We start from the raw sequence: 56613 nt of genomic DNA, 5'->3' as shown, positions 1-56613 counted from the left end.
AGGGCACGGTGTACGCGCGCGGGGTCGACGCCGTGCTGGCCACGTTGCCCGCGCCGACACCGGCGGTGCTGCGGGCGGCCGAGCGCATCGCCGCGACCGGGCCGCCGCAGGAGTCCGTGGGCATGGCGGGGCCGTTGCTGCCCTTCCCCACAACCGAGCAGACGGGAGTCCGCCGATGAGCACCTGGGACGTGCTGCTGTGGGGCGCCGCGCCGTACGCGACGATCGCGGTCCTGGTGGTCGGCTCGATCTGGCGCTTCCGGTACGACCGGTTCGGCTGGACCACCCGGTCCTCGCAGCTGCTCGAATCACGGCTGCTGCGGTTCGCCAGCCCGCTGTTCCACTTCGGACTGCTGGTGGTGATCGTCGGCCACGCGATCGGGCTGCTGATCCCGGAGTCGTGGACCGCCGCGCTCGGCGTCTCCGAGCTCCTCTACCACCTGGTGGCGGTCGGCCTCGGCGCGCTGGCGGGCATCTGCACGCTGGTCGGGGTCGCGCTGCTGATCTACCGGCGGCGCCGCAACGGCCCGGTGTTCTCGGCGACGACCGGCAACGACAAGGCGCTGTACCTGGTGCTGGTCGGGGCGATCGTGCTCGGGTTGCTGACCACGGTGCTGGCCAACGGCATCACCGAGGGCTACGACTACCGCGCCACGATCTCGCCGTGGTTCCGCAGCATCTTCGTCCTGCAGCCCGACGTGGCGCTGATGGTGGACGTGCCCTGGCCGTTCAAGGCGCACATCCTGGTGGGGATGCTGCTGTTCGCGCTGTTCCCGTTCACCCGGCTGGTGCACGCCCTCAGCGGTTTCGCCGCGGTTCGCTACCTGTTCCGGCCCTACGTCGTCTACCGCAGCCGGGCCGAGGCGCGGCCGCGCCGGGGCTGGGAGCCCGTCGGAGTGCCCGGCCAGCGCCGCGGCAAGCCCGACGCCCCGCGCCCGACCCGGAAGCCCTGAAACCCGACCCCGCTCAGGCCGGATCGGAAACCTCGGCCCGGGGCGCCTTCGCCCGCGACGGTGCCTTCTGCGCGAAGCCGGCACGCCGCCTGGGCCGCGGTGCGAGGACGTCGACGGTGCCGACCAGGATCATGTGGGCGTAGGCGGTGAGGCCCGTCGCCAGGACGATCCAGCCTCCGCCGCTGAAGGCGTTCGGCTCGTACGACCACAGGACGCCGACGAACACCAGCAGCGTCAGCACCGACGCACCGACGCGCGCGGCGGTGCGGTAGGCCACCGCTGCGGGCCAGGTCAGCAGCCCCGCGACCAGCGCAAGCCCGAGCGGGCCGAGCCGGAATCCGGTGGTGAACAGCCAGAACTCGGCCGCCAGCAGCACCACCGCGATGAACACCGCGGGCAGCCAGCGCGCCAAGCCACGGCCGACGCGGTGCGCCAGGCGCCACCCCGACCACACGGCGAAGACCGCGGTGAACAGCATCGCCAGCAGCGCGCCGGGGCCGAAGGACGTGCCCGAGAAATCGGCCACGACGAGCCAGTTCCCGGGCACGCCGCCGAACCAGCCGAAACCGTCCGCGCACCCGACGTCCACGCCGGTGCCGGAATCCGAGCAGGCCACGGACAGGGCGAGCAGCGGCGATTCCGCCGAACCCGGCGGGAAGGGACCGTCCGATACTACGAACGAGCTATCGAACGCCGACTCGTGCTGGTCGGCGGACAGGACCTGCGTCCCGGGCATCGACCCCCACCCGACGCCGGTGAACACCACTGCGCTCGCCGCCAGGAAGCCCAGCAGCGCCGCGCGGCGCGGCGCGGCGATGGCGTACACGACCGCCATCAGCAGCGGCTTGATCAGCGTCATCGCCCGACGCCCCAGCCAGGGCAGCACGCCGCGCCCGGAGGGGCGGACGGCCCGGTAGGCGAGCAGCCCGAAGCGCGTCGCCATGGACAGCGCCCGCGGCTCGCCGAGGTCGGCGAACCGCTGGCGGCCGACGTCGTAGCGCTCCACCTGGCCGGACAGCTGCGCGGGCGCGGGCACCGGCGGCTCGGCACCGCTTTCCGGGTCGGCCCCGGAAGAAACGGTGTGGACGAAGGGGATTTCCTCCGCCGCGATCGTCCACTGCAGACGTTCGGTGAGCAGCCGCTGGGTCTCGGTCAGCGAATGCTCGTCGTCCGGGGCGGCGAACAGCGCGTCGAGCTCGGCGCGCACCTCGCCCGCGTGGCGCGCCCACACCTCGGCGAGGAATCCGCGCCACTGCTTGGCCTGCTCCTCGCCGAGCTCCCCGAGCTCCGCCGTCGTCGGGCGGGAGACGATCGCCTGCAGCGCGTCACCGAGCTCCTCCGAGCTGCTGTGGCGCCGGGCCAGCCGAGCCGGGTCGGCGAGCAACCTGACCAGCGCGGCGGCGGAGTCCATCCGCCCCCACATCCAGTCGTTCGCCCGCCACTTCGCGGACAGGAACGCGCCGAAGTTGCCCACGTCCAGGCCGCGGATCTTGTCCGCGATCCGCAGCGGCACGTCCTCGCCACGCCGCAGCGCGTCGAACGGCAGCGGGCTCTGCTCGTCGCTGACCACGCGCAGCAGGTTGATCCGCGATCCCGGGACGCGCCCGACGTCCAGCGGCGCGGTGAGCACCACCAGCTGCCGCAACGTCGCCGCCCGCTGTTCGCTGCGCTCCAGCAGCGCGTAGCCGAGCTGCTGGGGCTCGTCGATCCGCTCGCGGGGCGGGGCCGCCGCGGCCAGCCGGTCGGCGACCCGGTGCAGCATCGCGTGCGCCTCCGCGACCGCGTCCACCCCGTCGGCGTCCGGGACCGCGTCCGCACCGGAAGATTCCACAATGGACATGAGCTCGCGGGCGAACTCGGCGAGATCGTCGTGGAAGTCCTCGCCCGCCTCGATCGCGCGCAACACCTCGCCCAGCAGGGGCTGGATCGGGGACGGCAAGGCGTGCTGCAACCTGGCGCGACGACGCTGCACGCGCTGCACCCACTCGTCGAGCTCGGTCGTCTCGACGATCGGTTCCAGCTTCGCGCCGTTGATCCAGTACTGGTCGGCGTGCCCCTCCAGCACCTCGCCGAAGCTCCGCAGCCGGTAGAGCACGGACTTGCAGCGCCCGATCTCGCGGCTCTCCGGCGCCCAGCGCTCGATGTCCCAAGCCCAGCCGAGGCATTCCTGCACCGCGGTGAGCAGGCCGCGCGCATCGTCGAAGACGCGCGTGGTGGCGTCGCTGCCGAGCCCGGCCGACAAGCGGTGCGCGAGCTGCGTTCTCGCCTGCGCCGACCACTCGGCCAGCGGATCCCCGACCACCGGCGGCAGCAGCTTGCCGTCCTCGATGCCCGCGGGCTCGGTGAGCAGCCGGTACACCGCCTGGGCGTCCAGCTCCGCGCGAACCACCGCGTGATCGGGCAGGACCGCGTCGACCTGCTGCGCCAGCACCGCCGCCCGCTCGGCATCCGGCGCGGCCCGCAGCGGCGCGTACAACGCCTTGCGGCGCAAGGCGGTTCGCGCGACCAAGCGGTTGTGCTCGTCCAACGCGTCGAGGTCCGCGAGCAGCGATTCCTGGGACAGCCGGGCACGCAGGGCCGTCGCGGTCACCGGCACGGCGAACCCGGGCTCGCGGCGTTGCTCGCGCGAGGCAACGGGATCCGGGTTCAGGTAGAGCAGCCACCGGTGCGTCGGCCGGTTCGCCGGCGCGGCCGAGATCGCATCGATCGCCGCCGTCACCGGGATGTTGTCCAGCACGCCGCCGTCGATCACCCGGAACGGCGGGAGCAGCGGATCGGAGGCCGTTTCGGAGAACAGCCCGATCATGTTCGGCTCGCCGTCCGGTGGCTCGCCGAGCGACGAGCGCACCTGCGCGGGCTCGAAGGCGAAGGGGAACGACGACGTCGAACGGGCGGCGTGGGCGAGCCGCAGCACGGTGGGCGCGAAGTCGTCGCCCGCGCCGAAGTCCGACAGCGGATCGCCCGCCCTGCCCTGGTGCCGGAACCGGAACGACGCGGTGCGCCGCTCCTGCAGCATCGGCCCGGACCGGCCGTCGAAGCGCCGCTCCAGGATCGGGTCCAGCAGGGTGGCGGTCAGCAGCAGGTCGGCGCGGTGGCCGGGGTGCTCCGCCGCCGCGGGCACGTTGTCGGTGATGACGTCGGCGAGCTCGGCGCGAAAGTAGCGGTCGCCCTCCAGCAGCGACGGCGGGCGGTGCTGCCAGAACTTCGGCACCGGCCGGGACATGGCCTCCACGTCCCCCAACCGCACCCACACCTCGCGCATCCGGTCGAAGGGCATCCCGTAGACCAGCGTCGCGGACAGCAACGTCGCGTTGAGACCGCCGGCCGAGGCCCCGGCGAGCACGTCGACCGCGACCGCGTCGTAGCCGGACAGCTTCGCCAGCGACGCCCACGGATGGGTGCCCGTCGAATCGTCGTCCGCCGGCGCCCGCGAATCCGCCACCGCCTCGCGGAGCCGGTTGATCTCGGCGACCGCGCCGCCGATCCACACGGCCATGCTCGCGCCGCCGCGCATGGCCAGCGCCAAGCGCAGTTCCTGCTCGTTCTCCGCTGCCGCGGTGGCCACCTCGGAGCCCGCCCTCTCGATCGACGCCTGCGGATCTCACCCGGAACCTACCGCGCCTGCCGCCACGGCCGATCTCCAACAGGCGAACTCAACCCGTCCGCCACCGCACCGAGCCCCGGACGGCGCATCACCACCACCCGCCCGGCGCCTCCCCGGCAGGCGCGGGATCGCGAGCACTTCGCATCACCGCAGCGGCTGTTCGGGGTGGCGGTAGGCGGGCTTGCGCCGTTGAAGCGGCGAAGCCGTTCGGGGGTCGCGCGGTCGGGTTGGGGCGGCGTTTTCGCGCGAAAACGGCGCGCCCGCGACCTGCACCGCCGCGATCAGGATTCCGGCGGGGTCCAGCGGTCGGTCCGGGCCATGCCCGCCGCGCGACCCTTGCCCGAGATCACCAGGGCCATCTTCCGGGACGCCTCGTCGATCATCTCGTCGCCCAGCATCGCCGCGCCGCGCTTCCCGCCGGCCGCCGAGGTGTGCCACTCGTAGGCGTCCAGGATGTTCTCGGCGTGGTCGTAATCCTCCTGCCGCGGCGAGAAGAGCTCGTTGACCGCGTCCACCTGCGCCGGATGCAGCACCCACTTGCCGTCGAAGCCCAGCGCCGCCGACCTGCCGCCCACCGCGCGCAGCCCGTCGACGTCCTTGATCTGCAGGTACGGCCCGTCGATCGCCTGCACCCCGGCCGCGCGGGCCGCGACCAGGATGCGCATCAGGATGTAGTGGTAGGCGTCGCCGACGTCGTAGCCGGGCGGCTGGTGGCCGACGACCAGCGACCGCATGTTGATCGACGCCATGAAGTCGGCAGGCCCGTAGACCAGCGCCGTCACCCGCGGCGAGGCGGCGGCGATCGCGTCCACCTCGACCAGGCCGCGGGCGTCCTCGATCTGCGGCTCGATGCCGATCCGGCCGGCCTCCAGCCCGGTGGCGCGCTCGATCTGCGTCAGCGTCAGGTCCAGCCAGCGCACGTGCTCCGGGGTGCTCACCTTCGGCAGGATGATCGAGTCGAGCTCGGCGCCCGCGCCCTCCACGACGGTCACGACGTCCCGGTAGGTCCACTCGGTGTCCAGCGCGTTGACCCGCACCGAGCGGATCTTCTCGCCCCAGCCGCCCTCGTTCAGCGCGCCGACGATCCGGTCCCGCGCCTCGGCCTTCGCCAGCGGAGCGACGGCGTCCTCGAGGTCCAGGAAGAACTGGTCGGCGGCCAGCCCGCGCGCCTTGTCGATCATCTTCGCGCTGGAGCCCGGCACCGCCAGGCAGCTCCGCCGGGCACGTCGACCGTCCACGTTGTCCTCCTCTGGCCTCGCGAGTCGTTGCGTGTGTACCACGCACCCCGCCGCCGGAACCGGACAAGTGCCCGGCGGCACAGGGCCGATCTTCGGGCGGCGGGCGACCGGAAGAGTGCATAGCCTGAGCCACGTGGCAGCCGCGACCAGGGTTTTCGCGGCCCGGATGGCCGGCTTGTCGGTGTTCGGGCCGGACGGCGAATCGATCGGCCGGGTGCGCGACGTCGTCGCCGGGCTCAGCGTCCGGCGGCAGCCGCCGCGCGTCCTCGGCCTGGTCGTCGAGCTGCCCACCCGGCGCCGGATCTTCGTGCCCATGCTGCGGGTCACCCGGATCGAGCCGAGCGCGGTGACGCTGGCGACCGGCACGGTGAACCTGCGGCACTTCCACCAGCGCCCCAACGAGCTCCTGGTGCTCGGCCAGCTGCTGGACGCCCGGGTCGTCATCGACTCCACCCACGCGCCCGCGGTCCTGGTGGACGTCGCGATGGAGCAGATCCGCACCCGCGACTGGCAGCTGGCCAAGCTCGCGGTCCGGGAGCGCACCGGGCGGCTCGGCCGGCGCGGCCCGACGCAGGTGCTGGACTGGGGCCAGGTCACCGGGCTGGCCGTCGCGGAGCTGACCGGCAAGCCGCAGGGCGTGCAGCAGCTGCTCGCCATGTTCGACACGATGCGCGCCGTCGACGTCGCGAGCACCCTGCACGAGCTGCCGACCAAGCGCCGCTACGAGGTGGCCGAGGCGCTGGACGACGAGCGGCTCGCCGACGTCGTCGAGGAACTGCCCGAGGAAGACCAGAAGGACCTGCTGGAACACCTGGACGACGAGCGCGCGGCCGACGTGCTGGAGGCGATGAACCCGGACGACGCCGCCGACCTGCTCGCCGAACTGTCCGAAGTGGACAAGGAACGGCTGCTCGGACTCATGGCACCGGAGGAATCCGCACCGGTCAAGCGGCTGATGGCGTACTCGTCCGACACCGCGGGCGGCCTGATGACGCCGGAGCCGATCGTGGTCGGGCCGGACGCGACCATCGCCGAGGCGCTGGCGATGGCGCGCAACCCCGACCTGCCGGTGGCGCTGGCCAGCCTGGTGTTCGTCTGTCGCCCGCCGTCGGCCACGCCGACCGGCCGCTACCTGGGCTGCGTGCACATCCAGCGGCTGCTCCGCGAACCACCGTCGACCCTGGTCGCCGGCGCGCTGGACACCGACCTGGCGAGCCTCCCGGCCAGCGCGTCGCTGACCGACGTCACCCGCTACTTCGCCGCCTACAACCTGGTGTGCGGGCCGGTGCTGGACGACGAGGAACACCTCATCGGCGCGGTCACCGTCGACGACGTGCTCGACCACCTGCTGCCGGAGAACTGGCGGGAGAGCGGGCTTCCCGAACCGGAGCCCGGCCCCACCGACCGGCCGACGAACCGGGAGGCGCACTGATGCCCGAACTGCTGACCCGCCGCCGACTCGACCAGCCCCGCCCGCCGCACCGGTTGGCGGTCTCGTTCGACCCGGAGCTCTTCGGGCAGATCTCGGAGCGGATCGCCCGGTTCCTCGGCACCGGCAAGTTCCTGTTCTGGATGACGTTGCTCGTGATCGCCTGGATCGCGGTGAACCTGTTCGCGGTCGGCCTGCAGTGGGACCCGTACCCGTTCATCCTGCTCAACCTGGCCTTCTCCACCCAGGCCTCGTACGCCGCGCCGCTGATCCTGCTCGCGCAGAACCGCCAGGACGACCGGGACCGGGTCTCGCTGGAGGAAGACCGGGCGCGAGCGGCCCAGACCAAGGCGGACACGGACTACCTGGCCCGCGAGCTCGCCGCGCTGCGCCTGGCGGTCGGTGAGGTCGCCACCCGCGACTACCTGCGCAGCGAACTGGACCGGCTCCGCGAAGAACTCCCGGGCCTGCAGAGCGAGGCGGAAAAGCGCCGAGCCCGCACGACCGCTGGAGACCCGAAGGACGCCTGACGCTCGGGATTTCCCAATTTTAGGCAAAATCGGGAACCAGCCCACCCGCGGAGGAGCGCCCAATTTTAGGCAAAATCGGGACTCCCACCGGGATCAGGCCGGGTCGAGGTCGGCGAAGAGGGCGACGATCGCCGGGGCCGTGACCTCGTGGGCCGCGTACTCCTCGCGGGTGCACCAGGCGAGCTCCGCGATCTCGGCCGCCGGCTCCGGGGCACCGTCCAGCTCGCCCGTGTAGCAGATGAGCTCGACCTGCACCCCGTCTCCCTGCCCGACCGCGTCGGTGACGTAGCGGCCGAGGAAGCCCGCCCCCACCAGGCCGACGCCGAGCTCCTCCCGCACCTCCCGGTGCAGCGCCTGCACCTCGGTCTCGCCCGGGTCGATCTTGCCGCCGGGCAGGTAGAACGCGGCCTGGTAGTCGGCGCGGACCAGCAGCAACCGCCGGTCCACGAACCGCACCAGGCCGACCGCGCGGATCAGCCGTTCGGGAGCCGTGGAGTTCGCATCGTGCACGCCCTCATGCTTGCGCACGCTGCCCCGGCGGCGACGGCACACCCCCGTCGGCCAGCCGCTCGCAGGTGCGCATCAGCGCCTCCAGCTCCCCCGCGGTGGCGGACAGGAAGTACCGCGCCACACCGGTGCGATGCGTCGACGCCGCCAGCTGCAACCGCGCTTCGCCACGTTCGGTGATCACGGCCTGGACCCCGCGCCCGTCCGAATCGACCCGGACGCGGCGCACCAGCCCGAGCCGTTCGAGGCGGTCCACGAGCCTGGTCACGCCGGAGCGCGACAGCAGCACGACTTCCGCGAGTTCGGTCATCCGGAGCCGCTGCTCCGGGGCTTCTGCCAGCGCTTCGAGGACATCGTAGGCGGCGAGCGTGAGCCGTTGCTCGGCGATCAGGTCGCCCTCCAGGCAGCGCGTGACCCTGGCGTGCGCGCGGAGGAAACTGCGGTACGCCAACAATTCACTTCGAGTCGGTAATCGATCAAGAGCCGTCTCGGCCACGAAGATTGATATTACGGAACGCGTTCGCCTGACTGCGCAGCGCCCCCGAACAAGAATCGCGTTCTGTCCCGCTCGCCCCACTGACCAGCGCGATGCCACGGCCCGCAGCCCTGTCCGCACCGGGCTACCGGTCCGTAGCATGGGATTGCCAACGACGCGGTGTGAGAGTCTTCGAGGCTGGCGCCCCGCGAAGCGACCACCGACCACGTCCGCAACTCCAGCTTGCCGAGGTAACCGTGACCAGTACGCAGTCCGCGCCCACCGAGGACGCCGTTCGGAAGGCCCTCAGCCAGGTCGAGGACCCGGAGATCCGCCGGCCGATCACCGACCTGGGCATGGTCAAGAGCGTGTCCATCGGCCCCGACGGCGATGTTGCGGTCGAGGTGTACCTGACGGTCCAGGGCTGCCCGATGCGGGAAACGATCACGCAGCGGGTGACCGATGCCGTGTCCGCCGTCGAAGGCGTCGCCTCGGTGCGGGTCGAGCTCGACGTGATGAGCGACGAGCAGCGCACCGAGCTGCGCAAGATGCTCCGCGGCAGCGCCGAGGAACCGCGCATCCCGTTCGCCGAGCCCGGCTCGATGACGCGCGTCTACTGCGTGGCGTCCGGCAAGGGCGGGGTCGGCAAGTCCAGCGTGACGGTCAACCTCGCGGCCGCGATGGCCAAGCGCGGCCTGTCGGTCGGCGTGGTCGACGCCGACATCTACGGCCACTCGGTGCCGCGGATGCTGGGCGCGGGCGGCAAGCCCACCCAGGTGGAGAAGATGATCATGCCGCCGCAGGCGCACGGCGTGAAGGTCATCTCCATCGGCATGTTCACCCCCGGCAACACCCCGGTGGTCTGGCGCGGGCCGATGCTGCACCGCGCGCTGCAGCAGTTCCTGTCCGACGTCTTCTGGGGCGACCTGGACGTCCTGCTGCTCGACCTGCCGCCCGGCACGGGCGACGTGGCGCTGTCCACCGCCCAGCTCATCCCGAACGCGGAGATCCTGGTCGTCACCACCCCGCAGCAGGCCGCGGCCGAGGTCGCGGAGCGGGCCGGTGCGATCGCCATGCAGACGCGGCAGCGGCTGGCCGGCGTGGTGGAGAACATGTCCTGGATGGAGCTGCCGGACGGCCAGCGGATGGAGGTCTTCGGCTCCGGCGGCGGCCAGCTGGTCGCGGAGTCGCTGAGCCGCTCGATCGGCTCGGACGTGCCGCTGCTCGGCCAGGTGCCGCTGGACCCGCGCCTGCGCGAATCCGGCGACAACGGCACCCCGCTGGTCCTGGAAGCCCCCGACTCGCCCGCGGCGGTGGTCCTCAACGACATCGCCAAGCGCCTGTCCACCCGGGCCCGAGGCCTCGCGGGCAAGCTCCTCTCGGTCTCCCCCGCCTGACGCACCGGCCGACGTCGTTCCGCAATTTCAATGGAAATCGAAGATCCGATTTCCATTGAAATTGCGGATCATCACCCCATCGGGGGTACTCCGGTCGAGAGGGCCGACACCTGGGCCGACATCTCGAGAGGCGGGCGGCCAGGACCGGGCGGAAGCGGGTGTCCGGGGTCAGGCGCGTTTGGCGACCGCGAGCAGGCCCGGGCCTGTGGGGAGCGTGACCGGGACCAGGTTCTCGTCGGTCTGGATGGCCCGGACCAGGTCGCGCAGCGCCAGGGCCAGCGCGCTCCGGGCGTCCGGGCTGGCCAGCTGGACACCCGCGAACACGATCACGCCGCCCGGGCGCAGCAGGCGGACGCCGAGCTCCAGGTACCTGGGGTAGTCCGTAGTCGCGATGCCCACCGACACCAGGTCGTAGCCGCCCTCCGTGAGCCGCGGCATCAGGTCGATCGCGCGCCCGGCGATCAACCGCGTCCGGCCGGTCGGCACGCCCGCCTCCCGCAGCGTCGCGCGCGCCGTCCGCTGCGCGGCCGCATCCGCATCGATCGACGTCAGCACGCCGTCCGGCATCATTCCCTGGAGCAGCCACAGCGCGCTCTCGCCCGAGCCGGTGCCGACCTCCACGACGGCCTTGGCCCGCAACGCCGCCGCCAGGAAGCGCAGCACGTGCAGCGACGACGCCCCGACCGAGGTGTCCGTCGGCGCGCCGGATCGCACCTGGTTCCGGCCCACGGGCCCGGCACCCACCGGCGTCTCGGGTATCACAACGCGAAAGGTTATCGACGTTGCCCGGCGCCGTGACCCGGGCGGCCGACATCGTTAGGGGGCCGTTTCCGGCGGGCCGGCGGTGCGACCCGCATCACGTCAGGTTCTCAGCCTGTTCTCAGGCGTCTTTAATCGCTACCTCACCAGCGCATACGAGAGTAGACACGTCATAACCAACACCCATCGGCGTCTCCTTGACGACACCGCCGGGAACAACGGAGGCGACATGCTCGTTCTTGGAGATGCAACCGCACAGGAGGTGGCTTCTCGCCCAATGGCAACACAGCCGATGAGTGTGGCCCCTAGTGTCCAACAGAGCACCGTCTCGCCCGCCGCGGAAGAGGTCAACTGGACCCCTCCGACGTGGGACGAGGTGGTCCGGCAGCACGCAGACCGGGTCTACCGGTTGGCGTACCGCCTGACCGGCAACCAGCACGACGCGGAGGACCTGACCCAGGAGACCTTCATCCGGGTGTTCCGGTCGCTGGCGTCGTACAAGCCGGGAACGTTCGAGGGCTGGCTGCACCGGATCACCACGAACCTGTTCCTCGACATGGCCCGCCGCAGGTCCCGCCTGCGCATGGAGGGCCTGCCCGAGGACACCGACCGGTTGCCCGGCGGTGGCCCGAGCCCTGAACAGGTCTTCAACGACACCCACCTCGACCCCGACCTGCAGGCGGCGCTGGACGAACTGCCGCCGGAGTTCCGGGCGGCGGTGGTGCTCTGCGACGTCGAGGGGCTCTCCTACGAGGAGATCGGTGCCACCTTGGGCGTGAAGCTGGGTACTGTGCGTAGCAGGATTCACCGCGGGCGCCAGATGTTGAAGGCCACCTTGGAAGCTCGCCGCGAGCATGCCCGGGAGGTTTGACGAATGACGGTTTTGCGTGGGTGGGGGCTGCCGGAGCAGCACCTCGCGCTGGACGCGATCGTCGCGTTGGTGGACGGCGAGCTGAGCCCGAGCGCCCATGATCGCGCCGTCTCCCACCTGGCCCACTGCCCAGCGTGCACCGCGGACGCCGCCGCCCAGCGGCAGGCCCGCGCCGCGGTTCGGGCGGCCGGCACGCCGTCGATCTCGCCGAAGTTCCTGCAAGCACTGCAGGCCATCCCGGCGCACGCAGAACTGCCCAGCCAGCCGGACGGCCTCGCGCTGACCGAGGACGGCCAGCTGGTCGCCGTGACCCGCCCGGCCCGCGCGAAGCGGTTCGGCGACGGAGCGGCGCTCGGATCCTCGCGGCCGCTCGGCGGCAGCCAGCAACCCCTCGGCAGCGTGCCCCCTTTTGCCGGTGATGCCGCGACGGCGCCTGCACGGCGGGTCGGCCGCCGAACCCGGCAGGGGGCCGGCGTGGTGTTCTCCGGCTTGGTACTGGGCGCGCTCGCGCTGATGAACCTGCCGACCGACGACGAGGGCCAGCCGGTACCGGGCGTGCCGAGCCCGCTGCCCGGCGGCGCGTTCACCAACGCCGTGATCCCGGCGTCGGCTCGCGAGGACCTGCCCGGCGACCCGTCCCCCAGCCAGCAGCCCTCGTCCGAGGCTCCCGTTCCGAGCACGTCGGCGAGCGCGCCGCCGGGGAACTGATCCGGCCGGGACGACTTCGCCCGCTCCCACACGAACTTCACCCGTCGCCCGGCAAAATGGGCACGCCGGCGGTGCGTCCACATGCCGGTGGCACGGGCTCCTCGCCCGTGTGATCCACTCGAACGGACGAGTTCCGACCGCATGCCCGGGGAGCGATGAGCGACCAGCCAGGAACGCCCGCACAGGGCCCCGACGCCGACCAGCAGCGCCGGGATCAGCCCGAAGCAGGCCAGCAGGGTCCCAACGGACGGCCAGCCGAACCCGTGCATCCGTGGCAGGGCGCGGCCAGCCCCGCCCGCGGAGTGTCGGCCGCGGCGGACCGCCCCATGCGAAACGGCCAGGCATCCCCGCCCCGCCTCGCACCGCGCCCGCTGCAGCGCCCCGCCGTCGACCCGTCGCAGAGCTCGACGTTCGGCCGCCCGAAGGGCGTGACCGGCAGCTTCGACCCGAACCGGCGCGACGTCCCGACGCGCGGCATCGAGCAGGGTCCGCCCCCGCCGGAAGCGCTGTCCAAGGCGTTCGGCCGTCCGCGGGCCAGCAGCGAGAAGCTCCAGCGCGCGCCCGGCGAGCAGCCGATGTCGCCCGAGCCGGCCGAGGAGCCGGCGCTGTGGAACTCCGGCGAGAGCGACCCGTGGCGCAACCCCGCCGCAGGCGCGGTGATCGGTCCACCTGCACTCGGTGAGGAGCAGGAGGAGAAGCCCGAGAGCACCGAAACCGGCCCGCTGCTCAGCGCCCGCGAAGTCCTGTTCGGCCGCCGGGTGCACCCGCGCGCGCTCGTGATCCTCGCCGTGGTCGCGCTGCTCATCGGGCTGGCCGGCGGGCTGCTCGGCCGGATCACCGCCGAGGAGGGCAATCCGCTCACCAACCCCGACGTCACCCTGGCCGAGGTGGAGCAGGGCAAGGACCGGCCGAAGGGCACCGTCGCCGCGGTGGCGCAGCGCGTGGTCCCCGCCGTCGTGTCGATCGAGGTGCGCGTCGGCGCGCAGGGCGGCAGCGGCTCCGGTGTCGTCATCGACGGCAACGGCTACGTGGTCACCAACAACCACGTCATCTCGATGGCCGCCGACACCCCGGGCGCGCTGGTCTCCACGGTCTTCCACGACGGCACCCGGGTGCCCGCCCGGATCGTCGGCCGCGACGTCAAGACCGACCTGGCGGTGATCAAGGTCGAGGTGTCCAACCCGACGGTCGCCCAGCTCGGCCGTTCCGACGAGCTGGCGGTCGGCGACGAGGTGATCGCCATCGGCTCGCCGCTAGGCCTGGCGGGCACCGTGACCACCGGCATCGTCAGCTCGGTGCACCGCCCGATGCGGCTGGCCGGCGAGGGCACCGACACCAACGCGGTCATCGACGCGATCCAGACCGACGCCGCCATCAACCCCGGCAACTCCGGCGGCGCCCTGGTCGACGGCAACGGCGCGGTGGTCGGCATCAACAGCGCGATCCGGACGCTCGGGGCCGGCGGCGAAGGCGGCTCGATCGGGCTGGGCTTCGCGATCCCGATCGACGACGTCCGGCGCATCGCCGAGGAGCTGATCCGAACCGGCAACGTGCAGCACGCCGATCTCGGCGTCAACGCCAAGTCGGTCAGCGACGGGCTCGCCGACGGCGCCCAGGTGCAGAACGTGCAGGACGGCAGCGCCGCGGCGGCGGCCGGGATCGCCGAGGGCGACGTGATCATCCGGGTCGGCGAGCGCAAGGTGGCCGGCGCCGACGAGCTGATCGTGGCCGTCGACCGGCACCAGGTCGGCGAGCGGGTGCCGGTCACCGTGGTGCGGCAGGGCCGCGAGCTGGTGCTCGACGTGACCCTGCGGTGAACGGCGGGTTCCGCCTGGTCCGGCCGGGCGGGAAGTTTCGCGGTTTTGCCAGCGGCACGACGGCCCCCGGGGACGGGCTTCGCCAGGCATGGTGGTCGTGAGCACTTTGGGCTGCTATCGCGATCCAAAGTACTCACGACCTCGGTGACCAGCGGAAACCGCGAACCGCGGCACCCCGGGAATGCCATCCCGCCGCAAGGGCCGCACCGCTTGCGGTGCGGCGAGCCGAACGAGCAGCTAACAGTTCGTGAAGGCGGCGTGCTGGGCCAGTTCGCCCTCCTGCCCGGATCACCCGGTCGGTACCCTGGGGATGCGTTGGCAGCGCGCGGTGCTGGTCCGCGAGCCGTGGAGGACCCGGAGGTAGTCGAGAGGTGTTCGAAAGCGTCGGCTGGCTCGAGATCCTGGTCCTCGTCGTGGCCGGGCTGTTCATCCTCGGCCCGGAGCGCCTGCCGCAAGGCGCGGCGTGGCTGGGCCGGACCGTCCGCCAGGTCAAGGAGTACGCGACCGGAGCCCGCGAGCAGATCAAGTCCGAGCTCGGCCCGGAGTTCGACGAGCTGCGCAAACCGCTGGAAGACCTGCGCGGCATCCGCAACTTCAACCCGCGCACGGCCGTGACCAAGCACCTCTTCGACGGGGAGAACCCGCTCGACGGCCTCAACGGCAACGGCAGCAACGGGCACCAGGCGAAGCCGGCCGACCCGCCCAAGCCCGAGCAGCGCCCGCTCGCGCCGGGCGAGCGCCCGCCGTACGACTCCGACGCGACCTGATCAGACCTCGACCGCGACGCGCTTGGGCGCCGTGCGGACGAGCCACGCCCCCGCCGCCGCCACCGCCAGCCAGCAGCACAGCAGGACCGTCATTCCGGACCAGCCCCACGAGCCGTAGGCCGCGCCGCCCAGCACTCCGCCCACGCTGCTGCCGCCGTAGTAGGCGAACTGGTACAGCGCGGACGCCTGCCCGCGGGCCGATGCCGATGCCCGCGCCCCGACCCATCCGCTCGCCACCGAGTGCGCGGCGAAGAACCCGCCGGTGAACACGACCAGGCCCACCACGATCACGGGCAGGCTGTCGGCGAGCATCAGCAGCAGGCCCAGCGCAGTCACCGCCAAGCCGGCGAGCAGCACCTGGATGCGTCCCCAGCGATCGGCGGCGCGACCGGCGAGCGTGGAGGTGACCGTTCCCGCGGCGTAGGCGAGGAACGCGAGCGCTGCGAGCGCCGGCGGCACCAGCAGCGGCGGTGCGGCGAGGCGGAAGCCGAGCACGTTGTAGACGGTGACGAAGGCGCCCATGCCGAGCGCGGCGACCAGGTACGGCGCGAAGAGCACCGGGTCGCTGAGCGCGGCGCGCAGGCCGCCGAGCAGCGGGCGCCAGCGCAGCGGTTGCCGCTGGTGATTGCGTTCGGCCGGCAGCAGCACCACGAACAGCACCGTGCACACCCCGGCGAGCACAGCCACCGCCAGCAGTCCGCCGTGCCAGCCGGCGAAATCACCGATCACGCCGCCCAGCAGCCGGCCACCCATGCCGCCGATGGTGGTGCCCGCGACGTAGAGCCCCATCGTCGTGCCCAACTGCTCGCCGCCGGTCTCGTCGGCCAGGTATGCGGCCGCGACCGCGGCCAGGCCGGCGATCGCCGCACCCTGCACCAGGCGAACGGCCACGAGCACCGGGAAGAACGGCACCCACGGCAGCAGCAAGCCCAGGACCTCGGCGGTCAGCAAGGCCGCGATCATCGTGCGGCGACGGCCGACCGCTTCCGACAGCGTGCCGAGCGGGATCGCCGCGACGGCCAGCCCGAGCGTGCTCGCCGAGATGAGCAGCGCCGCCGTGCCCGGGTTCAGCGCGAAGACCTCGGCAAGCTGTGGCAGCACCGGCTGCGGCGCGTAGAGCAGCGCGAACATCGCCAGCGCGCCGAGCAGCAGGGCGATGCGGATCTTGCGGATGCGGGCCGGGTCGACTGCGTTCACGTGCTCGAACGTAAGTAGCCCTGACTAATGCGTCCAATGCCGGAATGCCGCATGATTGATGCGGTGGTGAATGAATCAGCCGAGCCGGACGACGCGTCGCAGCTAGCGGCCCACCTAGCCCCGTCGCTCGCGCTGCTGCGCGCGGTCGCGGCCGAGGGCCATCTCACACGAGCAGCGGAGTCCCTGGGCGTCCCGCAGCCGACGGTCAGCCGCGCGCTGGCCAAGCTGGGCGATCGACTCGGCACGCCGGTGATCGTGCGGCAGGGTCGCGGCATCCACCTGACCCGCGCCGGAGCCCTGCTCGCGGCGGCTGCCGACGACGCGATGCGCGGGCTGGAGGCCGGCTGCCGGGCCGTGATCGAGGAGATCGACCCCGACCGGGGCCAGGTGACGTTCGGGTTCCAGCACACGATGGGCAGCACGCTGGTGCCGCCGCTGCTGCGCGAGTTCCGCGATGTGCACCCGCACGTGCGGTTCGGGCTCGTGCAGGGGCCGCGCAACAGCATGCTCGCGCGCGCCTGGTCGGGCGAGATCGACCTCTGCGTCGTCTCGCCGCTGCCGGAGCACGATCCTCATTGGGAAACTGCACCGCTCCGGGACGAACCGCTGGTCGCGGTGCTTTTCGCGCGGCACCGGCTGGCCCGGCGCCGCAGGCTGCGGCTGGCCGAACTCGCCGGGGACGACTTCGTGGCGACCCGCCCCGGCTACGGACTCCGGCAGATCTTCGCGGGCCTGGCCGAACGCGCCGGTTTCGAGCCGCGACTGGCCTTCGAGAGCGAGGAGGTCGACACGGTGCGCGGGCTGGTCGCCGCCGGGCTCGGCGTGGCGCTGCTGCCGCCGGGCGACAACGGCCCGGCGCCGGGCACGGTCGAGGTGCCGCTGGATCCACCGGCGCACCGCACGATCGGCCTGGCCTGGCCGGCGGGCCGGGCGCTTCCGCCGGCGGTCCGCACCTTCCGCGACTTCACCCTGCGCAATTTCAATGGAAATCGAAGGTCCGATTTCCATTGAAATTGCGGAAGTAGTCCACAGCCGTCGGTGTGTCGTGGCCCGACACGCCGAACCACTCCCCGAAGAGATCACTCCAAAGAGATCCTCTGAGGAGATCACTTCGAGGGCATCGTCCGAGGGATCAGTTCGAGAAGCTTGCTGCGAGGGCGACGAGGCTTCGGGCCGCGAAGCCGGTGCCTCCCGACACCACCTCCGCGTAGTCCTTGTCCGCCCGGGCCGGGCCCGCGATGTCCAGGTGCGCCCACGGCAGGCCGCCCGTGAACTCGCGCAGGAACAGCGCCGCCGTGATGCCGCCGGGGCCCGGCGGCGTCTGCTTCACGTCCGCGAGCCGGCCCTTGACGTCTTCCGCGTGGTCCTCCAGCAGCGGCATCCGCCACCAGGCCTCGCCGACCCGCTGCCCGGCCTCGCGGACGCGATCGGCCAGCTCGCCGTCGGTGGCGAACAGCCCGCCGGTGCGCAGGCCCAGGGCGACCTTCATCGCGCCGGTCAGCGTCGCGACGTCCACCAGCAGGTCCGGCTCCAGCCGGTCCACCGCGTAGGCGAGGGCGTCGGCGAGCACCATGCGGCCCTCGGCGTCGGTGTTGCCGACCTCCGTCGTGGTGCCGCCGTAGTGCCGGACGATGTCGCCGGGCCGGTAGGCGCTGCCGGACACGTGGTTCTCCGCCGACGGCACCAGGCCGGTCACCCGGACCGGCAGCTCCAGCCGGGCGATGGTCAGCAGCGCGCCGATCACCGCCGCGCCGCCGGACATGTCGGTGCGCATCAGGTGCATGCCCTCGGCGGGCTTGATCGAGATGCCGCCGGTGTCGAAGGTGATGCCCTTGCCGATCAGCACCAGGTGCGGGCCCTCGACGTCCTTCGGCCGGTAGGTCAGCTCCAGCAGCCGGGGCGGCCGCGACGAACCGCCGCCGACCGCGAGGATCCCGCCGAAACCGTTGTCCGCCAGCCACTTCTCGTCCCGCACCACGGCGGTCAGGTCCGGCACGTCGGCGGCCAGCTCGGCGGCGACGCCGGTGAACCAGGCCGGGTCCTTGATGTTCGAGGGAGCGTTGGCGAGATCGCGGGCCAGCGCGGTGGCCGCCGCCAGCTCGCGGGTGCGCCGGACCTGCTCGCCCAGCGCCGCCACGTCGGCGCCTTCCGGCGCCACCAGCAAGACCTTCCGCAGGCGCGGCGGCGTCGGCTTGACGGTCACCCGGAACCGGTAGCCGCCCAGCGCCAAGCCCAGCGTCAGCGCCGAAACCGCTTCGCCGTCGACGTCGTCCGGCAGCCGGATCTGGAGGTAGTCCGCGTCGGAGGCGTCCCCGAGGTCGCCGACCTCGTCGTCGGACTCCGCCGCCTGGTCCAGCCTCGCGCGCAGCGCGCGTGCGAGCGCCGCCCCGGCGCTGCGCCACTTCACCGGCTCGCCCGAGCCGACACCCACGACCCAGCCGACGCCACCCGACGGCAGGGGCAGCGCGCGGACGTCACCGGCCGACGAGGAAGCGCCTACGGCCTGCAGCACCGCGATGTCCACATCGAACGGTTCGGCCGCCGCCGCCAGGTCCGGGCCCGACTCGCCGTCGAAGACCGCGACCGCGCCCGGCACGCCGTCCCGCCACTGCCGCACGACGTCCACTTCGACCAGTGACGTCGGGATGGCGGGCAGCGCCGGGTCCGCGTCGCGGACCGGCTGGGCGGAGCGGAACACTGAAGAACCGGACACGAGAAGACCTTCCTGCACGGCTGGCCGCGCGCATTCGACTGCCTGCCCCCGAAACGGCGGAGCCGTAACGAGTTCAACGACAGCTGTAGAAGTTACCGTCCTCGCACGTCCGGTCACGATGCGCGCCCGAACGAAGACCCCGGACGATCACGGGGGCGGGGCGAGGACTTGCCTGCCATCGACGACGGCCCCGGTGCCGCCCATGGCACCGGGGCCCGACCGCGGCGAAGAAGCTCGCCACTCGTCGTCGACTCGATTGCGTTGTCGCCTCGGGCGTTGGGGCAGCGCCGCTACCCCGACCGCCGGCCGGCAGCCTCAGCCGGTGGCCGACTCCAGGGCGTCGCCCAGGTTCTTGGCCTCCTCGACCGACATCTCGACGACGAGCCGCCCACCACCCTCAAGCGGGACGCGCATCACGATGCCGCGTCCCTCCTTAGTCACCTCGAGGGGACCGTCACCGGTCCGGGGCTTCATGGCCGCCATAGCGTGCTCCCTCCGTGAACTCTTCCCCCGCTGGTCGCCACAACCAGCTCGGGTCCTCCCCCATTCTCCCCCATCCCGAGGCGGGGACGAAACCGAACCGATCAACTCGTGTCGCCCGTGCGCTGGTCGAATGCCCGCGAGGGCTGGCAGACTCACGTCCTGTGCGGGCTGTTCCGGTGCATTCCGGCGCGACCGTCGGCGCCTCTGGGCCGACGGTCCGCGCCCGGCGCCGGACCGGCCCCCGCGGCGCTCGACCACTACCCGGGCGACCAGCCACAACACTGTCTACTCGGGACTTCGCGCGACCCCCGGAGTCCACTTTGGAAAGTCGAGCGACGATCTCGCGTCCCGCCACAACGGACCGCAGGAAGAGGAGTGCGAAGTGACCGACGTGCTGCTGACCGAGGACACCGCAGGTGTGCGCCTGCTCACGCTGAACCGGCCCGAGTCGTTCAACTCGTTCGACGTCGAGCTCAAGCAGGCCCTGATCACAGCGCTGCGGGAGGCCGCCGCCGACGACTCGGTGCGCGCGCTGGTGATCACCGGCGCGGGGAAGGCGTTCTGCGCTGGCCAGGACCTCAAGGAGCACGTCGCGCTGCTGAACTCCGGAGACCCGGCGCCGCTGAACACGGTCGAAGAGCACTACAACCCGATCATCCGCGCCGTGACGAGCATGCCGAAGCCGGTGATCGCCGCGGTCAACGGCACCGCCGCCGGGGCGGGCGCGTCGCTGGCCTACGCGTGCGATCTGCGGGTGGCCGCGGCGAACGCGAAGTTCCTGATGGCCTTCGCCAACGTCGGGCTGTCGACGGACTCCGGCGCGTCGTGGACGCTGCCGAGGCTGATCGGCTACGGCCGGGCAATGGAACTGCTGCTGCTGGCCGAGCCGGTGGCCGCCGAGGAGGCGCTGCGGATCGGCATGGTGAACCGGGTCGTCGACGCCGGTGAAGCCGTCGCGGCGGCCACCGAGCTGGCCAAGCGGATGGCGGCCGGGCCGACCAGCGCCTACGCCCGGATCAAGGAGGCGATGCTGGCGGCGGCCGCCGAAGGCCTGGCCGAGGCGCTCGCCGTGGAGGCGGGGGCGCAGGCTGAGGCCGGGGCGACGGCCGACCACCGGGAGGCCGTCGCGGCGTTCGTCGAGAAGCGAACCCCCCACTTCACCGGCCACTGAGGCACCCCTGGGTCGTGAGTGTTCTGGACTGCTACAGCGCTCCACAACACTCACGACCCGTGACCAGCAGAAACGTCAGCCGGCGGGCGGCAAGGGCCGGTGGCCTGCACAGCGCGCAGCACGTCGTGGGGCCGAGGTACGCGACGGCCTCGGCACCGGGATCAGCCGGTTTCCCCGCCGCCCGAATAGCCGCGGCAGAACGCCGCGAAAGCAGTCAGCGACCGGCGCATGCCCCAGACGAAGGCCGGCCGCACCACCGGCCAGACCAGCGCGCCGCCGGGCGGCAGCACCAGCCGTTCCCACCACAGGAACGTCGACGCCGCGTTGCCGCACCGGACCACGTCGAACCCGCCGTCGCCGACGATCAGCCGCCCGCGGTGGCGCACCCGGCAGGTCTGCGGCGGCCGCCATTCGACGATCTCCATCCGGTCCACTACGCCGAACCCGCGGAAGCCGGTGACCGCCACCAACTGCGCGCCGGGCCCGTCGGGGCCGCCGAGCGCGTGCACCTCGGTGCCCAGCATCCACTCGCCCTGCCGCGCCCAGTCCGTCGCCGCCGCCCACACCACCTCAGGCGGCGCCTCGACCGGCACGCTCAGCCGCAGCTCGACCGGGCGCACTGGTCAGCCCTCCGGCTCGTCGGGGTGCCCGGCCCGGGCCTCCTGCAGCTGCTCGCCCGCGGCGTCGAGCTGCCGCTCCAGGACCGCGATCCGGCCGTGCAGTTCGTCGAGTTCCCCGGCGAGGCGCTCCAGCGCCCAGTCCACCTCCGACGCCTTGTAGCCGCGGAGGACCTGCTGGAACCGCAACGCGCGCACGTCGGCACCCTCGATGTCGGCCGGGGGCAGGCGGGTCGGGGTCGAGCCCGGCGGCAGCGGCGCGAGCTGCTCGCCGCGGCCGAAGACCAGCGAAGCCAGCAGGTAGGCCACCGCAGCGACCGCGAGCACCACGAACAGGTAGATGAGCGCACTAGCCACGGTCGTCAATCGTGGCACGAACGGCGAACCGCCGCGGCCACGGTCAGGTCTTGGCGGGCGCGGCCTCGAGCACGCCCTCGATCGCGGAGGTGAACTCACGCCAGGCGCGGCGCTCGTTCTGCAGGGTCTGCACGCCGGTCTGGGTCAGGCGGTAGGTGCGGCGCTGCCGCCCGCCGACGGTGCTCCAGGTGCTCTGCACGTAGCCGGCGCGCTCCAGTCTGCGCAGCGCCGGATATACCGTCCCGGTGGGCAGATCGAGGGCGCCGCCGCTGCGTTCCTGCAGCGCCTCGATGATCGCGTAACCATGCAAGGCCCTGCCGTCGAGCGTGGCCAGCAGAAGGGCGTCCAGGTGGCCGCGGAGCGCATCAGCCTTCACAAGTAGCGACTCTACGGTCATTTGCGACCACTGTCACCGACCTTGCGCAAGAGGACCTAGGTCCTTTCGCGATCCGGACTCCGAATGACGTCCATCACAGTGCGCCGTTCGGGTGGCGCAAACCCGAAAATCCGTTGACAGCACTCGATTCCCGCCACACTGCGAAGTCGGACGTACCGGGCGAGCGATCAGGAGCCGATTGCCGTGTCCAACGACAGCGCCCAGGAAACCACCGGTGCTTCGCGACTCGACGCCGAGACGACCTTCGCCCCGCGGCAGCAGGCCCTCGACCAACTCCGCTCGTACCTCGCGATGCTCGTCGACGTGATCGACCAGCACCCGGAGGCGAGCATGGAACGGGACGAGGCGCAGTGGCGGCTGGAGGAGCTCGTCGACGAGCTGGCCAGGACGCCGCCGAGCCCGCCGCGCGTCCAGTCCCGGTGGCTGCGGCTGGTCCCGGTGCTCCGGGAGGTCCGCCCGGACGTGCCGATCGCGACCCTCACCCAGCTGCTCAAGCAGGCCGTCGGCGACCGCTGAACCGCTCACCGCCTCGTGCCGGTTCTTACCGGATCGAGCGCTCACGAAGCCTCAGGCGAAGGCGCGGAGGACCTGGTCCGGCGGGTGGGTGCCCGCGATGGCCGCGACCATCTCGACCGTCCGGCGGGTCTCCAGCACGTGGTGCGCCCGGAAGATCCGGGCGCCGCCCCAGGCCGCGATCGCGGTGGCCGCCAGCGTGCCCTCCAGGCGCTCCGTCACCTCCGCGCCCAGCGTCTCGCCGATGAAGTCCTTGTTGGACAACGCCATCAGCACCGGCCAACCGGTGGCCACCAGCTCCCCGACCCGCCGCAGCAGCGCCAGGCCGTGCCAGGTGTTCTTGCCGAAGTCGTGGGTCGGGTCGATCAGCACGCCGTGCGCGGGCACCCCGAGCCGCACCATCCGCTCGGCCCGCTCGACGAGTTCGGCCGTCACCTCGGCGACCACGTCGGCGTAGCGGGGCCGGTACGGGTCGGTGCGCGGCGGCAGGCCGCCGGTGTGCGAGCACACCACGCCGACGCCGAACTCGGCCGCCACCTCGGCGAGCAGCGGATCGGCGCCCGCCCAGGTGTCGTTGAGCAGGTCCGCCCCGGCCTCGCACACCTGCCGGGCCACGTCGTGCCGCCAGGTGTCGACGCTGATCACCAGGTCCGGGTGGCGCTCCCGGACCGCGGCGACAAACGGCACCACCCGTTCGATCTCCTCGGCGGCGTCCACCGTCTCGCCCTGCGCCCCGGCGCGGACCCCGCCGATGTCGATGATGTCCGCGCCGTCGGCGACGGCCCGGTCCACGGCGGCGGTGGCCGCATCGGCGGCGAAGGTCCGCCCCCGGTCGAAGAACGAGTCGCGGGTGCGGTTGACGATCGCCATCACCAACGGTCGGTCCTGGGGCATGTCCTTGTCGCGGAACCGGAGAGCCTGCACAACCCCAGATCCTGGCACGCCACCGGCCGTGGGATATACACGGACCGGCTTGCTCGGCGGAACCTCAGGCACCCAGTTCCCGGCTCGCGGCGCAGGCGTCGAGCGCCTCGTCGACGTCGGTGGCCACGGTGAGCGTGTCCAGCGAGTGCCGGGTGGCGAATCCGGTGTCCACCAGGCCGTGCAGCCAGTCCAGCAGGCCGCTGTAGTGGCCGTCCGGGTCGAGCAGCACGACCGGCTTGGCGTGCATGCCGATGTAGCGGGCGGTCCAGATCTCGAACAGCTCCTCGCAGGTGCCGATGCCGCCGGGCAGCGCGAGGAACGCCGTCGCGTGCGCGTCCATCAGGCCCTTGCGCTCCCGCATCGTGTCCACGACCAGCAGCTCGTCGGCATCGGTGTCGGCGACCTCGAGGTCCACCAGGGCGCGCGGGATGACGCCGATGGTCCGGCCGCCGCCGGCCCGCGTCGCCCGGGCGACCTCGCCCATCATCGACACGCGCCCGCCGCCGGAGACCAGCGACCAGCCGCGCTTGGCGATCTTGGTGCCCACCTCCGCCGCCAGGTCCAGGTGTTGCTGCGGCACCGGCCGCGACGCGCAGTAGACGCAGACGGCGACGTCCACAGTGGTCTCCTCGGGCTCAACGCTGCTCAATGAGTGGCCTCCCACGCCTCGTACGCCTCCTGCACGATGCTGACCGCGTCGTCGATGTCGTCGGTGAGGTGCAGCAGCGCGAGGTCCTTGTCCCCGATCTTGCCCGCGGCGTGCATGCTGTCGCGGATCCAGTCGTACAGGCCCTGCCAGTAGGACTTGCCGAACAGCACCACCGGGAACTTGGTGACCTTCTTGGTCTGCACCAGGGTCAGCGACTCGAACAGCTCGTCCATGGTGCCGAAGCCGCCGGGCAGGCAGACGAACGCCTGCGCGTACTTGATGAACATCGTCTTGCGGACGAAGAAGTAGCGGAAGTTGACGCCCAGGTCCACCCACGGGTTGAGGCCCTGCTCGAACGGCAGCTCGATGCCCAGCCCGATGGACAGCCCGCCGGCCTCCGACGCGCCGCGGTTGACGGCCTCCATCGCGCCCGGGCCGCCGCCGGTGATCACCGCGCAACCGATCTCCGCCAGCGCTGCGCCGAGCTCGACGCCGGTGGCGTACTCCGGGTGCTCCCGCGGCGTGCGCGCCGAACCGAACACGGTGACCGCGCGCGGCACCTCGGCGAGCGCGCCGAAGCCCTCCACGAACTCGGACTGGATGCGCATCACCCGCCACGGATCGGTGTGCACCCAGTCCGACGGGCCGCGCGAGTCCAGCAGCCGCTGGTCGGTGGTGGTGGGTTCGCGCAGCCTCGATCGGCGCAGCACCACGGGTCCGCGTTGCTTCTCCTGGGGGCGCTCCGCACCGTTCGGCTCACCCCACGGGCCTTCGATCGTCATGTGGTCGAGAGTACGCACGGACCCTCGGCCGCCGACGCCTGCCCGGCCACCGCGCCGAGCGGGGAAATGCCTGTTCACGAGGGATTCACACGAGCGTGCGGCGGCGTACGATACGAAGAAAAGATCTAGTGGTGCCGGCGATGCCGGCCGTGCACACCACGCAGATCACCCGATCTACGCAGGCGCCGGAGACGGGTCGCCGGGCAAGGCCAGAAGTCGAGCCCGGGAGCCAGCCATGCTCATCGAACTGCTGATCCTCATCATCGCCCTGGGTGTTGTCTACGTCGCCGCGAGCGTCAAGGTCATCAAGCAGTACGAGCGCGGCGTGGTGTTCCGCTTCGGCCGCCTGCAGCAGCTGACCCGCGGGCCCGGGCTGACCACGATCGTCCCGGCGGTGGACCGGATGCGGAAGGTCAACCTTCAGATCGTCACCATGCCGGTGCCCGCCCAGGAGGGCATCACCCGAGACAACGTGACCGTCCGGGTGGACGCGGTGGTGTACTTCCGCGTCGAGGACCCGGCGCGCGCCATCGTCAACGTCGAGGACTACCTGTTCGCCGTCGGCCAGGTCGCGCAGACCTCGCTGCGGTCGATCATCGGCAAGAGCGACCTGGACGACCTGCTGTCCAACCGCGAACGGCTCAACCAGGGCCTGGAGCTGATGATCGACAGCCCGGCGCTGGGCTGGGGCGTGCACATCGACCGGGTGGAGATCAAGGACGTCTCGCTGCCGGAATCCATGAAGCGCTCGATCGCCCGCCAGGCCGAAGCCGAACGCGAGCGGCGTTCGCGAGTCATCTCGGCGGACGGCGAGTTCCAGGCGTCCCGCAAGCTCGCCGACGCGGCCCGCGTCATGGCCGACACCCCGGCCGCGCTCCAGCTCCGCCTGCTGGAAACGGTCGTCGAGGTGGCGGCGGAGAAGAACTCGACCCTGGTGCTGCCGTTCCCGGTCGAACTCCTCCAGTTCGTCGACAACGCGAAGCGCATCGCCGCGACGGGCGAAGCCCCGAGCGCGGAGCCGGCGGAGCTCACCGACGCTGAGAGCGAAGCGGCGGAGCTCACCGACACGGAGCGCGAAGCAGCGGAGCTCCCCGCAGCGGAGCCGCCGGCGGCGGAGCTGCCGCGGCAACGCGAGGGCACGGCCGCCGACGGCAGGAGGCGGCGCGACGCGGAGCGCTCGGAGAGCGCGGACAGCGACGAGGAGTCGATGCTGGGCATCGCCTGACCGCGCGCAGCGCGGGCTTCAGGCGAAGAAGCGGCGGAGGACGTCGGCGCAGTGGCGGATCTCCGCGGTCGCCACATGCTCCTGCTTCGTGTGGGCGAGGGTCGGCGAGCCCGGGCCGAAGTTCACCGCCGGGAGACCCCGGGCCGCGAACCGCGCCACGTCGGTCCAGCCGAGCTTCGCGACCGGCTCCGACCCCGACGCCTCGACCAGCTGCGCCGCCGCTGGCGACGTCAGGCCGGGCAGGGCACCCGCGGCGCCGTCGGTCACCGCGACCTCGAAGCCGTCGAAGACCTCGCGCAGGTGTGCTTCGGCCTCCGCCAGCGACTTGTCCGGGGCGAACCGGTGGTTCACCGTCACCACGCACGAGTCCGGCACCACGTTGCCCGCGACGCCGCCCTCGATCCGCACCGCCTGCAGTCCCTCGCGGAACTGCAAGCCGTCGATCACCGGGTTGCGCGGCGTGTACTCGACCAGTCGCTGCAGCACCGGCTGCGCGGCGTGGATCGCGTTGACGCCCATCCACGCGCGGGCCGTGTGCGCGCGGGCGCCGGTGGTGCGCACCTCCACCCGCATCGTGCCCTGGCAACCCGCCTCGATCGCGGCGTTCGACGGCTCGCACACCACCGCCAGATCGCCGGCCAGCCATTCCGGCAGCTCCCGCTCGATCCGGTTGAGGCCGTTGCGCTCGGCTTCCACCTCTTCGCAGTCGTAGAACACGAACGTCAGGTCGTGCCGCGGTTCCGGGAGCGTCGCGGCGAGGTGCAGCATGACCGCGTCGCCGCTCTTCATGTCGACCGTGCCGCAGCCGTGCAGGACCTCCTCGGCGCCCGAACCGGTGCGCCGCACCGGGAGGTTGTCGTTGATCGGCACGGTGTCCAGGTGCCCGGCGAGCACCACTCGCGAGTCCCGCCCGAGGTTCGTGCGCGCCAGCACGGCGTCGCCGTTGCGCACCACTTCGAGGTGCGGCGCCTGGTCGCGCAGCGCCTGCTCCACCGCATCGGCGATGGCCTTCTCCCCGCCGGAGACGCTGGGGATGTCCACCAGCGCGGCGGTGAGTTCGACGGGGTCAGCGGTGAGATCCAACGGCGCAGTCACGCCCCGGAGGCTACCCGGACGCCCGGATAGCGGCGGGACCAGCGGTTCGGTCCCGTGAACAGGTGGGAAACGGATTCGCGCAACCACCGTCCATGCCGTGATCATCACGCTAGGCTTCCGCCGCTGGAGGTGGGGCATGGATTACACGGTCAATCCCGATGCGCTCAGGAAGGCCGGGGCGAGCGCGAAGTCGGCGGGCGAGCAGGCCGGGCAGGTGAAGCTGGGGCCGCCGGCCGAGGACATCGCCGAGGCGATGCCCGGCGGCAAGTCCGAGGGGGCGTCGAAGCAGGTCGCGAAGAGCTGGGACAAGGCGATCAAGTCCTGGAGCCAGGCCGCGGCGCAGCACGGCGAATCGCTGACCGCGAGCGCCGACGGGTACCAGCAGTCCGACGAGTCGAGCGCGGCGGACATCGACCGCGTCGGCACGCAGGCCGGGAGGTAGGCAGCAACATGGTGTCCTTCGCCGACGTGCGCCGCTGGAAACCGGAGGGCCTCGACGCCGTCCACAACGACCTCGGAAAACGCCGCGACGACCTCGTCAATCTGCAGGACGAGCTGGACGGCGCGAAGAATCCGGAGGGCTGGAGCGGCAAAGCCGCCGACGGCTCCGCGAAGCAGCACGAGAAGCTGGTGTCGGACATGCGCTCGCTGGTGGCCGAGGTCGCCACCGTGCGGGTCGCGGTGGCCGCGGCGGCCGACGACGTCGCCAGGATCAAGCAGCAGATCGAGCAGGCCGACCACGAGGCGCAGGCCAACGGCTTCGAGATCACCGAGGAAGGCGGCGTCCGCGACGTCAAGCCGCCCCAGGACGTGCCGGAAGACCAGCTGGAGCAGGTCAAGCAGCAGCGCATCCAGGTGCGCGACAAGCTCGTCGAGACGATCGAGAAGATCCTCGACGACGCCGAGAAGGCCGACGCCGAACTCGCCAAGGCGCTGACCTCCGCCGAGCAGGACAAGATCGAGCCCGGCAAGGGCGGCTCCCTGGCCGACGCCGCGAACACCGATGACATCCAGGCCCTCGCCGCCTCCGCCGGGAAACCGAAGGACGATTCGCCGAAGGCGGCGGCGGAATGGTGGAAGTCGCTGTCCGACGAGCAGCGCGCGGCGCTGCGGGAGAACCCGCCCGAATGGCTGGGCAACCGCGACGGCATCCCCGCCGAGGTCCGCGACGAGGCCAACCGCGGCCGCATCGACGACGTGCGCAACGACCTCGAGCAGCAGAAGAGGCAGCTGGAGCAGGGCGGCGTTTCCGAGGACGAGAAGGAAAAGCTCCAGCAGGTCAACGACAAGATCAAGTCGCTGGACGAGGTCGAGAAGACCATCGCCAAGGAGGACCCGCCGCGCCAGCTGCTGGTCCTCGACAGCAGCGGCGAGCGGATGAAGGCCGCCGTCGGGGTGGGCAACGTCGACACCGCCGACCACGTCTCGGTGTTCACACCCGGCTACACGACCACCGTCCAGGACAGCCTCGGCGACTACGACTCGAAGATGGCGGACCTGGTCAAGGAGTCGAAGGCCGAGCTCCTCCGCAACGGCAAGGACGACAGCGTCGCCGCGGTGGCCTGGCTCGGCTACGAAGCCCCGCAGAAGTCCGAGGACACGGACGTGTTCGGCGACTCGGTTGTCAGCTCCAGCTCCGCCCAGGAGGGCGGCGAGAAGCTGAACAACTTCTACAAGGGCATCAACCAGTCCCGGGACACCGACCCGCACCTGACCGCGATCGGCCATTCCTACGGCTCCACCACCACCGGCTACGCCCTGCAGGGCGGCGGCCACGGCGTCGACGACGCGATCATCTTCGGCTCCCCCGGCGTCGGCACCAACGACATCGAGGACCTGCACGTCCCCGAGGGCCACGCCTACCGGCTGGAGGCCAAGGACGACCAGGTCGCGGACTTCTCCCGGTTCGGCGGCGACCCGTCCCACATGGACGGCTTCAAGGACCTGTCCACCGAGAAGTCGAACGAGGGCAAGGGCGTCGAGGGCCACAGCGACTACCTGGACACCGAAACCACCAGCCAGCACAACATGGCCTCGGTGGTCGCGGGCCTCCCGGACAACACCGTGGAGGGCAAGACCAACGGCGTCGGGGATGTGATCTCCTACGTCCCGCACCAGACCCAGGAAGCCGGCTCCGCGATCTACGACTTCGGCGAGAAGACGGTGTCCGGCGCCAAGGACCTGGGCGAGAAAACGGTGTCCGGCATCAAGGACTTCTTCTCATGAGAAAGCTCGTCCTGTTCGTCCTCTGCGCTCTGCTCGCCACCGGTTGCGCGAGCGGACCCGAACCGTCCGACGGGGGAAACGTGGCAGACCCACTCAGCATGTTGCGGCAGCGACCGTCCATGGAAGAGATCACCGTCCGCTACGAGGAGATGCAGCAGAAGCTGCGGGACCGGCTGTCCGCCGACCTCGGCCTGGCGACGCCGTGGATCAACAAGGGCGACCCCGGCCAGGCCGCCTGCCAGGGCAAGGAGCTCTCGCACGTCGATGGCGCCGAACAGCACAGCCTGGACACCTGGGCCTACGAGGGCAACATCCCGGACGCCCAGTGGGAGCGGGCGCAGCAGATCGGGATCGACGTGACCAAGGAGTACGGCTTCAAGGAGCTGGAGATCGTGGTCAACCGGCCCGGCGACCACAAGGTCGAGATGCGCGACGAATTCGGCGCGCAGCTGCAGTTCGGCACCAAGGTGAACACGATCCTGAGCCTGCGCACCGGCTGCCACCTCCTCCAGTCCGCCAAGGGCTGATCCCGCCCGCGGCCGCCGGCCACGAGTCCACCGGGCTCGCGACCGGCGGCCGCGTGATCTCTCGCTTCGAAAGGCAAAGACCGCTCCATGGTGTCGTTCGCCGACGTGCGTCGCTGGAAACCCGATGCGCTGGAGGAGGTTTTCCGCACCCTCGGCAAGCGCCGCGACGAGCTGGTCGGGCTCGACGACGACCTCCACGCCGCGCGCAACCCGGCGGGCTGGACGGGCGAGGCGGCGGAGAACTCCGCCAAGCGGCACGCCGGACTCGGCAAGGACCTGCACCGGCTGGTCGCCGAGGTCGACGGCGTCCGCGACGCCGTCGGCAAGGCCGCCGAAGAGGTCGAGCAGATCAAGAAGCGGCTCGACGCGACGGAACACCAGGCGCGCGCCAACGGCTTCGAGATCACCGAGGAAGGCGGCATCCGCGACGCCGCCCCGCCGCAGGACGTGCCCGCCGAGGAGATCGAGCGGGTCAAGCAGCAGCGGCTGCGCGCCCGCGACGAGCTGGCCGCCGCGGTCGAATCGATCCTCGACGAGGCCGAGCGCACCGACGCCGAACTGGCCAAGACCCTGACCGCAGCGGAACAGGACGAGATCCAGCCCGGCGCCGCCCCTGCGCAGACGATGGCCGCCAAGGCCCCCAAGGACGGCAGCCCGGCGGAGAACGCCAAGTGGTGGAAGTCGTTGTCGGACGCCGAACGCGAGGCGTACACCAAGAATCCACCCGCCTGGCTCGGCAACCGCGACGGCATCCCGGCCGAAGTCCGGGACAAGGCCAACCGCGCCCGCATCGCCGGCGAGCGATCCACGCTGCGGGCCCGCAAGGACGAGCTGCGCGAGGGCGGCGTTTCCGGCGACGAGGAAGAGGAGCTCGCGAAGGTCGACGCCAAGCTCAAGTCCATCGACGCGGTGGAGCGGATGCTGGCGCGCGGCGACCGCCAGCTGCTGCTGCTCGACACCGGCGGCGAACGGGCGAAGGCGGCGGTCGCGGTGGGCAATGTGGACACCGCCGACCACGTCTCGGTGTACACGCCGGGCATGAACACCACCGTCGACGGCTCGCTCAACGCCGACAAGCAGATGGACCAGCTGCGCAGGCAGGCCCAGTTCGAGAGCGACCGGCACGGCGACGGCGGCGAGGTCGCCGCGGTCACCTGGGTGGGCACCGAGTTCCCGCAGCGGAGCGAGGTCACCGACCCGGACCGCTCGGTGGCCACCGCCAAGCTGGCGGAGGACGGCGGCAAGAAGCTCGCCTCCTTCTACGAAGGCATCAACGCCTCGCGGGACGACGATCCGCACGTGACCGCGATCGGCCACTCCTACGGCTCCACGATCACCGGCTACGCGATGCAGGAGCAGGGCCACGGCGTCGACGACGTGGTGTTCTCCGGCTCGCCGGGCGTGGGCACCGACGACGCCGAGGACCTCAACGTGCCGGCCGGGCACTCGTACCGGATCGAGGCGAAGAACGACTGGGTGGCCGACCTGGGTCGCTTCGGCGGCGACCCCAGCCACCTGGACGGGATGACCGGCCTGTCCGCGAAGGAATCCGAGCACGGCAAGGGTGTCGAGGGCCACAGCAGCTACTTCGCGCCGGACAGCACGAGCCAGTACAACATGAGCACGGTGGTCGCCGGACTGCCGGATCGGGCGGTCAAGGACGACGGCCGCGGGGTCGGCGACGTGATCTCCGGCATGATCTCCTGAGACGACCGCCGCCAGCACCCGACCGTACGGGGGAATCGTGGACGACCCGCGCAACCTGCTCCGCCAGCGCCCCAGCATCGAGGAGATCAGCGAGCGCTACGAACAGATGCAGCAGCGGCTGCTGGACCGGCTCAACATCGAGGTCGGGCCGCTGAAGTGGGCGGTGTCGGACCCGGTCAGCCGGGCCGGCTGCACCGAGTTCCCGGACGTCCACGAGGCGGAGAGCCGGGTCCTGGAGTCGTGGCGGGCGCCGGGCAACCTGCCCGACTCGGACTGGCCGCTCGCGGTGGAGATCGTCCAGGAGATCACCGTCGAGTACGGCTTCGGCGAGCCCGAGATCATCGTGAACCGCAGCGGCGACCACGAGATCATCGGCAACGACCAGTACGGCGCGGTCTACCAGTTCGGCACCGCCGCCAACACGGTCCTGATGATCACCACCGGCTGCCACCTGCTGGCCGCCGCCAAGGGCTGACGCCGTTTTCGCGCGAAAACGGCGCGGCACCCGGTCGGCGCCACCCGTGGCGGCCACCCCTGCGGGCCGCCGCCACCTGCGCCGATTACCGTTTCGGGTATGAGTGCACAGTCTCCCGACCCGCAGACCACGGGCGCCCACGGCGTCGGCCTGGCCACCGTGACCGACGACGGCACGGTGCTGGACACCTGGTTCCCGACCGTCAAGCTCGGCGAGCCGGGCCGGTCCGGCAGCACGCGGCTGTCCGCCGAGGAGGCGGCCGAGTCCCTCGGCGAGGCCGGGGCCGCCCTGCTCGGGCGGGACGAGGCCCGTGGCGTCGAGGTCGTCGCGGTGCGCACCGAGATCGGCCGCCTCTCCGACGAAGCGGTCGACGCGCACGACATCTACCTGCGCCTGCACCTGCTGTCGCACCGCCTGGTCCGCCCGCACGGCCAGAACCTGGACGGCATGTTCGGCCTGCTCGCCAACGTCGTGTGGACCAACCACGGCCCGTGCCCGGTGGAGGGCTTCGAGGCGACCCGGCTGCGGCTGCGGGCGCGCGGCCCGGTCACCGTCTACAGCATCGACAAGTTCCCGCGCATGGTCGACTACGTCGTGCCGTCCGGGGTCCGCATCGGCGACGCCGACCGGGTTCGGCTGGGCGCGCACCTCGCCAGCGGCACCACCGTGATGCACGAGGGCTTCGTCAACTTCAACGCCGGCACGCTGGGCGCGTCGATGGTGGAGGGCCGGATCTCGGCGGGCGTCGTCGTCGGCGACGGCTCGGACGTCGGGGGCGGCGGCTCGATCATGGGCACCCTCTCCGGCGGCGGCAAGGAGGTCATCTCCATCGGCGAGCGCTGCCTGATCGGCGCCAACGGCGGGGTGGGCATCTCGCTGGGCGACGACTGCGTCGTGGAGGCAGGCCTGTACATCACGGCGGGCACGAAGGTGACGCTGCCGGACGGCACCATCACCAAGGCGCTGGAGCTGTCCGGCTCGGACGGCCTGCTGTACCGCCGCAACTCCACCACCGGCACGATCGAGGTCACCGCCCGGACCGGCGGCAAGGTCGAGCTGAACGCGGCGCTGCACGCCAACGACTGATACCCGTTCGAGGCAAGGCGAAGGGCACCTCCGGCCGGGGGTGCCCTTCGCGCTTCCTGCGGGCGGGATCCGCTGGATGGACGAGGCGGCGGCCGGGGCGGCCGGTTTTATCATGGGCAATGGCCATCAGCTGGCAACGACGAGATCTCACCGGCGTCGTCGACCTGCCCGCCGAGCCCCGCACGGCTGACCGGCAGGCGCCGCTCGCCGAGCACATCAGGGCCGGGCTGGACGCCCGGCTGCGCGCCCTGATCTCGCACGACCCCGGCACCCGGCAGGGCGAAGATCCCGAGGAACTGCACCAGATGCGGGTCTCGGTGCGCCGGATGCGGGCGATGCTGCGGTCCGGCCGACGATTCCTGGACCGGGACTGGTCGGAGCCGTTGCGCGCGGAGCTGGGCTGGTTGGGCAGGGCCCTCGGCCCGGTTCGCGATCTCGACGTGCTGCTGGAGCGGCTGCGCGTGGAGAGCGCCGATCTCCCGGCCGACGAACGCGCTGCGGCAGCCCGGCTGATCTCCGGTCTGGAGGTTGAGCACGGCCTGGCCCGGGTGGAGATGCTCGCGGCGCTGGACAGCGACCGCTACCTCGCCCTGCTCCGCTCGGTCTCGGACTCGCTCCGCGCCGGACTGCCGGCGCCGGAGTCCGATGTGGACACCGAAGGCGAGTTGCGCAGGCTGGTCCTCGGTCAGTTCCGCAAGGTCCGGAAATCCGTTGCGCGGCTGCCAGAAGCGCCCGCCGACGACGAGCTGCACGCGCTGCGCATTCGGGGCAAGCGAGTGCGCTACACGGCGGAACTGGCGCAACCGGCGTTCGGCAAGCCGATGCAGCAGCTGATCAAGGCGGCGAAGCAGTTCCAGGACGTGCTCGGAGAGCACCAAGACGCCTGCGTGGCCGAAGAACGCATTCGCGGCCTCCTCCACGACGTCGGCGAGAACGTCGACGCCGCGGTCGCATTCGTGGCGGGCCGCTTGGTGGAGAGAGAGCAGGCGCGCAAAGCGGAGCGCCGCGCCCAGTGGTGGCAGGCGTGGGAAGCACTCGACGCCGCAGCCGCAGCGATCTGAAGGTTTCCCAGGCAAAAGCCCGTGAGCGGTTTGGGGCGCTGTAGCACCCCAAAGCACTCACGGGCTTCTACCAGCGATAGCGGTCCGGCAGCCGGATCATTCGCTCAGGCGCTTGGCGGCCGCGGCGATGCGCTCGTCCGACGCGGTCAGGGCGATGCGGACGTGGCGCTCCCCCGCCGGGCCGTAGAAGGTGCCCGGCGCCACGAGAATTCCCCGCTGCGCCAACCAATCCACCGTCTGCCAAGCATCGTCGCCGCGGGTCGCCCACAGGTACAGGCCGGCCTGCGAGTGCTCGATGCGGAACCCCGCGGCCTCCAGCGCGGGCCGCAACACCGCCCGCCGCGCTGCGTAGAGCTCGCGCTGCACGCCCACGTGCGCGTCGTCGCTCAGCGCGGCGGTGATCGCCTCCTGCACCGGCCGGGGGACGATCATCCCCGCGTGCTTGCGCAGCTCCAGCAGGCCCCGCACCAGGTCCGGATCACCAGTGAAGAAGCCGGCGCGATACCCCGCCAGGTTCGAGGACTTCGAAAGCGAGTGCACGGCGAGCACGCCGCGGAACTCGGAGCTCACCGAGGGGTGCAGCACCGAAACCGGCTCGACGTCCCACCCGAGCGCGAGGTAGCACTCGTCCGAGGCGACGACCGCGCCGACCTCCCGCGCCGCCCGCACCGAGTCGGCGAGCTGCTGGGCGTCCAGCACCCGGCCGGTCGGGTTGGACGGGGAGTTCAGCCACAGCAGCCGGGTACCGGCCGGCGGCAGCTCGCCGGGCGCGAGCCGGACCACCTCGGCGCCGGCGATCTTCGCGCCGACCTCGTAGGTCGGGTACGCCAGCTCCGGGATCGCGACGATGTCGCCGGGCCGGACGCCGAGCAGCGTCGGCAACCAGGCCACCAGTTCCTTCGAGCCGATGGTCGGCACCACCGCGTCCGGTTCCAGGCCGGAAACGCCGTAGCGCCGCTCCATCGAGGCGACGGCGGCCTCCCGGAGCTCCGGGGTTCCGTGCGTGGCCGGGTAGCCCGGCTGATCGGCCACCGCCGACAGGGCCCGCCGCAGGTTCTCCGGCACCGGGTCGACCGGCGTGCCGACCGACAGGTTGACGATGCCGTCCGGGTGCGACCGGGCCGTCTCGGTCTGGGACGCCAGCGAATCCCACGGGAAGTCCGGCAGCTGCGGGCCCCGAAGCCCGGGCGCCGCAGCACCCGGGCCGGTCGCGGAACTCATTCGCCCTGCGGGGGCAGGCTGGTGACGGGCTCGACGTCCTTGTTGACCTTGCCCACCTTCGCCGCACCACCCGGCGAGCCGAGCTCGTCGAAGAAGTCGACGTTCGCCTTGGTGTAAGCGGCCCACTCCTCCGGCACGTCGTCCTCGTAGTAGATGGCCTCCACCGGGCAGACCGGTTCGCAGGCACCGCAGTCGACGCACTCATCGGGATGGATGTAGAGCATCCGCCCGCCCTCGTAGATGCAATCGACAGGGCATTCCTCGATGCATGCCTTGTCGAGCACGTCGACGCAGGGCTCGGCGATCACGTAGGTCACGGTTGCTCTCCTGCTCGAAGCGTTGTCCTAATCGCGCTCAGGAACCTCCTGAGGCGACTGCTGACAGTATCTCTCGTACCCACCCTGGACACGTAACTGGTCCCACAGCGCGAGAGCAGGACCGACTCTACGACGCCGGGGTTAACGCCGTAAACCATTGCGTCGCAACCATTGCGCACCGAGCCGCCCCACCTTGCGCAGGGCAGATCTTTCTCCCAGGTAGCCGCCCACGACGCCGACGACCGGGACGCTGCCGATCAACTCGTGGTAGAAGCGGCCCTGCGGCCGCCTGTCGAGTTCCGAATCGATCTCCCACAGCGCACGTGCCATTCGCCACACCGTGCGCACGACGGCCTTCGGCGTCGCCCGGCCGTGCTCGCGCCGCGCGGCGTCGAGGTCCTCGGTGAGCTCCGAGACCCGCTCGTCGTCCTCGGCGCGCCCGGCCGCCAGCTCATCCGACAACTCGCGCCCCAGCAGCACCTCGGCGATCAGCTGCACCTTGACGGCCCGATCGGTCACGCCGTGCTCGGCGGCGATGGCGCACAGCACCAGGCCCTGGCCGGTGATGCCCAGCGCGTTGCGGATCGGCAGCCGCGAGGTGATGACGCCGCCGAACCGGGGCAGCCCGGCGACCAGCGCGAGAAACCGCCCGACCCGGGAGGCCCACCAGTCGCAGCGCTGCTCGACGGACATCGCGTCCCACGCGGAACTTCCCGGCACCTGCATCCCGTCCAGCTGCCGCAGAACCTTCCGCAACGCCCCGTCGGCGTCGAGATCTCCGGACCGACCGCGCAGCCGCAGCGGATCGGACTCGCGCAGCGCGTCCAGCACCGGCGCGGTCGCCCGCACGAACGGCCGCAGCACCGCCGCGATCCGCTCGTCGGTCAGCACCTCAGCCATGGCGCTTCGCGTTCTTGCCCAGCACGATTCCAAGCATCATCGCACTGGGCAGGGCGCCGCCACCGATCAGCAGCAGGGCGCGCCAGTCGTTGAGCAGCACGATGTCGCCGCCCGGACCGAACAGGCCGAACACGAAAACCGTCGCGAACCACACCAGCAACGGAGCCCCGGCGATCCGGCGCCGCGGCGAGATCCGCGCGGCCTCGGCCACCAGCAGCGGCGTGGTCACCACCGCCAGCGCGGCGGTGACCGGGAACTGCACGGAGCCGATGTAGGACGGGAGGAACAACAGCTCGATCAATGCCAGCAGAAGAGCATTGAGCAGCAGAAAGCCGAGCAGCACGCGGTCGCGAGCGGTCAACGGTCGCCCACCGGCTCGGTTCCGCTCACCCCGAGCCCGCCGAAGAGATCGGCCTGGCAGCCCTGCGGATCACCCGTCGCCAGCACGTAGTGCTCGGTCGTCACGATCGGCTGCGCGACGCCGTTGGACAGCGCGTACGCCGCCACGCCCTCGCCGTTGTGCCACTGATCCAGCCACACCTTCACCTGCGTGCCGTGCGCTCGCAGGGCGCTGATCTTCGCCGGCAGGTGCTCGGAGACGTCGACGACCGTGGTGATCGATTCGTCCTCGACGCTGGCCAGCTCGTGCGGTTCGGGCAGCTCGAAGGGCATGTCCGCGGCCTCCGCCAGCCCGGCGAGCCCCTTCGCGAGCTCGTCGCGGGACGGGACCGCGTAGAACACCCGCTGGACGTCGGGAACCTTCGCGGCCGCCGCGACGGTCACCTCGTGGGCGCGGACGTGGTCCGGATGGCCGTAGCCACCGTCGGCCGCGTAGCTCACGACGACCTGCGGCTTCACCTCCCGCAGCACGGCTTCCAGCGCATCGGTCTGCTCCTGCAGGTCACCGACGGCGAAGGCGCGCGGGTGCGCGTCGGGCAGCGCGCCCGCCTGACCGGGCTGTTCCCAGAGCATCCCCGAGTCGCGCCAGCGGCCGATGCCGCCGAGGAACCGGTGATCGGCCACCCGCAGCGCGGCGCAGGCCGAGCGCAGCTCGCCAACGCGGTAGCCGCCGAGCTGGTCGGCCTGGTCCGAAGCCAGGCCGCGCAGGCTCTCGGGGATGACCTCGCCCTCCTCGCCGAGGGTGCAGGTCACCACCACCACCTGCACGCCGCGGGCGGCGTAGCGGGCGATCGTCCCGCCGGTCCAGAGGGTTTCGTCGTCTGGGTGCGCGTGTACCAGCAGCAACCTCGGTGGGGCCGTCAGCGTCACCGGTCCAGCCTAATCTGCGGCGCACACCACACTGCGCACGGTAGCCGCATTACCCCGAACGCCCGAGTCGGCGCGCCGCGAACGGCGCACCCCGATCGCGGCAACCACCCGGCCCCGACCGCCCGAGAGCCGAACAGAGCGACGTTCTCGCAGCTCAGCGACAGCATGTCCGTTGGGTGGCCATGCCGCGGGAATTAATAGCCGTCGTTATCGGCAGGCGTTCCGATCCACTTGGCCGCGGTCGAGAACGGCCCGGCCAGGCCGTTGCCGGCCTCGATCCCGGTGGCCTCCCGGCGCAGCGCCATCACCTGGGCCTGCTGGTACAGCGGGAGCGCGACCGCGTCGCGCCACAGCACCGGCTCGACGACCGCCGAGGCCTCCGGGAACGGCACCTGACCGGTCAGCGCCGCGTCGATCGTCGGCTGCAGCAGCTCGTCGCAGAAGCCGGCGTCGTTGTACGGGAACGCCTGCTCACTGTCCGCGGCCACGCCCGGGCAGCCGTACGAGGAGGCCATCATCGCCGCCGGATCGCCGCCGGCCGGACGAGGCGCGATCGCCATGTCCACCGAGCCCGCCCCGCCGGATTCCCCGGACCGCGGATTGGCCGACAGCATCTCGCCGAACAGCTGGTCACCGGTCGGCGTCACCACGGTCGCCTGGATTCCCTGCTCCCGCAGCTGCTGCGCGGCCGCCTCGGCGACCCGGATGTACGACTCGTGCTCGAACGGCGCCGCGATGACGAGGTTCAGCGGTCGGCCGTCCCGCAGCCACGCCCCGCCGCTGCGGTGGTAGCCGGCCTCGCCGAGCAGCCGCTCGACCTGCGCGGGATCGGGCCGGTTCGGCAACCCCTGTTCGGTCGGCGTGTAGCCGCGCTCGGACGGGGCGAGCACCTGGGCGTGCGCCTGCAGCTGATCCGCGGGCCCGCCGCCGGTGCCCGCCTCGACCAGCGCGGGCCGGTCGAGGGTCGCGAGAACCGCCCGGCGCACCTTGACGTCCGCCAGCTCACGGCTGTCGTGCCGCAGCAGCACCTCCATGGTGGCCGGGCGAGGCACGGTGATCAGCTGCACCGCGTCGCCGAGGTCCCGCAGCGACTGCATGGTGCCCCGGTCCGCGCCGAACACGGCGAGGTGGCTGTCCCCGCTGCGCAACGCCTCGACCTGGCGCGCCCGGTCGAGCGCGCGCAGCACGATCCGGTCCGACTGCGCGGGCGGACCCCAGTAGCGGTCGTTGCGCTCCAGGATGATCTCGCCGCGGTCCAGGTCGATCTGCCGGATCGCGAACGGGCCGCCGGAGGCCGGGTAGCCGTCGTCGAGCACCGTCGCCCAGCCGCGCGGCGCGTCCCTGAGCAGGTGCGCGGGTAGCAGGTTGTTGAACAGCGTCTGCCAGCCGCGGAACGGCTTGGCGAAGGTCACGTCGACCGTCTTGCCGCCCTGCCGCGACGCGACGTCGTCGATCAGCTGGTAGCCGGCCGGATCGGACACGCCGGGCTGGGAACGCAGCTGCTCCCACAGGTAGACGAAGTCCTCGGCGGCGATCGGCGCGCCGTCGGACCAGTTGGCCTCCCGCCGGATCCGGTAGCGGACGGTGAACTTCTCCGCGTCCGGCACCAACTCGGCCGATTCCATCAGCGTGCCGTCCAGCTGCAGGTTGCCGTCGGCTCCCGGGCGGAACACCGACGGCAGCATCAGGCTGGCCAGCGCCGAACTCGTCGGCGACAGGTCGGCGAGGGTGTGCGGGTTGAACCCGCCCTCGAGCTCGTCGACACCGACGACGACCTCCACCGGCATCGGCTGCGTCGGCGGCGCGCTGGTCGGCGGGGCCTGCGTCGGGGTTTGCGGTTGCGGCACCAGCGGCGGCGGGGGCGCATTCGTGCAGGCGGCCACCACGCTGACAGTCGTCAGCAGCAGGGAGACCACTGCCAGTGGGCGGCGTCGACCCTGGGACACGCCGGACCTCCCCTCACGTCTGCTCCCCCGAACACCCCGGCCCACCCGGGGCGGCTCGCACGTGCGGAAGACGCGCGAGAGCCCTCCATGGTTCCTGCCGTCGCCGAAATGATCGACACCGGGGTCACGGCCCAGTGTGCTAGCCGACGGCCCGCGCTGCGCGCGATTCGGCGAAATCCCCGGTCACGCCGGGGACGAGCGCGAGCGGGCTCGGCGGCGGCCGATGTTCGAGCCGCCACCGGGATCACCGCACGTGTCGGAAATCCCACAACGAGCCCAGACCGGGCGCTCGGTTGTCTTCGAAACGGCGCAGCCGCGTCGCCCACCCTCGCAACCGGTGCCGCCGCCACGGGTTCTAAGACGCCTTCTCGCGAGGACAGCCCCGACGTGTGAATTCGCCATTCACGATGTCCGGGATCCCACAGCGAGAAGGCGTCTTCGACCTCAGTTGGCGCCGTTGTCGCGGGCCTTGGCGCGGGAGCGCTCGCGGGCGCGGGTCGTGCTGTCCAGGACCATCTTGCGCACCCGGATCGCCGACGGGCCGACCTCGACGCACTCGTCGCCGGAGCAGAACTCCAGCGCCTCCTCCAGCGCGAGCGTCCGCGGCTTGGCCAGCCGCTCCAGCTCGTCCGCGGTGGAGGACCGCATGTTGGTGAGCTTCTTCTCCTTGGTGATGTTCACGTCGAGGTCCTCGGCGCGCGGGTTCTCCCCGACCACCATGCCCTCGTAGACCTCGCTGCCCGGCTCCACGAAGAAGCTGCCGCGGTCGGCCAGCTGGATCAGCGCGTAGGTCGTCGCCGAGCCCGCCCGGTCGGCCACCAGCGAACCGGTGTGCCGGGTGCGCAGCTCGCCCACCCACGGGAAGTAGCCCTCGAAGACGTGGTTGGCGATGCCGGTGCCGCGGGTCTCGGTGAGGAACTCGGTGCGGAACCCGATCAGGCCGCGGGCCGGGACCACGTACTCCAGCTTGATGCGGCCGGTGCCGTGCCCGTCCATGGTCTCCATCCGGCCCTTGCGCCCGGCCAGCAGCTGGGTGACCGCGCCGAGGTGCTCCTCGGGGGCGTCGATGGTCAGCCGCTCGAACGGCTCGCACAGCTGGCCGTCGATGGTCCGGGTGACCACCTGCGGCTTGCCGACGGTGAGCTCGAAGCCCTCCCGGCGCATGGTCTCCACCAGGATGGCCAGCGCCAGCTCGCCGCGGCCCTGCACCTCCCAGGCGTCCGGCCGCTCGGTGGGCAGCACCTTCATGCTGACGTTGCCGATCAGCTCGGCGTCCAGCCGGTTCTTGACCTGCCGCGCGGTGACCTTGGTGCCGCCGTTGCGGCCGGTCAGCGGCGAGGTGTTGACGCCGATGGTCATCGAGATCGCCGGGTCGTCGACGGTGATCCGGGCCAGCGGCTCGGGGGCGTCGGGGTCGGCGAGGGTGTCGCCGATGGTGATGTCCGGGATACCGGCGATGGCGACCAGGTCGCCCGCGGACGCCTCGCTGCACGGAACCCGGTCGAGGTTCTCGGTGATCAGCAGCTCGGTCAGCCGGACCTTCTCGACGGTGCCGTCGGCGCGGCACCAGCCGACGGTCTGGCCCTTGCGCAAGGTGCCGGAGTGGATCCGGCACAGCGCGATCCGGCCGAGGAAGGAGGACGCGTCGAGGTTCGTCACCAGCGCGCGCAGCGGCGCCTCGGCGTCCGCGGTCGGCGCGGGCACGTGCTTGAGCAGCACGTCGAACAGCGCGGTGAGGTCTTCCTCGTCGGGCAGCCCGCCGTCCACCGGCTGGGCCAGCGACGCCCGGCCGGCGCGCGCGGAGGCGTAGACGACCGGCAGGTCCAGGATCGCCTCCATGTCGAGCTCGACCTCACCGTCGAGCTCGCTGGCCAGTTCCAGCAGCAGGTCGTGGGCCTCCTCGACGACCTCGGCGCAGCGGGCGTCCGGGCGGTCGACCTTGTTCACGACCAGGATCACCGGCAGCCCGGCGGCCAGCGTCTTGCGCAGCACGAACCGGGTCTGCGGCAGCGGGCCCTCGCTGGCGTCCACCAGCAGCAGCACCCCGTCCACCATCGACAGGGCGCGCTCGACCTCGCCGCCGAAGTCGGCGTGGCCGGGCGTGTCCACCACGTTGATGGTCACCGGGCCGGCGTCGGTCTCCCGACGGACCGCGGTGTTCTTCGCGAGAATCGTGATGCCCTTCTCGCGCTCCAGGTCGTTGGAGTCCATCACGCGGTCGACGAGCTCGGCGCGCTCGGAGAAGGCACCGGACTGCCGCAGCATGGCATCCACCAGGGTGGTCTTGCCGTGGTCGACGTGGGCAACGATGGCGACGTTGCGCAGATCACTGCGAATGGGGGCGGCGACGCTGGTGGCGGACACGCGGGTACTCCTGGATCGGCGCAGATGGGCGCGGCGGGGTTCGTCGACTTGGTCCGGGTGCGGGACGATCCGCAAGGCACCGTGCCGCGGCTCCACTGCGCCGCAGCTGCGGAGCTGATTGGGCGCCACCACCCCGGGGTGGAGGCGCGCACGTCGACGCGCGGCTCCTCCCAGAGTAGTGCAACCTCGTGCGGGACCGGCCGCCGCGTGCTCAGCGCAACACCCGGGGCCGGTGCCCAACATCAAGTTCGCCATTTCAGGTTAGGTTCGCCTAGCCTGTGCCCAACCCCGTCTCGGCACCGAAAGAACACACCGTGGGCAAAGGCACCATCAAGGTCAAGAAGAAATGCTGTCGGTCGCGACCGCCCTGCAAGAGCTGCCCCATCGTGGTACTGCGCGACCTGCTGCGCGAGGCCAAGGCGGAAGAGGTCAAGAAAGCGCAAAAGAAGGTCAAGAAAGCGGCAAAGAAGAAATAGCGCGAATTGATCTCACCGCGGCACCCGCCGCGGTCGCGAGGTGGCCTCGGGGCTACTTGTGGGCGGCCGTGGACAGCGGGTCGGCATACTTCGCCAACTCGGGGATCGTCCGCAGCGCGGTGAACTCGATGACCTCGTAACGAGCCAGCTTGTGCAGCGCGAACGGGTCCGTCGCGAGGATCGCGTCGAGCCTGCCGCGGGACATCGCCCTGGCGATGATCACCCCGCCGCTGCGCGGGTGGCGGTGGCCGGCGGCGATGAAGTCACCGGCATCGTAATGCTGGGTAACCCATTCGTAGTGATCTACCAGTTGGCCGTCGATATCCGATTCTGGCGCGGTGTATTGCAGCAGCACTACAAACATTCTTTCACGGTAGCCCTTCCACTTGACCGCTGCCGATCACCAAGCGGTAACATTGCCGCGTGCGCGCAATGTCGAACATGTGGTGGGCCGTCCGAGGGCGGCCCAGCATCGTCGTGCACTGACACGCAGACCACCGGCCGCCCCTCCGGGCGGCCGAGCGGTGCGAGGTCGATCCCGGCGGCAGCGACCCAGGACCCCAGGAGAGACCAATGACCCGCCTGTCCGGGATCACTCCGTCCGGCCACGTCCAGCTGGGCAACTACCTCGGCGCCGTGCGGCGGTGGGCCGCCGAGCGCGAACCTGCGGACCTGTTCTTCGTCTCCGACCTGCACGCCATGACCACGTCGCACCGGCCGCAGCGGCTGCGCGCGCTCACCCGCGAGCAGTTCGCGGTGCTGCTCGCGGCGGGCATCGACCCGGATTCGCTGTTCGTGCAGTCGGATCTGGCGGGCGAGCTGGGAACGCTGAACTGGATCCTGGAATGCACCTGCTCCTACGGCGAAGCCGCCCGGATGATCCAGTTCAAGGAGCGGGGCGCCGGGCAGGAGTCGGTGCGGCTGGGTCTGCTGACCTACCCGGTGCTGATGGCCGCCGACATCCTGCTGCAGGGCGCCACCCAGGTGCCGGTCGGCAGCGACCAGGACCAGCACGTCGAGCTCGCGCGCACGCTCGCCCGCCGGTTCAACGCCAACTACGGCGACGTGTTCGCCGTCCCGGAGGCCGTGGTGCCCAAGACGGCGGCGCGGATCCGGGACCTCGCCGACCCGGCGCGCAAGATGGAGAAGTCCAACCAGCAGTCCCCCGGCGTGGTCTTCGTGCTCGACGAGCCCGACGTCATCCGCCGCAAGTTCCGCCGCGCGGTCACCGACGGCCTCGACGAGGTGCGGTACGACCCGGACGGCCGGCCAGGGGTGGCGAACCTCCTGGAGATCCTCGCCGCCTGCAACGACACGAGCCCTTACGCCGCAACGGAATCGGCGAGCACCTACGCGGAGCTCAAGGAGGCGGTGGCCGACGCCGTGATCGAGGAGCTGCGACCGGTGCGCGAACGCGCCCGCGAGCTGCTGGAGGACGCGGCGGAGCTGGACCGCATCCGAGCGCACGGGGCGAAGCGGGCGAGCGAGCGGGCGCAGCCGCGGCTGCAGGCCGCGTTGCGCGTGACCGGCCTGCGCTGATCCGCCGGAGCACGGGGTGCCCGCGACCTGACTGCGGGCGCCCCTTGCTACCTGCGCATTCGTTCACTAGTTCGAGTGGATCACCTGGCGAACAACTGATCAGTATCGGCAGCCTGGACTCATGGGTACTGTGATGGAAGGCAACACCGCGTTCTTGGTCGAGAGGAGTGCCGCCGTGGCTGCACCATCGTTCGACCCGCACGCCCCGTTCGATCCGCTCGTCGACCTGGACGGCCTGTGGACGCCCGAGCTTGCCGAAAGGTACCTACCGATTCCGGGGATGCCCCCGGCTAAGTACGAGTGCCTGGACGGGAAGCTGATTGTGAGCCCCTACGAAGGTTCGGCGAATGTCTACGCAGCGGATGAGCTCTACCTCCGGATGCGTACGCCTGCACGTCGCCTCGGCGGCAATGCCTACACCACGCTGAACGTCGAGATGCCAAAGATTTCGTCGATGCGGTGGGCACAACCCGACTTCGCCGTGCTTCGTGAACCAGCACGTGGACGCGTCTGGATCTCACCCGAAGCCGTCCTGCTCATCGGTGAGTGCGTGTCGAGGTCGAGCCGCCGGAACGACTACGTGGACAAGCCTGCTGAATACGCCAAGGCCGGCATTCCATACTTCATGCGAGTTGACATCGCCAGGGAACGCGAGCGCGTTTCGGTGGAGCTGCTGCGCTTGGAAGACGGCATTTACCGCGACCATGCCAAAGCGCTGGACGGCCAGGCCTTTGAGACCGAGCTGCCGTTCCCGCTGTCGTTCGATCCCATCGAGCTCCTGGAGCTTTAGGCCCCGATTAGCAGGTTCCGGAGGGAGTGGACGAGGACCCGGTCGGCGTCGAGCCAGTCGAGGCCGGCCAGTTCGTCCGCCTCCACCCAGCGGACTTCGCTGTGCTCCACGGCTTTCGGGGTCGCCGCCGGGTCGGCGAGTTCGGCCGCGTGGATGCGCAGGAGCATGCCGTTGCTGAGCGGGACGTCCGTGCCGACGCGGCCGGTCGGGCGGACTTCGACGGCGAGCTCTTCCTGGCATTCCCGGACGACCGCGGCGGATTCGTCCTCGCCCGGCTCGACCCGGCCGCCGGGCAGCTCCCAGCGGCCCGCGTCCGGGGCGGGGTAGCTGCGCTGCTGCGCCAGCAATCGTCCCTTGTGGACGATTGCGGTGCCGACGACGATCGGGCGGGTCGCCCAGGATTCGGCGAGTTCCCGCACGCCGGCGATGCGCGCGGCCAGCACGTCCAGCGCGAACCGGCGGACGACGGCAACGTCGACGAGGCGCCCCAGCGGACCGAACGGTGTCGTCCAGTGCAGCGAGTCGGTGAGCAGCGTCCGGGGGCCGACCTCGGCGAGCACCGACTCGTGGCGCAACTCCGGCAGCGGGCCGGAGATCAGCACGGAATTCATCGCGTCGGCATCGGCGCGCACGACTCGAGTGGTCAGATCGACGGGAAGGCGGGCGATCTTGGTGTGGAAGACGATCTCATCGCCGGGCACGAGCAACGCGGCCGGACGGGTGGCGGCGCGGCCGCTGACGCCCAGGGTCGCGAGCCCGACCTCGGCGGTCCGGGTGTGCCGCAGGGCGGCGCCCACCGTGGCCACCGGCGCCTCGATCAGTCCCGTGCTCCGCAAAACCGACACGTGCAGACATCTTGCCCCACCCGGTCGGGTCAACCACCACCGCCTGGCCGGAGGCCGTACCGACGGGGAGCGCGACGAGCACGACCGCGTCGTGGCGGCATCCGAGCACCGACGGTTCCCGCGATCGGCACCGCCGCGGGGTGCGCCGCTCAGCTGTCGGCCGCGTACCGCGGCCAGCGCGCCACGACGCGAGCGCCGCCGTCCGGCGACTCCGCGGCCCGGACCGTTCCGCCGCGACGGCGCACCGCCTCGGCCGCGAGGGCGAGCCCAAGCCCGGCTCCGCCGGTGCTGCGTGCCCGGTCCGATTCGACCCGGTGGAACCGGTCGAATACCCGCTCGCGGTGCTCGACCGGAATCCCAGGCCCGTCGTCGTCCACCACCAACCGCACCCAACCCACCCCGGAGGAGCCCATGCCATCAGCGAAAACGGAGACCCGCACCAAGGTGCGCGTGTAGCGCAGCGCGTTGCCGACGATGTTGTCCAGCACCGTCGACAGCTCCGCCGGATCGGCGAGGACCAGCACCGGCCGGGCCGGGACCTCGACCTCGATCCGCGGTCCGAGGCCGGGCGAGCCCGGCAGCTCGAGCCGGTTGGCGGCGGCCCGCACCGCCGTGCCGATGTCGACCGGCTGCCCCGGGGCGGCCGTGCCGCGCTCGGCCCTCGCCAACGCGAGCAGGCTCTCCACCAGCACCGACAGGCGCTGCGCCTCGTGCGCGATGTCCTGCAGTGTCTCGTGGGCGAGCTCCGGGTCCGGATGCATCACGGCGACCTCGGCCTGAGCGCGGATCGACGCGACCGGGTTGCGCAGCTCGTGCGCGGCGTCGCCGGTGAACCGCCGCAGCCGTTCCGTGTCGGCGTCGCGGCGAGCGAGCATCGTGTTGAGCTCCTCGGCGAGGGCGCGGATCTCGTCGACGGCCGCGGGCACCGGCAGCCGCTCGCCCTCGGGCAGCCCGGCGGCGGCGATCCGCATCCGTTCGACCGGACGCAGCGAACGGCGCACCACGAGCCAGGTGGCGAGCCCGACGAGCGCGGCGGCGAGGATCGAGCCGAAGCCGAGCAGCCGGCCGGTCTTGCCCGCGGTGTCGGTGAACCCGACCAGTCGCGCCCCGGTCGCGACTAGCAGCGGGCGGCCGGTCTGATCGGGCACGACGACGCCGCGCCACCGGTGCAGTTCGGCGGGCGGCTCGAAGTCGATCACCCCGTCGCCGGCGCGCAGCTCGTCGATCTGCCATCCGTGCAGGCTCGACTCGGGCAGCCCGTCCAGCGGAGCGCCCGAGGTGTCCAGCACCCGGATGTCGGGGGCGGCGACGGCGGCGGGCGAGGCGCCGGCGGCGAGCCGGTTCGCGGTCGCGCTGGCGGTGCGCTGCAGGTCCGCGTCGACGGAGTCGATCAGCAGCCAGCTGACGACGCCGGTGCTCGCGTGCGCGACCACGCCGAGTCCGATCAACGCCACGACTGCGGCCACCACGCTGGTGCGGAACTGGATGGTGCGGCGGTGCCACCACCTGCGCAGACGCATCATCATGCCGGTTCAGCGCAGACCCGGTAGCCCTGACCGCGCACGGTCTGCACCAGTTCCCCGGCGCCGGCCGCGGAGAGCTTGCGGCGCAGGTAGCCGACGTAGACCTCGACGACGTTGCGGGTGACGAACTGCTCCTCGCCCCAGACCATGCGCAGCAGGTCGTCCTTGGGCACCACGGCCTCCGGGTGGCTGGCCAGCGCGACCAGCAGTCCGTACTCCCTCGGCGAGAGGGCGATCGACTCGCCCGCCCAGCGCACCTCGCGCGCGGCGCGGTCGATCTCCAGATCGCCGACCCGCAGGCTCACCTGCCGTCCGGCGGTTTCGCGCCGCCGCAGCAACGCGCGCACCTGCGCCACCAGCACCAGGAAGGAGAAGGGTTTGACCAGGTAACCGTCCGCACCGAGATCCAGCCCGTCGGCCTGGTCGACCTCGCCGTTCTTCGCCGAGATCAACAGCACCGGGGTGGTCACGTCGTCGGCGCGCATCCGCTCCAGCACCCGGTAACCGGAGAGGCCGGGCAGCATCACGTCCAGCACCACGACGTCGAAGGCACCGGTCAGGGCCAGGCGCAGGGCGTCGATGCCGTCGGCCGCGATGGTCACGTCCATGCCCTCGGCGGACAGCCCGCGGCGCAGCGCGGCACGAACTCCCGGCTCGTCGTCCACCACCAACACCCGCGGCACCATGGCCCAAGCATGCCGATCCGCCGGCCACGGCGGCAGGGAAATCTCAGTCGGTTCTCAGTTGAGAGCTTCTTTCTCAGGTGGATCTCAGCCTCGGACCGGCTCGGGGGCGCCGCTGCCGATCGCCCGCGCGGTTGCCGTCGGCGGCGCGCCGAAGCCGACAAAACGAATCGATCACGGAAGCCGAATCGGCGGGATTGGCCGGAAAGACCGATTCCCGCGATCACCGCCCGGATCCGATCGGCCACACCGGGTGATGGACCGGAGCCGGCGCATTGTGATGCTGGTCGCCATCCGACCGGACGGCTAACGCCGGGAGAACCACCTGCGAAAAACGTCGTCCCCGACGTGTCCGAGACGCTCTCCGGGGCCGCCGGCACCGGCGAAACCCATGGCCAAACGCGGTTCGACGACATGATCAAGCGTTGCGAAAGTAGCAAGAGCCAGCAACGTTTGGACCGTCACCGACGCCCCGGGTCTTGACATATCTCCCCAGCACATGACGGCTTGACAGCCTCCACCGCGTCGGTAAAGGTCGATGCGATCGATTGACTGATCAATCAGTCACAGGTCGAAACGCAACGCCAGCGGGGCGCTGTCGAGAGGCTCCAGCGCCGCCCCAGCGGCCGCATCACCGGCGCCAGTCCGCGCCGACGGGTGCCGCGCCCCGCGAGACACAGGAGGTTCCGCCGGATGCCGAGCAGAGGACAGTCGAACGCCGGCCCCAGTCGTCGCGACTTCCTCCGGTACGTCGCGGTGGGTGCCGGCGCAGTGGGCGCGGGCGCCGTCGTCAGCGGGTGCGCGGGCGGCGCGGTGCGAAAGGCCCCGATCCCCTCCGGTCCGCCGCAGTACGGCGGTCGGCTGCGGGTCGGCATCGTCGGCGGGTCCAGCAAGGACACCCTGGACGCGCACGCCACCGTGACCCACCCGGACCAGGCACGCATCTTCCAGCTCTACGACACGCTGCTCCGGTTCGACTCCGACTACCGGATCCAGCCCGCGCTGGCCGAATCCGTCGAGTCCGATCCGCAGGCGCTGACCTGGACCATCCGGCTGCGCGAGGGCGTCGAGTTCCACAACGGCAAGACCCTCGCCGCCGAGGACGTGATCCACACCCTCCGCCGGATCGCCGACCCGGCGGACCCGAAGAACGGCGCCGTGGGGCTGAGCTCGCTGGACCTCAACGCCATGCAGGCGCTGGACCACCGCACCGTCCGGCTGACGCTGTCCCGCCCGGACGTCACACTGCCCGACCAGTTCGCCGAGTACGCCAACGGCATCGTCCCGGTCGGCTACAACCCGAACCGGCCGGTCGGCTGCGGCCCGTTCGCCTACGACTCCTTCGAACCCGGCCAGCAGAGCCTGTTCACCAAGAACCGCAACTACTGGCGCGACGGCGAGCCGTACGTGGACGAGGTCGTGATCATCGACTTCCCGGACGACACGGCCCGGATCAACGCGCTGCTCGGCGGCCAGGTCGACGCCATCGACCAGGTGCCGCTGGGGCTGCTGCGGGTGCTGGACGCCGACCCGAACCTCCGGCTGCTGGAATCCCAGACCGGCTCGTGGGTGCCGTTCACCATGCGGGTGGACCGGCCGCCGTTCGACGACGCCCGGGTGCGGCAGGCGTTCCGGCTCGTCGTGGACCGCGAGCAGATGATCAAGCAGGTGCTCGGCGGCCACGGCACGATCGGCAACGACATCTACTCGCCGGCGGATCCGCTGTACAACTCGGCGCTGCCGCAACGCGGCCGCGACGTGGCCAAGGCCCGCCAGCTGCTGCGCGAGGCGGGCCGGGAGAACCTGACCGTGGAGCTGGTGACGTCGCCGGTCGCGGCCGGTGTGGTGGAGGCGGCGCAGGTGTTCGCCCAGCAGGCCGCCGACGCCGGGATCACCGTCAACATCCGCCGGGTCGATTCCGGCGAGTTCTTCGGCGACATGTACCTGTCCTGGGACTTCGCGCAGGACTACTGGTTCACCCGGAACTTCCTGGCGCAGGCGGGGTCCGGCAGCCTGCCCGACTCGCCGTACAACGAGACCCACTGGAACCACCCGGAATTCAACGATCTGGTGTACCAGGCGCGGGCCACCACCGATCCGGCGCGCCGCAAGGAGCTCGTCGCGCGCGCCCAGCAGATCGAGTGGGAGAGCGGTGGATACATCATCTGGGGCTTCCCGAACCAGCTGGACGCGCACAGCGTCCGGGTCGTCGGGCTCGAACCGGACAAGAGCGGCGCACCGTTGAACTCCTACGGTTTCCGCCACGCGTGGCTGGCGAAGTGAGGGCGGACCGATGACTCGAATGCTGGTCAAGCGAATCCTGCTCGGCGTGGTCATCCTGTGGGCCGTGTCGGTGGTGGTCTTCCTCGCCACCCAGGCGCTACCCGGGGACGCCGCCCGCGCCATCCTGGGCCGCGAGGCGACTCCGGAGCGGCTGGCCGCGCTGCGTGCGCAGCTGCACCTCGACGAGCCGATGTGGGTGCAGTACTTCTCGTGGCTGGGCAACATCTTCCGGCTCGACCTCGGCACGTCCTACGCCAACGGCATGCCGGTGGCCGAGCTGCTGGGCTCGCGGCTGAACAACTCGCTGGCGCTGATGCTGTGCGCCACGGTGATCAGCGTGCCGCTGTCCATCCTGGTCGGAACTTACAGCGCTTTGCGCCGCGACAAGGCCTTCGACCACGCGACCTCGGTGGTCAGCCTGGTGCTGGCCTCGCTGCCGGAGTTCGTGGTCGGCATCGTGCTGGTGCTGGTCTTCTCCACCGGGGCGCTCAACCTGCTGCCCGCCGTGTACGTCATGACCGGCACGGGTTCGGCCTGGAGCGATCCGACGCAGCTGGTGCTGCCGACGCTGACGATGGTGCTCGCGGTTTCGCCGTACATCGTGCGCATCATGCGGGCGACCATGATCGAGGTGCTGGAGAGCGAGTTCGTGCAGCAGGCCCGGTTGAAGGGGCTGCCGGAGCGCACGGTGATCCTGCGGCACGCGCTGCCGAACTCGATCGGCCCGGTGGCCCAGGTGATCGCGCTGCAGCTGGCGTGGCTGGCCGGTGGCGTGGTCATCGTCGAGTTCCTGTTCCGCTTCCCCGGTATCGGGTTCGCCCTGGTGGACGCGGTGAACAACCGCGACCTGCCGGTGGTGCAGACGCTGACCCTGGCCATCGCCGCCGTGTACATCGTCGTGAACCTGCTGGCCGATGTGGTGAGTCTGGCCGCCAATCCGAAGGTGAGGTCCGCCGCGCGATGACCACGACTGCGCAGACCGAGGAAACCCGAGCGACTCCCGTCCCTGCCGTGCCGCGCGCGGTCGGCGCGTGGCGGGCGGCGATGCGCCTGCCGCGCACCAAGATCGGCTTGACGCTGTCGATCCTGGTGGTGCTGACCGCGATCGTCGGGCCGCTGCTCGCGCCGCACGGTGCCACCGAATTCGTGGACACGCCGTTCTCCGATCCGACGGCGACCTCCTGGTTCGGCACCGACAACCTGGGCCGCGACGTGCTCACCCGGTTCCTCCACGGTGGACAGACGCTGCTGGTGCTGGCGGTGCTGGCCACGCTGCTCGGCGTCGGGCTCGGCTCGCTGCTGGGCATGTACGCCGGCTACCGCCGCGGCTGGTTGGACGAGGTGCTGATGCGCTTCGGCGACATCGCGCTGGCCTTCCCGCAGGTGGTGCTGGCGCTGCTGTTCGTCAGCGTCGTCGGCCCGGAGCTGTGGCTGCTGGTGCTGGTCGTCGGCGGCAGCCACCTGCCGCGGGTGATGCGCGTGGTGCGGGCGGCGACGCTCTCGGTCGCCGAGCGCGACTTCGTCAAGTCGGCGGAGGCGATCGGGCTGTCCCGGGTTCGCATCCTGCTCGGCGAGATCCTGCCGAACGTCACCGGAACCGTGCTGGTGGAGCTCGGGCTGCGGCTGAACTACTCGATCGGCCTGGTCGCCGGGCTGAGCTTCCTCGGCCTGGGCCTGCAGCCGCCGACGGCGGACTGGGGCCTGATGATCAACGAGAACCGGATCGCGCTGACGGTGCAGCCGTGGGCGGTGGCGCTGCCGGTGATCGCCATCGCGGTGCTGACGATCGGCACCAACCTGGTGGCGGACGGCCTGGCGCGCTCGGTCGCGGGCGTCGACCGGGGAATCGAGAAGGCCCGCTGATGCCACCGCCGACCTGTGATCCGCAATTTCCATTGAAATTGCTGGAGATCCCGGACCACGACCTGTCGCCGACCCGTTGGGGGTGCCGATGACCGCCGCTGCTCTGGACGCCACCGGACTGGAGATCCGGGGCGTGCCCTCGGAAGCCGCCATCGTCGCCGACGTGAGCTTCGCCCTGGCACCGGGCGAGATCCTCGGCCTGATCGGTGAATCCGGCTCCGGCAAGACCACGCTCGGCCTGGCGATGCTGCGCTACTGCAAGCGCGGCACCTGGATCGCCGACGGCCGCATCCTCGTCGGCGACACCGATCTCACCGCGCTGCCGCCGAAGCGGGCCGCCGCACTGCGCGGTCGCCGGGTCGCGTACATCCCGCAGTCGCCGGGCTCGGCGCTGAACCCGGCGCTGCGCCTGCACACGCAGCTCGCGGAGGGCGTGCACGACGTCTCCGGCGAAGCGGCGAAGCGGCGGATCAAGCAGGTGCTGACCGAGGTCGCGCTGCCCGATGACGACGATTTCCTGAGCCGGTACCCGCACCAGCTCTCCGGCGGTCAGCAGCAGCGCATCGCGATCGCGATGGCCTTCGTCGGCCGCCCGGAGGTCGTGGTGCTGGACGAGCCGACCACGGGCCTGGACGTGACCACCCAGAAGCGGGTGCTGACCACGATCCGCGAGATGTGCGAGCGGCACGGGACGGCGGGCGTGTACATCTCGCACGACATGGCGGTGGTCGCGGAGCTTGCCGACCGCATCGCGGTGATGTACTCGGGTCGGATCGTGGAGACCGGCCCGACCGCCGAGGTGCTGAACGAGCCGCGCCACCACTACACGGCGGGCCTGGTGCTCGCGGTGCCGGACCTGGACGGCGAGCGGGCGATGCAGGCCATCGACGGCCAAGCTCCGTCGCCGCTGAGCCGCCCGGACGGCTGCGCATTCGCGCCGCGCTGCGCCGCCGCGACCGACGAATGCCGCGCCGAGGTGCCGCCGGTGCAGGAGGTCTCCCCCGGCCACGAAATCCGCTGCCTGCAGCCGCGTTCCGGGCGTCTCGTGGCACCGGCTCGCGCGTCGGAATCCGTCCCGGACGAGGCGGGACCGGTTCTCGAGATCCGCAACATCCGGGCCTGGTACACCGATTCCCCCGTGCTGCAAGACGTTTCGCTGAGCGTGTCACCGGGCTCCTGCCTCGCGCTGCTGGGCGAGTCGGGCAGCGGCAAGACCACGCTCTCGCGCTGCCTGGCCGGCCTGCACCCGAAGCACGAGGGCTCGGTGCTGCTGCACGGCGAGGAGCTGGCGGCCGGCAGCGGCAAGCGCACCCGCGAGCAGCGGCGACAGGTGCAGTACGTGTTCCAGAACCCGTACGAGTCGCTGAACCCGCGACGCCGGGTCCGCGACCTGGTGGCCCAGCCGATCTCGGTGCTCGGCGGGGATTCCTGCGGCAAGAGCACGTCAGAGCGGGTCATCGAGGCGCTGGAGCTCGCCGCGCTGCGGCCGGACATCGCCGAGCGCTACCCCGACCAGCTCAGCGGCGGCGAGCGGCAGCGGGTGGCGATCGCGCGCGCCCTGGTCACCCGGCCCGAGGTGCTGATCTGCGACGAGATCACCTCCGCGCTGGACGTCTCGGTGCAGTCGGCGATCGTCGACCTGCTCCGGGACCTGCGGGAGAAGATGGGGCTGGCTCTGGTGTTCGTCACGCACAACATCGCGCTGGTGCGCAACATCGCGCAGCGGGTCGCGATCCTGCAGAACGGGCGCATCGTCGAGCAGGCGCCGGCCGAAGAGCTGTTCGCCGCGCCGCAGCACGACTACACCCGGTCGCTGTTGAGCGACGCGCCCAACTTCCAGCTGGAGGCGAAGAACTGATGTCGGTCGCAGCGGGTTTCGAGCGGGTTGCCCAGGAGTTCGCCGAGGTGGTGGCGGCCGATGCGGCGGGTGCGGCGTTCGCCGTCTTCCGCGACGGCGAGCAGATCCTCGACCTGCAGGCCGGGCACCGCGACCAGGCGGCCACCGAGCCGATGACGACCGACACCCTGATGCCGGTGTTCTCCGGCACCAAGGGCATCGTCGCCACCGGCGTCGCCCTGCTGGTCGACGGCGGCGCGCTCGACCCGGACGCGCCGGTGGTCCGGTACTGGCCGGAGTTCAGCGCGGCGGGCAAGCAGGACGTCCTGGTCCGGCAGCTGCTCTCGCATTCGGCGGGGTTGCCTTACCCGGCGAAGCCGGTCACCCGCGAGGCGGCGATGGACAACCGGGCGATGGCGGAGCTGCTGGCCGCGCAGGCTCCACTGTGGCCGGTCGGGACGACCACCGCCTACCACGCGCTGACCTTCGGCTGGCTGGCGGCGGAGCTGATCCGGCGGGTCGACGGGCGGGAGGTCGGCGAGTACCTGCGCGCCGAGGTCGCGGAGCGGGTTCCGGCCGACTTCTGGCTGGGGCTGCCCGAGCCCGAGTGGCCGCGCACCGGGCGGCGCTGGCGGGCGGCCGACTACCAGGTGGCGAACCGGCTGAACACGCCGGAGGCCCTGGCCTACCGCGACAAGGTCTACGGGAACCCGCCCACGCTGCTCGGTGATGACGCGCCCTGGAACACCCCGGCGTGGTGGGTCGGCGGCAGCCCGGGCGGCGGCGCGATGGCGTCTGCGCGCGGCATGGCCGCGGTGTACTCCGCGCTGGTGACCGGCGAGCTCGTCGGCGGCTGGACGCTCGAGCGGATCCGCCGGGAGGAGAGCCGGGGCACCGATCCGGGCACCGGCCGACCGCTGGCCTTCGGACTGGGCTACGAGCTGCAGGACTCGATCGAGACCTACGGCCCGGAGGCCACGGGGTTCGGCCACAGCGGGGCGGGCGGTTCGCTGTTCGGCTGCTGGCCGCGCCTGGGCGTGGCGTTCGCCTTCAGCCCGTGCCTGATGCGAACGGAGGGTTTCGACAACCGTTCGCACCGCCTCCTGACCGCGCTGCACGCCTGCCTGTAGGGCTAGGTCGCGCGCCGCTTTCGCGCGAAAACGGCGTTCGCGCGCCTGCCGGGCGCCGCTTTCGCGCGAAAGCGCCACCCGGGGCCACCGAGCGGCACGGCCCCCCAGCTGTCCGGCTAACTCGGTTGGCCGGGCCGATACGCTCGGGGTATGGAGTTCGAGGTGGACGATTCGCGGGCCAGGGTCGATCGCGACGCGGTGTGGGAATTCCTTTCCACGCAGGCGTATTGGGGCAAGTGGCGCAAGCGGGCGGATTTCGACAAGCAGATCGACCTGGCCTGGCGCGTCGTCGGCGCCTACCGGAAGCCGGACGGCGGGCTGATCGGCTTCGCACGAGCGTTCTCCGACGGGGTGGGCATGGCGTACCTGGCCGACGTGTTCGTCCTCCCGGAGGCGCGCGGTCACGGCATCGGCAAGGCCCTGGTGCAGGGCATGATCGAGGATGGCCCCGGCCGCGACTTCCGCTGGATGCTGCACACCGACGACGCGCACGGCCTCTACCGCGGCTACGGCTTCACCGATCCGGATAGCACCTACTTGGAGCGTCCGCGACGCATCTAGCGAGCGGCGCCGGGTGGAGGTCGGAGCGCCGAACCTCCACCATGTCGGTATGACGGAACTGCTCACCGATAACCAGGTCGCCGAAGCGCTCCAGCACCTACCGGAGTGGACCCAGTCCGGCGTCAAGCTGACCCGCACCGTCGAGTTCGGCAACTTCCCGCAGGCGATCCAGGCGGTGAACCGGATCGCCGAGATTGCCGAGAGCGAGAACCACCACCCGGACATGGACATCCGCTGGCGCACCGTGACGTTCTACTGCACCACGCACTCGAAGGGCGGGATCACGGCCAACGACACGTCGCTCGCCCAGGAGATCGACAACGTCGTGGAGCAGCTCAGGCCCTGAGCGGCTCAGCCGATCTCTTCCGCGAGGTCGGCGGCCTCGAAGGCGCATCCCCAGGACAGCGCGACGCCGCAACCGCCGTGGCCGTAGTTGTGGATGATCCGCGCGCCTTCGTAGTGCTCGACTTCCACCCGCACCGATTCCCGGCCGGGCCGCAGCCCGACCAGTTCCGCGAGCACTTCGGCGTCGGCCAGCCGCGGCTCCACCGCGGCGCACCGGCGCCGGATGCCCTCGCTGTCCTCGCGGCGGGGCGTGCAGTTCCAGTCCTGTTCGCCTGCGACGCCGCCGAGCACGACGCGGTCGCCGTGCGGCATGTACGAGGTGAACTCGCCGGAGTCGCTGAGCTCGATGAAGTACTCGTCGATCCCCGGGTTGCGCACCACGACGTGCTGGCCGCGCACCGGGTGGACGCCGGGGTCGCCGACGAGTTCCCGCGCGCCGACGCCGGTGCAGTTGACCACCGT

57 protein-coding genes (2 of these 57 cut by a window edge) are annotated in these 56613 nt (G+C 71.4%); 30 read left to right on the top strand and 27 right to left on the bottom strand.

Going from position 1 to position 56613, the window contains the following annotated elements:
• Both narJ and narI read left to right on the top strand, forming a co-directional pair.
• On the top strand, nt 1-179 hold the 3' end of the coding sequence (narJ, locus tag E1288_RS09065; protein WP_207954267.1) for a nitrate reductase molybdenum cofactor assembly chaperone. It extends 379 nt beyond the left edge of the window; the window shows 179 of its 558 coding nt (coding positions 380-558); the start codon falls outside the window, past its left edge; it ends in the stop codon at nt 177-179.
• Nucleotides 176-952 (top strand): respiratory nitrate reductase subunit gamma, encoded by a 777-nt coding sequence (gene narI, locus E1288_RS09060; RefSeq protein ID WP_132483212.1) that lies wholly within the window; start codon nt 176-178, stop codon nt 950-952. The genes narJ and narI overlap by 4 nt, the downstream gene beginning before the upstream one ends.
• 13 nt (nt 953-965) lie before the next feature.
• Here the strand turns inward: narI and E1288_RS09055 are convergent, their stop codons facing one another.
• Nucleotides 966-4517, bottom strand: coding sequence for a patatin-like protein (locus tag E1288_RS09055; RefSeq protein WP_132483210.1), 3552 nt, complete (start codon nt 4515-4517; stop codon nt 966-968).
• A 320-nt stretch (nt 4518-4837) separates the two neighbouring features.
• The gene (locus E1288_RS09050; RefSeq protein ID WP_132483208.1) at nt 4838-5794 is read right to left on the bottom strand and encodes an HpcH/HpaI aldolase/citrate lyase family protein; all 957 of its coding nucleotides are present in this window, start codon (nt 5792-5794) and stop codon (nt 4838-4840) included.
• 133 nt (nt 5795-5927) lie between these two features.
• On the opposite strand from E1288_RS09050, the gene E1288_RS09045 reads away from it, so the two are divergent.
• Together E1288_RS09045 and E1288_RS09040 are read left to right on the top strand one after the other, a co-directional pair.
• Nucleotides 5928-7226 carry a magnesium transporter MgtE N-terminal domain-containing protein gene (locus E1288_RS09045; protein ID WP_207954260.1) on the top strand — a complete coding sequence of 433 codons (1299 nt, stop codon included), beginning with the start codon at nt 5928-5930 and terminating at the stop codon, nt 7224-7226.
• Nucleotides 7226-7753, top strand: a complete 528-nt coding sequence (locus E1288_RS09040) for a DUF1003 domain-containing protein (RefSeq protein ID WP_132483206.1) — start codon at nt 7226-7228, stop codon at nt 7751-7753. The genes E1288_RS09045 and E1288_RS09040 overlap by 1 nt, the downstream gene beginning before the upstream one ends.
• Before the next feature lie 93 nt (nt 7754-7846).
• Here E1288_RS09040 and E1288_RS09035 read toward each other — a convergent pair whose 3' ends face one another.
• Nucleotides 7847-8263: an NUDIX hydrolase gene (locus E1288_RS09035; RefSeq protein ID WP_235883434.1), complete on the bottom strand. Its 417-nt coding sequence runs from the start codon at nt 8261-8263 to the stop codon at nt 7847-7849.
• Nucleotides 8264-8267: 4 nt separating this feature from the next.
• Nucleotides 8268-8714 (bottom strand): MarR family winged helix-turn-helix transcriptional regulator, encoded by a 447-nt coding sequence (locus E1288_RS09030; RefSeq protein ID WP_132483332.1) that lies wholly within the window; start codon nt 8712-8714, stop codon nt 8268-8270.
• A 278-nt stretch (nt 8715-8992) separates the two neighbouring features.
• Here E1288_RS09030 and E1288_RS09025 point away from each other — a divergent pair, with 278 nt between their 5' ends.
• Nucleotides 8993-10132, top strand: coding sequence for an Mrp/NBP35 family ATP-binding protein (locus tag E1288_RS09025; RefSeq protein WP_132483202.1), 1140 nt, complete (start codon nt 8993-8995; stop codon nt 10130-10132).
• A 168-nt stretch (nt 10133-10300) separates the two neighbouring features.
• Here the strand turns inward: E1288_RS09025 and E1288_RS09020 are convergent, their stop codons facing one another.
• Nucleotides 10301-10894, bottom strand: a complete 594-nt coding sequence (locus tag E1288_RS09020; protein WP_132483200.1) for an O-methyltransferase — start codon at nt 10892-10894, stop codon at nt 10301-10303.
• A gap of 274 nt (nt 10895-11168) precedes the next feature.
• Here E1288_RS09020 and sigE point away from each other — a divergent pair, with 274 nt between their 5' ends.
• The 4 genes from sigE to tatB all read left to right on the top strand — a co-directional run bounded on the left by sigE (nt 11169) and on the right by tatB (nt 15054).
• On the top strand, nt 11169-11762 hold the full coding sequence (sigE, locus tag E1288_RS09015) for an RNA polymerase sigma factor SigE (RefSeq protein ID WP_132483198.1): 594 nt from the start codon (nt 11169-11171) through the stop codon (nt 11760-11762).
• A gap of 3 nt (nt 11763-11765) precedes the next feature.
• On the top strand, nt 11766-12470 hold the full coding sequence (locus E1288_RS09010) for a zf-HC2 domain-containing protein (protein WP_207954259.1): 705 nt from the start codon (nt 11766-11768) through the stop codon (nt 12468-12470).
• A 155-nt stretch (nt 12471-12625) separates the two neighbouring features.
• A complete protein-coding gene (locus E1288_RS09005) occupies nt 12626-14287 on the top strand; it encodes a trypsin-like peptidase domain-containing protein (RefSeq protein ID WP_165968039.1) in 1662 nt (553 codons plus the stop codon).
• Between the two features lie 371 nt (nt 14288-14658).
• Entirely contained in the window at nt 14659-15054 is a 396-nt protein-coding gene (tatB, locus tag E1288_RS09000) for a Sec-independent protein translocase protein TatB (RefSeq protein ID WP_132483196.1), read from the top strand.
• Here tatB and E1288_RS08995 read toward each other — a convergent pair whose 3' ends face one another.
• Entirely contained in the window at nt 15055-16251 is a 1197-nt protein-coding gene (locus E1288_RS08995) for an MFS transporter (RefSeq protein WP_132483194.1), read from the bottom strand. It lies immediately after the preceding gene.
• Nucleotides 16252-16314: 63 nt separating this feature from the next.
• Here E1288_RS08995 and E1288_RS08990 point away from each other — a divergent pair, with 63 nt between their 5' ends.
• Nucleotides 16315-17262, top strand: a complete 948-nt coding sequence (locus tag E1288_RS08990) for a LysR substrate-binding domain-containing protein (protein ID WP_132483192.1) — start codon at nt 16315-16317, stop codon at nt 17260-17262.
• A gap of 121 nt (nt 17263-17383) precedes the next feature.
• On the opposite strand, the gene E1288_RS08985 is transcribed toward E1288_RS08990, so the two are convergent.
• Together E1288_RS08985 and E1288_RS08980 are read right to left on the bottom strand one after the other, a co-directional pair.
• Complete coding sequence (locus E1288_RS08985; protein WP_235883432.1) at nt 17384-18964, bottom strand: leucyl aminopeptidase; 1581 nt, start codon at nt 18962-18964, stop codon at nt 17384-17386.
• Between the two features lie 315 nt (nt 18965-19279).
• Nucleotides 19280-19447, bottom strand: coding sequence for a DUF3117 domain-containing protein (locus E1288_RS08980; protein WP_009949794.1), 168 nt, complete (start codon nt 19445-19447; stop codon nt 19280-19282).
• A 382-nt stretch (nt 19448-19829) separates the two neighbouring features.
• On the opposite strand from E1288_RS08980, the gene E1288_RS08975 reads away from it, so the two are divergent.
• Nucleotides 19830-20618 (top strand): enoyl-CoA hydratase-related protein, encoded by a 789-nt coding sequence (locus tag E1288_RS08975; RefSeq protein WP_132483190.1) that lies wholly within the window; start codon nt 19830-19832, stop codon nt 20616-20618.
• Nucleotides 20619-20779: 161 nt separating this feature from the next.
• Here E1288_RS08975 and E1288_RS08970 read toward each other — a convergent pair whose 3' ends face one another.
• The 3 genes from E1288_RS08970 to E1288_RS08960 are packed head-to-tail and all read right to left on the bottom strand — an operon-like array spanning nt 20780 to nt 21968.
• Nucleotides 20780-21238 (bottom strand): SRPBCC family protein, encoded by a 459-nt coding sequence (locus E1288_RS08970; protein ID WP_132483188.1) that lies wholly within the window; start codon nt 21236-21238, stop codon nt 20780-20782.
• A gap of 3 nt (nt 21239-21241) precedes the next feature.
• The gene (locus E1288_RS08965; RefSeq protein WP_132483186.1) at nt 21242-21592 is read right to left on the bottom strand and encodes a DivIVA domain-containing protein; all 351 of its coding nucleotides are present in this window, start codon (nt 21590-21592) and stop codon (nt 21242-21244) included.
• Nucleotides 21593-21635: 43 nt separating this feature from the next.
• Nucleotides 21636-21968 (bottom strand): PadR family transcriptional regulator, encoded by a 333-nt coding sequence (locus E1288_RS08960; RefSeq protein ID WP_093273407.1) that lies wholly within the window; start codon nt 21966-21968, stop codon nt 21636-21638.
• Nucleotides 21969-22172: 204 nt separating this feature from the next.
• Between E1288_RS08960 and E1288_RS08955 the strand changes: the two genes are divergently transcribed.
• Entirely contained in the window at nt 22173-22505 is a 333-nt protein-coding gene (locus E1288_RS08955) for a hypothetical protein (RefSeq protein ID WP_132483184.1), read from the top strand.
• A 51-nt stretch (nt 22506-22556) separates the two neighbouring features.
• On the opposite strand, the gene folP is transcribed toward E1288_RS08955, so the two are convergent.
• From folP to E1288_RS08940, 3 genes are all read right to left on the bottom strand, one after another.
• Nucleotides 22557-23396, bottom strand: a complete 840-nt coding sequence (gene folP / locus E1288_RS08950; RefSeq protein ID WP_207954265.1) for a dihydropteroate synthase — start codon at nt 23394-23396, stop codon at nt 22557-22559.
• A 94-nt stretch (nt 23397-23490) separates the two neighbouring features.
• Nucleotides 23491-24075 carry an LOG family protein gene (locus E1288_RS08945; protein WP_207954257.1) on the bottom strand — a complete coding sequence of 195 codons (585 nt, stop codon included), beginning with the start codon at nt 24073-24075 and terminating at the stop codon, nt 23491-23493.
• The gene (locus E1288_RS08940; RefSeq protein ID WP_132483180.1) at nt 24072-24857 is read right to left on the bottom strand and encodes an LOG family protein; all 786 of its coding nucleotides are present in this window, start codon (nt 24855-24857) and stop codon (nt 24072-24074) included. Before E1288_RS08940 ends, E1288_RS08945 begins: the two co-directional genes overlap by 4 nt.
• Nucleotides 24858-25092: 235 nt before the next feature.
• Between E1288_RS08940 and E1288_RS08935 the strand changes: the two genes are divergently transcribed.
• On the top strand, nt 25093-26082 hold the full coding sequence (locus tag E1288_RS08935; RefSeq protein ID WP_132483178.1) for a slipin family protein: 990 nt from the start codon (nt 25093-25095) through the stop codon (nt 26080-26082).
• An 18-nt stretch (nt 26083-26100) separates the two neighbouring features.
• Here E1288_RS08935 and dapE read toward each other — a convergent pair whose 3' ends face one another.
• Nucleotides 26101-27177, bottom strand: a complete 1077-nt coding sequence (gene dapE / locus E1288_RS08930; protein WP_132483176.1) for a succinyl-diaminopimelate desuccinylase — start codon at nt 27175-27177, stop codon at nt 26101-26103.
• Between the two features lie 97 nt (nt 27178-27274).
• Here dapE and E1288_RS08925 point away from each other — a divergent pair, with 97 nt between their 5' ends.
• The 7 genes from E1288_RS08925 (at nt 27275) to E1288_RS08895 (ending at nt 34259) form a co-directional block, all read left to right on the top strand.
• Nucleotides 27275-27619: a hypothetical protein gene (locus E1288_RS08925; protein ID WP_132483174.1), complete on the top strand. Its 345-nt coding sequence runs from the start codon at nt 27275-27277 to the stop codon at nt 27617-27619.
• Between the two features lie 8 nt (nt 27620-27627).
• Nucleotides 27628-29403: an alpha/beta hydrolase gene (locus E1288_RS08920; RefSeq protein WP_132483172.1), complete on the top strand. Its 1776-nt coding sequence runs from the start codon at nt 27628-27630 to the stop codon at nt 29401-29403.
• Nucleotides 29400-29930 (top strand): LppA family lipoprotein, encoded by a 531-nt coding sequence (locus tag E1288_RS08915; protein ID WP_132483170.1) that lies wholly within the window; start codon nt 29400-29402, stop codon nt 29928-29930. The genes E1288_RS08920 and E1288_RS08915 overlap by 4 nt, the downstream gene beginning before the upstream one ends.
• Before the next feature lie 87 nt (nt 29931-30017).
• Nucleotides 30018-31637 (top strand): alpha/beta hydrolase, encoded by a 1620-nt coding sequence (locus E1288_RS08910; protein WP_132483168.1) that lies wholly within the window; start codon nt 30018-30020, stop codon nt 31635-31637.
• A 37-nt stretch (nt 31638-31674) separates the two neighbouring features.
• Nucleotides 31675-32112 carry an LppA family lipoprotein gene (locus E1288_RS08905; RefSeq protein WP_132483166.1) on the top strand — a complete coding sequence of 146 codons (438 nt, stop codon included), beginning with the start codon at nt 31675-31677 and terminating at the stop codon, nt 32110-32112.
• 99 nt (nt 32113-32211) lie between these two features.
• Nucleotides 32212-33198, top strand: a complete 987-nt coding sequence (gene dapD / locus E1288_RS08900) for a 2,3,4,5-tetrahydropyridine-2,6-dicarboxylate N-succinyltransferase (protein WP_132483164.1) — start codon at nt 32212-32214, stop codon at nt 33196-33198.
• A 119-nt stretch (nt 33199-33317) separates the two neighbouring features.
• On the top strand, nt 33318-34259 hold the full coding sequence (locus E1288_RS08895; protein ID WP_132483162.1) for a CHAD domain-containing protein: 942 nt from the start codon (nt 33318-33320) through the stop codon (nt 34257-34259).
• A 96-nt stretch (nt 34260-34355) separates the two neighbouring features.
• On the opposite strand, the gene dapC is transcribed toward E1288_RS08895, so the two are convergent.
• The 7 genes from dapC to typA all read right to left on the bottom strand — a co-directional run bounded on the left by dapC (nt 34356) and on the right by typA (nt 42276).
• The gene (dapC, locus tag E1288_RS08890) at nt 34356-35480 is read right to left on the bottom strand and encodes a succinyldiaminopimelate transaminase (protein WP_132483160.1); all 1125 of its coding nucleotides are present in this window, start codon (nt 35478-35480) and stop codon (nt 34356-34358) included.
• A complete protein-coding gene (gene fdxA, locus E1288_RS08885) occupies nt 35477-35797 on the bottom strand; it encodes a ferredoxin (protein ID WP_093273442.1) in 321 nt (106 codons plus the stop codon). Before fdxA ends, dapC begins: the two co-directional genes overlap by 4 nt.
• Before the next feature lie 141 nt (nt 35798-35938).
• Entirely contained in the window at nt 35939-36697 is a 759-nt protein-coding gene (locus tag E1288_RS08880; RefSeq protein WP_132483158.1) for a hypothetical protein, read from the bottom strand.
• Nucleotides 36690-37058 carry a hypothetical protein gene (locus tag E1288_RS08875; protein ID WP_132483156.1) on the bottom strand — a complete coding sequence of 123 codons (369 nt, stop codon included), beginning with the start codon at nt 37056-37058 and terminating at the stop codon, nt 36690-36692. The genes E1288_RS08880 and E1288_RS08875 overlap by 8 nt, the downstream gene beginning before the upstream one ends.
• A complete protein-coding gene (gene mshB, locus E1288_RS08870; RefSeq protein WP_132483154.1) occupies nt 37055-37966 on the bottom strand; it encodes an N-acetyl-1-D-myo-inositol-2-amino-2-deoxy-alpha-D-glucopyranoside deacetylase in 912 nt (303 codons plus the stop codon). Before mshB ends, E1288_RS08875 begins: the two co-directional genes overlap by 4 nt.
• A gap of 194 nt (nt 37967-38160) precedes the next feature.
• The gene (locus tag E1288_RS08865; protein ID WP_207954256.1) at nt 38161-39912 is read right to left on the bottom strand and encodes an ABC transporter family substrate-binding protein; all 1752 of its coding nucleotides are present in this window, start codon (nt 39910-39912) and stop codon (nt 38161-38163) included.
• Between the two features lie 444 nt (nt 39913-40356).
• Nucleotides 40357-42276: a translational GTPase TypA gene (typA, locus tag E1288_RS08860; protein WP_132483152.1), complete on the bottom strand. Its 1920-nt coding sequence runs from the start codon at nt 42274-42276 to the stop codon at nt 40357-40359.
• A gap of 314 nt (nt 42277-42590) precedes the next feature.
• On the opposite strand from typA, the gene E1288_RS46805 reads away from it, so the two are divergent.
• Complete coding sequence (locus E1288_RS46805) at nt 42591-42752, top strand: hypothetical protein (RefSeq protein WP_165968038.1); 162 nt, start codon at nt 42591-42593, stop codon at nt 42750-42752.
• Nucleotides 42753-42804: 52 nt separating this feature from the next.
• Here E1288_RS46805 and E1288_RS08855 read toward each other — a convergent pair whose 3' ends face one another.
• Entirely contained in the window at nt 42805-43116 is a 312-nt protein-coding gene (locus E1288_RS08855; protein ID WP_132483150.1) for a YciI family protein, read from the bottom strand.
• A gap of 209 nt (nt 43117-43325) precedes the next feature.
• Between E1288_RS08855 and trpS the strand changes: the two genes are divergently transcribed.
• Together trpS and E1288_RS08845 are read left to right on the top strand one after the other, a co-directional pair.
• Nucleotides 43326-44291, top strand: a complete 966-nt coding sequence (gene trpS / locus E1288_RS08850; protein WP_132483148.1) for a tryptophan--tRNA ligase — start codon at nt 43326-43328, stop codon at nt 44289-44291.
• A 121-nt stretch (nt 44292-44412) separates the two neighbouring features.
• Nucleotides 44413-45081 carry a Uma2 family endonuclease gene (locus E1288_RS08845; protein ID WP_235883431.1) on the top strand — a complete coding sequence of 223 codons (669 nt, stop codon included), beginning with the start codon at nt 44413-44415 and terminating at the stop codon, nt 45079-45081.
• Here E1288_RS08845 and E1288_RS08840 read toward each other — a convergent pair.
• The 3 genes from E1288_RS08840 to E1288_RS08830 all read right to left on the bottom strand — a co-directional run bounded on the left by E1288_RS08840 (nt 45078) and on the right by E1288_RS08830 (nt 48135).
• A complete protein-coding gene (locus E1288_RS08840; RefSeq protein WP_235883430.1) occupies nt 45078-45926 on the bottom strand; it encodes an NUDIX domain-containing protein in 849 nt (282 codons plus the stop codon). The two genes, E1288_RS08845 and E1288_RS08840, sit on opposite strands and share 4 nt — an antisense overlap.
• Nucleotides 45927-46075: 149 nt before the next feature.
• Complete coding sequence (locus tag E1288_RS08835) at nt 46076-47452, bottom strand: sensor histidine kinase (RefSeq protein ID WP_408013152.1); 1377 nt, start codon at nt 47450-47452, stop codon at nt 46076-46078.
• On the bottom strand, nt 47449-48135 hold the full coding sequence (locus E1288_RS08830) for a response regulator transcription factor (RefSeq protein WP_132483146.1): 687 nt from the start codon (nt 48133-48135) through the stop codon (nt 47449-47451). Before E1288_RS08830 ends, E1288_RS08835 begins: the two co-directional genes overlap by 4 nt.
• A 690-nt stretch (nt 48136-48825) precedes the next feature.
• Here E1288_RS08830 and E1288_RS08825 point away from each other — a divergent pair.
• The 7 genes from E1288_RS08825 (at nt 48826) to E1288_RS08795 (ending at nt 56152) form a co-directional block, all read left to right on the top strand.
• The gene (locus E1288_RS08825) at nt 48826-50415 is read left to right on the top strand and encodes an ABC transporter substrate-binding protein (RefSeq protein WP_132483144.1); all 1590 of its coding nucleotides are present in this window, start codon (nt 48826-48828) and stop codon (nt 50413-50415) included.
• Between the two features lie 10 nt (nt 50416-50425).
• Complete coding sequence (locus E1288_RS08820) at nt 50426-51379, top strand: ABC transporter permease (protein WP_165968037.1); 954 nt, start codon at nt 50426-50428, stop codon at nt 51377-51379.
• Entirely contained in the window at nt 51376-52278 is a 903-nt protein-coding gene (locus E1288_RS08815; RefSeq protein WP_132483142.1) for an ABC transporter permease, read from the top strand. The genes E1288_RS08820 and E1288_RS08815 overlap by 4 nt, the downstream gene beginning before the upstream one ends.
• Before the next feature lie 88 nt (nt 52279-52366).
• On the top strand, nt 52367-54136 hold the full coding sequence (locus E1288_RS08810) for an ABC transporter ATP-binding protein (protein WP_132483140.1): 1770 nt from the start codon (nt 52367-52369) through the stop codon (nt 54134-54136).
• Nucleotides 54136-55245, top strand: coding sequence for a serine hydrolase domain-containing protein (locus E1288_RS08805; protein WP_132483138.1), 1110 nt, complete (start codon nt 54136-54138; stop codon nt 55243-55245). Before E1288_RS08810 ends, E1288_RS08805 begins: the two co-directional genes overlap by 1 nt.
• Before the next feature lie 150 nt (nt 55246-55395).
• Nucleotides 55396-55806 (top strand): GNAT family N-acetyltransferase, encoded by a 411-nt coding sequence (locus tag E1288_RS08800; RefSeq protein ID WP_132483136.1) that lies wholly within the window; start codon nt 55396-55398, stop codon nt 55804-55806.
• A gap of 49 nt (nt 55807-55855) precedes the next feature.
• Nucleotides 55856-56152 (top strand): 4a-hydroxytetrahydrobiopterin dehydratase, encoded by a 297-nt coding sequence (locus tag E1288_RS08795; RefSeq protein WP_132483134.1) that lies wholly within the window; start codon nt 55856-55858, stop codon nt 56150-56152.
• A gap of 5 nt (nt 56153-56157) precedes the next feature.
• On the opposite strand, the gene E1288_RS08790 is transcribed toward E1288_RS08795, so the two are convergent.
• A protein-coding gene (locus E1288_RS08790; protein WP_235883429.1) for an FAD-dependent oxidoreductase crosses the window boundary here: on the bottom strand, nt 56158-56613 show its end. It continues 504 nt past the right edge of the window; the window shows 456 of its 960 coding nt (coding positions 505-960); its start codon lies off the right edge, out of view; its stop codon occupies nt 56158-56160.

It is taken from the genome of Saccharopolyspora elongata (assembly GCF_004348985.1).
In the GTDB taxonomy this organism is placed as follows: Bacteria; Actinomycetota; Actinomycetes; order Mycobacteriales; family Pseudonocardiaceae; genus Saccharopolyspora; species Saccharopolyspora elongata.
This window is presented reverse-complemented; position numbering and strand designations above follow the sequence as displayed.

Bases quoted from the DNA above. Each gene is read 5' to 3' on its own strand.
- E1288_RS08810 (WP_132483140.1), top strand. From the start codon at position 52,367: ATGACCGCCGCTGCTCTGGACGCCACCGGACTGGAGATCCGGGGCGTG.
- E1288_RS08880 (WP_132483158.1), bottom strand. From the start codon at position 36,697: ATGGCTGAGGTGCTGACCGACGAGCGGATCGCGGCGGTGCTGCGGCCG.
- dapD (WP_132483164.1), top strand. From the start codon at position 32,212: ATGAGTGCACAGTCTCCCGACCCGCAGACCACGGGCGCCCACGGCGTC.
- dapC (WP_132483160.1), bottom strand. From the start codon at position 35,480: ATGAGTTCCGCGACCGGCCCGGGTGCTGCGGCGCCCGGGCTTCGGGGC.
- narI (WP_132483212.1), top strand. From the start codon at position 176: ATGAGCACCTGGGACGTGCTGCTGTGGGGCGCCGCGCCGTACGCGACG.
- E1288_RS08845 (WP_235883431.1), top strand. From the start codon at position 44,413: ATGGGTACTGTGATGGAAGGCAACACCGCGTTCTTGGTCGAGAGGAGT.
- E1288_RS08920 (WP_132483172.1), top strand. From the start codon at position 27,628: ATGGTGTCCTTCGCCGACGTGCGCCGCTGGAAACCGGAGGGCCTCGAC.
- E1288_RS08855 (WP_132483150.1), bottom strand. From the start codon at position 43,116: ATGTTTGTAGTGCTGCTGCAATACACCGCGCCAGAATCGGATATCGAC.
- E1288_RS08830 (WP_132483146.1), bottom strand. From the start codon at position 48,135: ATGGTGCCGCGGGTGTTGGTGGTGGACGACGAGCCGGGAGTTCGTGCC.
- trpS (WP_132483148.1), top strand. From the start codon at position 43,326: ATGACCCGCCTGTCCGGGATCACTCCGTCCGGCCACGTCCAGCTGGGC.
- E1288_RS08915 (WP_132483170.1), top strand. From the start codon at position 29,400: ATGAGAAAGCTCGTCCTGTTCGTCCTCTGCGCTCTGCTCGCCACCGGT.
- E1288_RS09005 (WP_165968039.1), top strand. From the start codon at position 12,626: ATGAGCGACCAGCCAGGAACGCCCGCACAGGGCCCCGACGCCGACCAG.
- sigE (WP_132483198.1), top strand. From the start codon at position 11,169: ATGGCAACACAGCCGATGAGTGTGGCCCCTAGTGTCCAACAGAGCACC.
- E1288_RS08935 (WP_132483178.1), top strand. From the start codon at position 25,093: ATGCTCATCGAACTGCTGATCCTCATCATCGCCCTGGGTGTTGTCTAC.
- E1288_RS08795 (WP_132483134.1), top strand. From the start codon at position 55,856: ATGACGGAACTGCTCACCGATAACCAGGTCGCCGAAGCGCTCCAGCAC.
- E1288_RS08835 (WP_408013152.1), bottom strand. From the start codon at position 47,452: ATGATGATGCGTCTGCGCAGGTGGTGGCACCGCCGCACCATCCAGTTC.
- E1288_RS08825 (WP_132483144.1), top strand. From the start codon at position 48,826: ATGCCGAGCAGAGGACAGTCGAACGCCGGCCCCAGTCGTCGCGACTTC.
- folP (WP_207954265.1), bottom strand. From the start codon at position 23,396: ATGCCCCAGGACCGACCGTTGGTGATGGCGATCGTCAACCGCACCCGC.
- E1288_RS09040 (WP_132483206.1), top strand. From the start codon at position 7,226: ATGCCCGAACTGCTGACCCGCCGCCGACTCGACCAGCCCCGCCCGCCG.
- E1288_RS08800 (WP_132483136.1), top strand. From the start codon at position 55,396: ATGGAGTTCGAGGTGGACGATTCGCGGGCCAGGGTCGATCGCGACGCG.
- E1288_RS08805 (WP_132483138.1), top strand. From the start codon at position 54,136: ATGTCGGTCGCAGCGGGTTTCGAGCGGGTTGCCCAGGAGTTCGCCGAG.
- E1288_RS08980 (WP_009949794.1), bottom strand. From the start codon at position 19,447: ATGGCGGCCATGAAGCCCCGGACCGGTGACGGTCCCCTCGAGGTGACT.
- E1288_RS08910 (WP_132483168.1), top strand. From the start codon at position 30,018: ATGGTGTCGTTCGCCGACGTGCGTCGCTGGAAACCCGATGCGCTGGAG.
- E1288_RS08815 (WP_132483142.1), top strand. From the start codon at position 51,376: ATGACCACGACTGCGCAGACCGAGGAAACCCGAGCGACTCCCGTCCCT.
- E1288_RS08895 (WP_132483162.1), top strand. From the start codon at position 33,318: ATGGCCATCAGCTGGCAACGACGAGATCTCACCGGCGTCGTCGACCTG.
- E1288_RS08940 (WP_132483180.1), bottom strand. From the start codon at position 24,857: ATGACGATCGAAGGCCCGTGGGGTGAGCCGAACGGTGCGGAGCGCCCC.
- E1288_RS08820 (WP_165968037.1), top strand. From the start codon at position 50,426: ATGACTCGAATGCTGGTCAAGCGAATCCTGCTCGGCGTGGTCATCCTG.
- E1288_RS09010 (WP_207954259.1), top strand. From the start codon at position 11,766: ATGACGGTTTTGCGTGGGTGGGGGCTGCCGGAGCAGCACCTCGCGCTG.